The sequence below is a fragment of the Paenibacillus caui genome, from assembly GCF_019904135.1.
Lineage (GTDB): Bacteria > Bacillota > Bacilli > Paenibacillales > Paenibacillaceae > Fontibacillus > Fontibacillus caui.
In genome coordinates this window covers 1-57,671 of sequence record NZ_JAIOGQ010000022.1, presented here as the reverse complement: position 1 = coordinate 57,671, position 57,671 = coordinate 1, and the positions used below count along the sequence as shown (strand labels likewise).

General features: G+C 48.3%; 50 protein-coding genes (1 of these 50 running past the window's edge). 35 read left to right on the top strand and 15 right to left on the bottom strand.

From position 1 onward, the window contains the following. Positions 1-331 carry the 3' end of a DsbA family protein gene (locus tag K7397_RS13985; RefSeq protein ID WP_237690920.1) on the top strand. The gene continues 425 nt to the left of window position 1, outside the view, so the window shows 331 of its 756 coding nt (coding positions 426-756); its start codon lies off the left edge, out of view; it ends in the stop codon at positions 329-331. A 2-nt stretch (positions 332-333) separates the two neighbouring features. Continuing rightward, the gene (locus K7397_RS13980; protein ID WP_223068558.1) at positions 334-807 is read left to right on the top strand and encodes a disulfide oxidoreductase; all 474 of its coding nucleotides are present in this window, start codon (positions 334-336) and stop codon (positions 805-807) included. A gap of 73 nt (positions 808-880) precedes the next feature. Here the strand turns inward: K7397_RS13980 and K7397_RS13975 are convergent, their stop codons facing one another. Continuing rightward, the gene (locus K7397_RS13975; RefSeq protein ID WP_223068557.1) at positions 881-1,180 is read right to left on the bottom strand and encodes a hypothetical protein; all 300 of its coding nucleotides are present in this window, start codon (positions 1,178-1,180) and stop codon (positions 881-883) included. A gap of 214 nt (positions 1,181-1,394) precedes the next feature. Here K7397_RS13975 and K7397_RS13970 point away from each other — a divergent pair, with 214 nt between their 5' ends. Next, positions 1,395-1,802: a hypothetical protein gene (locus K7397_RS13970; RefSeq protein WP_223068556.1), complete on the top strand. Its 408-nt coding sequence runs from the start codon at positions 1,395-1,397 to the stop codon at positions 1,800-1,802. A gap of 36 nt (positions 1,803-1,838) precedes the next feature. Then, the gene (locus K7397_RS13965; RefSeq protein ID WP_223068555.1) at positions 1,839-1,982 is read left to right on the top strand and encodes a hypothetical protein; all 144 of its coding nucleotides are present in this window, start codon (positions 1,839-1,841) and stop codon (positions 1,980-1,982) included. Between the two features lie 204 nt (positions 1,983-2,186). On the opposite strand, the gene K7397_RS13960 is transcribed toward K7397_RS13965, so the two are convergent. Beyond that, a complete protein-coding gene (locus K7397_RS13960) occupies positions 2,187-2,837 on the bottom strand; it encodes a metal-dependent hydrolase (RefSeq protein WP_223068554.1) in 651 nt (216 codons plus the stop codon). 344 nt (positions 2,838-3,181) lie between these two features. On the opposite strand from K7397_RS13960, the gene K7397_RS13955 reads away from it, so the two are divergent. From K7397_RS13955 to K7397_RS13895, 13 genes are all read left to right on the top strand, one after another. Next, a complete protein-coding gene (locus tag K7397_RS13955) occupies positions 3,182-4,582 on the top strand; it encodes a helix-turn-helix domain-containing protein (RefSeq protein WP_223068553.1) in 1,401 nt (466 codons plus the stop codon). 373 nt (positions 4,583-4,955) lie between these two features. After that, positions 4,956-6,371, top strand: a complete 1,416-nt coding sequence (locus K7397_RS13950) for a polysaccharide deacetylase family protein (protein ID WP_237690929.1) — start codon at positions 4,956-4,958, stop codon at positions 6,369-6,371. A 2-nt stretch (positions 6,372-6,373) separates the two neighbouring features. Next, on the top strand, positions 6,374-7,687 hold the full coding sequence (locus tag K7397_RS13945; protein ID WP_223068551.1) for a nucleotide sugar dehydrogenase: 1,314 nt from the start codon (positions 6,374-6,376) through the stop codon (positions 7,685-7,687). A gap of 72 nt (positions 7,688-7,759) precedes the next feature. Further along, on the top strand, positions 7,760-9,568 hold the full coding sequence (locus tag K7397_RS13940; protein WP_223068583.1) for a glycosyltransferase: 1,809 nt from the start codon (positions 7,760-7,762) through the stop codon (positions 9,566-9,568). A 41-nt stretch (positions 9,569-9,609) separates the two neighbouring features. Further along, complete coding sequence (locus K7397_RS13935; protein WP_223068550.1) at positions 9,610-11,379, top strand: polysaccharide deacetylase family protein; 1,770 nt, start codon at positions 9,610-9,612, stop codon at positions 11,377-11,379. A gap of 27 nt (positions 11,380-11,406) precedes the next feature. After that, on the top strand, positions 11,407-12,483 hold the full coding sequence (locus tag K7397_RS13930) for a glycosyl hydrolase family 18 protein (RefSeq protein ID WP_223068549.1): 1,077 nt from the start codon (positions 11,407-11,409) through the stop codon (positions 12,481-12,483). A 282-nt stretch (positions 12,484-12,765) separates the two neighbouring features. Next, complete coding sequence (locus tag K7397_RS13925; RefSeq protein WP_223068548.1) at positions 12,766-12,933, top strand: aspartyl-phosphate phosphatase Spo0E family protein; 168 nt, start codon at positions 12,766-12,768, stop codon at positions 12,931-12,933. A 124-nt stretch (positions 12,934-13,057) separates the two neighbouring features. Next, entirely contained in the window at positions 13,058-14,353 is a 1,296-nt protein-coding gene (locus K7397_RS13920) for a DUF445 family protein (RefSeq protein ID WP_223068547.1), read from the top strand. A 2-nt stretch (positions 14,354-14,355) separates the two neighbouring features. Next, positions 14,356-15,681 carry a DUF445 domain-containing protein gene (locus K7397_RS13915; RefSeq protein ID WP_237690926.1) on the top strand — a complete coding sequence of 442 codons (1,326 nt, stop codon included), beginning with the start codon at positions 14,356-14,358 and terminating at the stop codon, positions 15,679-15,681. Between the two features lie 26 nt (positions 15,682-15,707). Beyond that, the gene (locus tag K7397_RS13910; RefSeq protein ID WP_223068545.1) at positions 15,708-16,664 is read left to right on the top strand and encodes a 3'-5' exoribonuclease YhaM family protein; all 957 of its coding nucleotides are present in this window, start codon (positions 15,708-15,710) and stop codon (positions 16,662-16,664) included. 32 nt (positions 16,665-16,696) lie between these two features. Then, a complete protein-coding gene (locus K7397_RS13905) occupies positions 16,697-17,797 on the top strand; it encodes a glycoside hydrolase family 66 protein (RefSeq protein WP_223068544.1) in 1,101 nt (366 codons plus the stop codon). Positions 17,798-17,991: 194 nt separating this feature from the next. Further along, positions 17,992-19,065, top strand: coding sequence for a YeeE/YedE family protein (locus tag K7397_RS13900; RefSeq protein ID WP_223068543.1), 1,074 nt, complete (start codon positions 17,992-17,994; stop codon positions 19,063-19,065). Between the two features lie 12 nt (positions 19,066-19,077). Next, the gene (locus K7397_RS13895) at positions 19,078-19,305 is read left to right on the top strand and encodes a sulfurtransferase TusA family protein (RefSeq protein ID WP_237690919.1); all 228 of its coding nucleotides are present in this window, start codon (positions 19,078-19,080) and stop codon (positions 19,303-19,305) included. A 105-nt stretch (positions 19,306-19,410) separates the two neighbouring features. Here K7397_RS13895 and K7397_RS13890 read toward each other — a convergent pair whose 3' ends face one another. Further along, positions 19,411-20,334, bottom strand: coding sequence for an AEC family transporter (locus K7397_RS13890; RefSeq protein ID WP_223068542.1), 924 nt, complete (start codon positions 20,332-20,334; stop codon positions 19,411-19,413). Positions 20,335-20,987: 653 nt separating this feature from the next. Here K7397_RS13890 and K7397_RS13885 point away from each other — a divergent pair. The 10 genes from K7397_RS13885 to K7397_RS13840 all read left to right on the top strand — a co-directional run bounded on the left by K7397_RS13885 (position 20,988) and on the right by K7397_RS13840 (position 40,403). Beyond that, the gene (locus K7397_RS13885; RefSeq protein ID WP_223068541.1) at positions 20,988-23,645 is read left to right on the top strand and encodes a SpoIID/LytB domain-containing protein; all 2,658 of its coding nucleotides are present in this window, start codon (positions 20,988-20,990) and stop codon (positions 23,643-23,645) included. Between the two features lie 96 nt (positions 23,646-23,741). Beyond that, positions 23,742-29,111 (top strand): phosphodiester glycosidase family protein, encoded by a 5,370-nt coding sequence (locus K7397_RS13880; protein WP_237690918.1) that lies wholly within the window; start codon positions 23,742-23,744, stop codon positions 29,109-29,111. A gap of 237 nt (positions 29,112-29,348) precedes the next feature. Next, positions 29,349-30,728, top strand: a complete 1,380-nt coding sequence (locus K7397_RS13875) for an amino acid permease (RefSeq protein ID WP_223068540.1) — start codon at positions 29,349-29,351, stop codon at positions 30,726-30,728. A gap of 431 nt (positions 30,729-31,159) precedes the next feature. After that, positions 31,160-31,294, top strand: a complete 135-nt coding sequence (locus tag K7397_RS21880; protein ID WP_223068539.1) for a thiopeptide-type bacteriocin — start codon at positions 31,160-31,162, stop codon at positions 31,292-31,294. A 176-nt stretch (positions 31,295-31,470) separates the two neighbouring features. Next, a complete protein-coding gene (locus K7397_RS13865) occupies positions 31,471-34,320 on the top strand; it encodes a thiopeptide-type bacteriocin biosynthesis protein (protein WP_223068538.1) in 2,850 nt (949 codons plus the stop codon). Beyond that, positions 34,313-35,311: a hypothetical protein gene (locus tag K7397_RS13860; protein WP_223068537.1), complete on the top strand. Its 999-nt coding sequence runs from the start codon at positions 34,313-34,315 to the stop codon at positions 35,309-35,311. Before K7397_RS13865 ends, K7397_RS13860 begins: the two co-directional genes overlap by 8 nt. Next, positions 35,308-36,381: a hypothetical protein gene (locus tag K7397_RS13855; RefSeq protein WP_223068536.1), complete on the top strand. Its 1,074-nt coding sequence runs from the start codon at positions 35,308-35,310 to the stop codon at positions 36,379-36,381. The genes K7397_RS13860 and K7397_RS13855 overlap by 4 nt, the downstream gene beginning before the upstream one ends. Further along, complete coding sequence (locus tag K7397_RS13850; RefSeq protein WP_223068535.1) at positions 36,371-37,921, top strand: YcaO-like family protein; 1,551 nt, start codon at positions 36,371-36,373, stop codon at positions 37,919-37,921. The genes K7397_RS13855 and K7397_RS13850 overlap by 11 nt, the downstream gene beginning before the upstream one ends. Before the next feature lie 11 nt (positions 37,922-37,932). Further along, positions 37,933-39,009: a hypothetical protein gene (locus tag K7397_RS13845; RefSeq protein ID WP_223068534.1), complete on the top strand. Its 1,077-nt coding sequence runs from the start codon at positions 37,933-37,935 to the stop codon at positions 39,007-39,009. Then, on the top strand, positions 39,009-40,403 hold the full coding sequence (locus K7397_RS13840) for an MATE family efflux transporter (RefSeq protein WP_223068533.1): 1,395 nt from the start codon (positions 39,009-39,011) through the stop codon (positions 40,401-40,403). The genes K7397_RS13845 and K7397_RS13840 overlap by 1 nt, the downstream gene beginning before the upstream one ends. Positions 40,404-40,468: 65 nt before the next feature. Here K7397_RS13840 and K7397_RS13835 read toward each other — a convergent pair whose 3' ends face one another. The 6 genes from K7397_RS13835 to K7397_RS13810 form a co-directional block, all read right to left on the bottom strand. Then, positions 40,469-40,612: a hypothetical protein gene (locus tag K7397_RS13835; protein ID WP_223068532.1), complete on the bottom strand. Its 144-nt coding sequence runs from the start codon at positions 40,610-40,612 to the stop codon at positions 40,469-40,471. 108 nt (positions 40,613-40,720) lie between these two features. Then, entirely contained in the window at positions 40,721-41,149 is a 429-nt protein-coding gene (locus K7397_RS13830) for a DUF4395 domain-containing protein (RefSeq protein WP_223068531.1), read from the bottom strand. Positions 41,150-41,255: 106 nt separating this feature from the next. Further along, on the bottom strand, positions 41,256-41,447 hold the full coding sequence (locus tag K7397_RS13825; RefSeq protein WP_223068530.1) for a hypothetical protein: 192 nt from the start codon (positions 41,445-41,447) through the stop codon (positions 41,256-41,258). Positions 41,448-41,545: 98 nt separating this feature from the next. Then, the gene (locus tag K7397_RS13820) at positions 41,546-41,905 is read right to left on the bottom strand and encodes an ATP-binding cassette domain-containing protein (protein ID WP_237690917.1); all 360 of its coding nucleotides are present in this window, start codon (positions 41,903-41,905) and stop codon (positions 41,546-41,548) included. Between the two features lie 24 nt (positions 41,906-41,929). Then, on the bottom strand, positions 41,930-42,283 hold the full coding sequence (locus K7397_RS13815; protein ID WP_223068529.1) for a DUF2178 domain-containing protein: 354 nt from the start codon (positions 42,281-42,283) through the stop codon (positions 41,930-41,932). Next, entirely contained in the window at positions 42,273-42,518 is a 246-nt protein-coding gene (locus K7397_RS13810; RefSeq protein WP_223068580.1) for a helix-turn-helix transcriptional regulator, read from the bottom strand. The genes K7397_RS13815 and K7397_RS13810 overlap by 11 nt, the downstream gene beginning before the upstream one ends. Positions 42,519-42,869: 351 nt before the next feature. Between K7397_RS13810 and K7397_RS13805 the strand changes: the two genes are divergently transcribed. Together K7397_RS13805 and K7397_RS22045 are read left to right on the top strand one after the other, a co-directional pair. Beyond that, the gene (locus K7397_RS13805) at positions 42,870-43,376 is read left to right on the top strand and encodes an SWIM zinc finger family protein (protein WP_223068528.1); all 507 of its coding nucleotides are present in this window, start codon (positions 42,870-42,872) and stop codon (positions 43,374-43,376) included. Between the two features lie 53 nt (positions 43,377-43,429). Further along, on the top strand, positions 43,430-43,666 hold the full coding sequence (locus K7397_RS22045; RefSeq protein WP_337926734.1) for a Gfo/Idh/MocA family oxidoreductase: 237 nt from the start codon (positions 43,430-43,432) through the stop codon (positions 43,664-43,666). 2 nt (positions 43,667-43,668) lie between these two features. Here the strand turns inward: K7397_RS22045 and K7397_RS13800 are convergent, their stop codons facing one another. Continuing rightward, entirely contained in the window at positions 43,669-44,706 is a 1,038-nt protein-coding gene (locus K7397_RS13800; RefSeq protein WP_223068527.1) for a LacI family DNA-binding transcriptional regulator, read from the bottom strand. A 269-nt stretch (positions 44,707-44,975) separates the two neighbouring features. Here K7397_RS13800 and K7397_RS13795 point away from each other — a divergent pair, with 269 nt between their 5' ends. After that, a complete protein-coding gene (locus K7397_RS13795; protein ID WP_223068526.1) occupies positions 44,976-48,086 on the top strand; it encodes a beta-galactosidase in 3,111 nt (1,036 codons plus the stop codon). A 93-nt stretch (positions 48,087-48,179) separates the two neighbouring features. Next, positions 48,180-49,046 (top strand): sugar phosphate isomerase/epimerase family protein, encoded by an 867-nt coding sequence (locus K7397_RS13790; protein WP_223068525.1) that lies wholly within the window; start codon positions 48,180-48,182, stop codon positions 49,044-49,046. Between the two features lie 233 nt (positions 49,047-49,279). On the opposite strand, the gene K7397_RS13785 is transcribed toward K7397_RS13790, so the two are convergent. Then, positions 49,280-50,137 carry a sugar phosphate isomerase/epimerase family protein gene (locus tag K7397_RS13785; protein WP_223068524.1) on the bottom strand — a complete coding sequence of 286 codons (858 nt, stop codon included), beginning with the start codon at positions 50,135-50,137 and terminating at the stop codon, positions 49,280-49,282. Then, on the bottom strand, positions 50,134-51,192 hold the full coding sequence (locus K7397_RS13780) for a Gfo/Idh/MocA family protein (protein ID WP_223068523.1): 1,059 nt from the start codon (positions 51,190-51,192) through the stop codon (positions 50,134-50,136). Before K7397_RS13780 ends, K7397_RS13785 begins: the two co-directional genes overlap by 4 nt. Before the next feature lie 120 nt (positions 51,193-51,312). Here K7397_RS13780 and K7397_RS13775 point away from each other — a divergent pair, with 120 nt between their 5' ends. Then, positions 51,313-52,212 (top strand): AraC family transcriptional regulator, encoded by a 900-nt coding sequence (locus K7397_RS13775; RefSeq protein ID WP_223068522.1) that lies wholly within the window; start codon positions 51,313-51,315, stop codon positions 52,210-52,212. 98 nt (positions 52,213-52,310) lie between these two features. On the opposite strand, the gene K7397_RS13770 is transcribed toward K7397_RS13775, so the two are convergent. Then, entirely contained in the window at positions 52,311-53,705 is a 1,395-nt protein-coding gene (locus K7397_RS13770) for an aminotransferase-like domain-containing protein (RefSeq protein ID WP_223068579.1), read from the bottom strand. Positions 53,706-53,815: 110 nt separating this feature from the next. Here K7397_RS13770 and azlC point away from each other — a divergent pair, with 110 nt between their 5' ends. The 3 genes from azlC (at position 53,816) to K7397_RS13755 (ending at position 56,125) form a co-directional block, all read left to right on the top strand. Then, positions 53,816-54,535, top strand: coding sequence for an azaleucine resistance protein AzlC (gene azlC / locus K7397_RS13765; protein WP_223068521.1), 720 nt, complete (start codon positions 53,816-53,818; stop codon positions 54,533-54,535). Beyond that, positions 54,526-54,858: a branched-chain amino acid transporter permease gene (locus K7397_RS13760; RefSeq protein ID WP_223068520.1), complete on the top strand. Its 333-nt coding sequence runs from the start codon at positions 54,526-54,528 to the stop codon at positions 54,856-54,858. Before azlC ends, K7397_RS13760 begins: the two co-directional genes overlap by 10 nt. A gap of 130 nt (positions 54,859-54,988) precedes the next feature. Further along, a complete protein-coding gene (locus K7397_RS13755; protein ID WP_223068519.1) occupies positions 54,989-56,125 on the top strand; it encodes an iron-containing alcohol dehydrogenase family protein in 1,137 nt (378 codons plus the stop codon). Positions 56,126-56,356: 231 nt separating this feature from the next. Here the strand turns inward: K7397_RS13755 and K7397_RS13750 are convergent, their stop codons facing one another. Both K7397_RS13750 and K7397_RS13745 read right to left on the bottom strand, forming a co-directional pair. Then, positions 56,357-56,932: an NAD(P)H-dependent oxidoreductase gene (locus K7397_RS13750; RefSeq protein ID WP_223068518.1), complete on the bottom strand. Its 576-nt coding sequence runs from the start codon at positions 56,930-56,932 to the stop codon at positions 56,357-56,359. 216 nt (positions 56,933-57,148) lie between these two features. Next, a complete protein-coding gene (locus tag K7397_RS13745; RefSeq protein WP_223068578.1) occupies positions 57,149-57,451 on the bottom strand; it encodes an ArsR/SmtB family transcription factor in 303 nt (100 codons plus the stop codon). Between the last annotated feature and the right edge of the window lie 220 nt (positions 57,452-57,671).

The following is a 57,671-nucleotide window of genomic DNA, read 5'->3' as shown; positions in this document are numbered from 1 at the left end:
ATCGATTTTTCATCAGGACAAGGACTCATTTTGGAAATTTAATAATGCATTGTATCGTGATCAAGGGCCGGAAAGGACCGGCTGGGCAACAACCGATTTTCTGGTAAACCTCGCGAAATCCGAAGGGCTGCCTATCGATTATGATAAGCTTAGATCGGACATCGAGAATAAAACTTACCAGCAGGAAGTCGATGACAGCCTTGCCAAAGCGGACAAGCTTAACGTAAGAAGCACGCCGTCCTTCTTTATCAACGGCAAGCTCTACAACGGCGACTACAGTTTAGATTCGTTCAAACAGGCGATTGATTCTGCCGCAAAAGGAGAGTCATAAACATGACGGAAACGCGCAGCTCCTCTTTAATCAGGGATTATGCCATATACATGGCCTGGATCGTTTCGATCGCAGCTACAGCGGGTAGTCTGTATCTAAGTGAAATTTTGCATTATCAACCCTGCAGGCTGTGCTGGTTCCAGCGGATTTTTATGTATCCTCAGGTTATATTGCTCGGCATAGCCGCTTACCGCAATGACCGGACGATCGTTCCTTATATGCTTCCGCTCAGCATCATTGGCGGCTGCATCTCCGCCTATCATTATGCGGAACAGAAAATACCGGCTCTTTCGAAAGTGCTGACCTGCAAAGTAGGCGTACCCTGCAATACTTCTTATATTAATTATTTCGGATTTGTAACGATCCCGCTTTTGGCTCTCATCGCTTTTATTCTTATCGGTATATTCCTTTGGATGGGCAGAGCGAGCAAAAATAAGGCGGTAAATCATGAATCTTTGATCGATGCCGGTATGTAAACCGAAGAACCGATGTTCCCAAGTAACGGACATCGGTTCTTTCGTGTCTTAAGGATGGGGCTGTATTAGAATCTTAGAGTCCGAACTGTTCGATCTGTTCCTGCAGGCCTTCTTTTACGAGAATTTCCTTTTGCTTGGCGCCAATGAGATCAAAATGCGGGTACGGCTGACGCCGGTGAATATATTTCGGATTCAGTTCATTATCCAGACACCATGCCGTTAACCGCTCCAGATCGCTGCAGCCGACTTTTGTAACCGTTTTGGCATCCGGGAAACGGGGATCCAGCCAATAATGGGTCAGAAAAGCGATCTGACCGCTTGTGACCTGATCCTTCCAGTTGTTCAGCTGCCGTCTGTTAACGCCAAAGGCCATGCTCCTCATTCCTGTCCATATTCATTAGTGAAATGCTCCGGAAGACGCTTTGAACCTTAACCATTGTTCCTTGGGAATAACGATTATTTTCTTGAGCAGTCGTCTTCATTATATCAATTAAGGATCTTGAGTAAACCGGGGAAAAAGGAAGCGCCGTGAAAATGGTGCAACTTTTATTCTCTCCCTTACGTAATTAATAATGGAGGTGTTGATCTTGAACAAACGAAGCAACTGCATGTTATGGACGCTCAGCCTGCTGCTGATACTCACTTTGACGGCTTGCAGCAAAGAAACGAATTCAGCGAAAGGAAGCGAACCCCCGGCCAGCTCGGCGCAGAATGCTTCCAAGCCGCCGGCTTCATCAGCGCAGGATCAGGATACTTCAGAGGTACAAAAGGGCTCCGGTCAATATGTAGGCCAGGCCGATACGACCTCGATTGAGATTACCGTGAATGGCGAACCGTTTGTGTTCCAGTTAGGCGACGTCACGCAGGAAACGCTGGATACGCTTGAACCGGAAGACGCAGTGAATTTCGAATATGTGGAGAAAAAGATTGATGGAGAAGACACGCTAAAGCAGCGGGTGTTAACCAAGCTGGAGAAAGCAGCTTCAGCGGATTGAACGAGCGGTACGGCCGATCAGGCGCTTCCGGAGACGATGAACTTATCCGTCACGCTTGAAGGCAATCCGGAAGAACGGCCCGCCCGTCTCGCTCAAGGCAACGGGTATGCCCTATATGTGCCTGAAGGGTTCGAGCCGCTGGCCTTTGCTTCACTGAATTCGCTTGTCAATCAAAAATAATCAAGGCTTTGGCAGGAAAGAGAGGCGCCTTTAGCGGGAGATACCCGCTTCAGGTGCCTTTTTCATAAGGCTAAACGCAGCTTTATGCCAAATGAGCGGACAGTTTGCTATTCGAGCCATCCGAGGGGTTGCCATTCGAGCCCACCCGGACCGATAACCGCCTGCTTGGCCTTTGCCCTCAAGGAAGCAGACCGGAATATCGAATTATCGGCGAAACGGAAGCTTGAAAGTGATTCTGGAGAGTGGATAAAGCCACTTCACACCGCTTGAAGTCAAAGTATCGGCGACCAGATGGGAGGCATATCCGGCGGCCGCCGTCAAGGCGATGCCATCAATGCCAAGCTGCCGTTCCATTCCCTGGCTTAACAAATACCAGATCAGCAGCGCCCATATCGTATGCGTCATTCCCCGATGCTTCAGCCAGGGGGCTATCATGACAAATATGCCGAAGCCGGATAGCCAGGTCATTCCCGGCAGCAATCCCGCACCCGCAACTGCTGCGCCAACCAGGCTGACGAGAGTGTTGCGGATTACGCCTTCCTTGAGAATCAGGGAGGGGAGGATGGCACACAGCGTAGCGGCAGTAAGTTCCGGATGAAAAATACGATATTGAGCATAGAGATAAATCAGCAGCAATGTCATGAGCACCGCGAGGGTTATAAGAGAACGGTAAAGCGTCCTGGAGGCTTTGCTGATCCGCGAGCTCAACATGCTGGGACCGTCAAGGTCCGGGCATAACGATGAGATTGCAGCCGCCGCTATGTAGACAAGAGAATTTGAAACGTTAAAAGAATGATAACCCACAGCTGCAGCCCCGACAGCACAGCCGATGGCAAGATGAGTAGAGCCCTTCATAATTCCTCCTCTGACTGACCAAGCAGTGGTAAAAGAACATATGTTTGCATTTCTATTATAGCGTCAATCTTTACTCTAAGCAAGAATAGAATTGAATGAGAAAGTTACATTGAACAGGAATAGACATAAGACCCGAAATAAAAAATAGAACTGTCGAAAAAATGGTTGCGTTGTGGTTGATATATGCCTGTTTTAAGCAGTTTTTGGTGATTCAAAAAAAACTTGTAATTATTTGCGGAAAAGGTATTGACTAATCTTCTACAAATAATTACTATTACTGGTATAAGGTGATTTTACTAAATTTTGGATGTCTATTCCTTGGATGTCGTTGAAGGGGGGGTCATTTGGAACCTACAACCACGATACGCGCAGAGCTTGAGAATTATTTAAAGCAAGAAGGAAAGACAATTCACCATTTCGCGGAAATTTCCGGTGTGAATCCCGGAACAATCAGTGCAATCATCAACGGAAACCGGCCGATCGCCATGGGGCAGTTGGATCGGATTACTTTGGGGATGGGCCTTGAAGAAGGCGCTTTCTATGACTTATATGTAGATGAATGCTTTGTACACGCTGCACCCAACTGGAGAAGAATCCGGCCGTTCTTATATCGCTGTGCGGAATTGGACAAGCTGGACTGCATTGGGCGTATTGTATGGCAAATGACAGATAACCTTTCTTATATTCCGGCGATATTTGAGACGGCAGAAGACTTTTTTCGTCAGGGGAAAACTGCAGCAGCAGAAATTTTGTATAAGGTTGTCGCAGAAAGTGAGAAGTACCAGCATTCCGAACGTTTGGCTCTGGCTCAATACCGTTTATTTACAATTACAGTCGGTCAAGACCAGCAAGAAAACCTTCGGGCAGCTGTTCAGTTTGAGCCTTATGTGGACCGGTTGACCGAAGAGGAGCAGCTTGATGCATTGAAAGATTTGGCCAATATGTATGCTTCGCTGCGAAATTGGGACAAGGTCAATGACTTGGCGAAGGAGTTGGGGTACAGAGCCGCTATTCAGTATGATCTAGTTTATGATAATAAGAAGTTTTCGGAACAGCCCAGGGAAACTATTTATCCGTTGTTTCTGTATATCTTATATGCATATTTGTTACAATCAGCAGTTTGTGAAGAACGTGGTGAGTACGTAGAAGCCCTACGTTTTGTCTCTTTGTATTCAGACATGAGCTGGGTCAAGGAGACCACCGAGGAAGCCTATCAGATTATGGAGCAGTATGGAAGCTTGGCTGAAGCCAATACTTTTCTTTATAAGCTAATGATGGGGAACGTATCTGTACTCACAGATTATGCCGATTATATTGCTTTGAGAGAGGCTGAAATTCTTCCAGCTTTGGTTAAAATACTTGAAGCTGCTAATCGATTTAATATTGATGTGGATGATGTGCTTCGCCGATTTGAGAAGCAAATCGCTTCCTATGATGACATCAATAAAGTTGCAGGTACGTATACTCAGCAAATGGTAGCCGATCGGTATATGAACTTAATGGCCGAACTTGCAGCTTATCATTTGCATAGACAGCGATATGAAGAAGGGATCCAGTGCATCATAAACAGCCTTGCATCTGCAGTCGCCAGCAATAGCGATTTTGGCATTATCAAGTGCGTTGGTTTATTCGAAGATTTCAGGCAGTTCGCTACTAATCAAGCTCAAGAAGCTTATAAAAATTTAATTAAAAAGGGAGCGAGTCTCAATGAAAAAAAGATTGGCCATGTTACTGTTTACGGTTAGTGCTGCAGCAGCTTTCAGTGTTACTGTGATCACTCCATTTACTCATGGTGTAGGCGGATTTTAATTCGAAGAACACAAAGTAATAAATTCCATATGAAGGGGCCTGTCTCTAAAGCAGCTTTTACTGCTTAAAGGGACAGGCCCCTTTCGTATTACGACTTTCTTGAGACTTTTCCGAGTAAATATTTGAGACTGAAATTTTTTAAAAACTTGTAGAATTTAGGGCAGGAAGATGGTATCTTTATGTAGGTTTTATAGAGGTACTATAGTCCTGTATTTGTTAAAAATTGAGAGATTAATACTAAAGGGGATTCCGCTTAAAGTGCGATGCAAAGTAATTATTCCGCAAATAGTTTTATTTTTAGCGGTGCTGATGTTGCTATCCGGCTGTGGTCTATCCGGCGGAGAAGAAGCGTATCAGACCGGTACGAGGGAAGCGACCAAGCCCGTTCAGAAGGTAGAACGGTACACCGGTGAAAAAAGCATTGAAATTCCATATGTGTATACAGGCAGAAAGGAACTGGCCTTAACCTTTAACGGTATGGGTGATAAAGAGACCATGAAGGCTCTTTTGAATGAACTGGATAAGTATCAGATCAAGGCGACCTTTTTTCTTCCGGGCATGAGAGTAGCGGAAGAGCCGGATCTCGCGGAGGAAATTTTGGCGAGAGGCCACGAGATTGAGAACAACACGCTGAATCAGCTTGATATGAGTAAACTGAACTATGAACAAATCTATAAGGAAATCAAGCTGACCAACGAAGTGATCAAGCGGGAAACGGGAACACAGCCCCAGTATGTAAGGACTCGTTCCGGGGATTATACGGAGGATGTTCCTTTGGCCGTCGCGCAATTGGGGATGAAGGCGGTTGTCAGCTATAATATAAACCCCAAAGATCGTGATATGAAAGATGCCAAGGCGATCGGCGATTATGTGAGAAGATATATGTCGAGAGGCGGAATCATTTCGTTAAACACCGATATTAATCCGGAGGTTATCCCTTCCATCAAATATATAGCCGAGGCCGCCAACGACATCGGCTATAAGCTGATCACGCTGGATCAATTGGTGAAGAACGGCGGTGTAAGAAAACCGCTGGAGCAAATTCCAGGTTACGATGCGGCCAAGGTTAATCCGGACTACAAAGATGCTAAATACAAGCTTGTCTACAATGTGGAAACGAACAAAAAGCTGATCGCCCTAACATTTGACGATTTCGGCAGCGATAAAACGGTTACCCGTATTCTGGATATTTTGGCCGAGCATGATGTGGTTGCGACGTTCTTTCTCCGCGCCAAAGGGGTGGAGAATAATCCAAATCTGGCGCGGGCAATGGTTGAAGGCGGTCATGATGTAGCCAACCACTCCTATAGCCATCCGGTGGTCACCTCCCTGACTCCGAAGGAACTGCAAGAGGATATAGTCAGAGCCCATCAAGTGATTACGGAAGCAATTCAGGAGCAGCCTGTCATGCTGTTCCGTCCTCCGACAGGCGTAGTGGATGACGAACGGGCCAAGGCGATCGCTGCGGCTGGCTATCCCGTGATCGCGATGTATGACGTAACGACGCTGGACTGGGATGCCGCCAACAGCGCAGACGACATTATAAACGGAGTTATGAAACAGACAAAACAAGGAAGCGTCATTTTGCTGCACATGCTTGATGACATTCATACGATCGAGGCGCTGCCGACTGTGCTGGACGATTTGAAAAAAAGAGGCTTCACTTTTGTAAAAATGGCTGACTTGATAAAAGAACAGGATTCTATAACAGCGGGGACGAAATGACAATGGGATTATATGAAAATATTATAGATCGCCAGGAAAAAATGGCCGTGGTTGGCCTTGGATACGTCGGGCTGCCACTAGCCGTTGCATTCTCGAAAAAAGCGGATGTGATCGGTTTCGACTTGAGTGCGGAAAAGGTGGATCATTACCGAAGCGGCAGGGATATTACCGGAGACATAGGAGAGGAGGCGCTTCTCAGCTGTGAGGCGGAGTTTACCTCCGATCCGGACAAGCTTTCGGGGGTGCGCTGTTTTCTTGTAGCGGTTCCAACGCCGGTGAAGAGCGGAAACGTACCCGATTTAAAGTATGTACGAAGCGCAAGCCGTATGGTAGGAAGCAAACTGACTAAGGGCTCGGTCGTTGTATACGAGTCGACGGTATATCCAGGAGTGACGGAGGAAGTGTGCATTCCGATTCTGGAAGCAGAGTCGGGGCTTAGCTGCGGAGTCGATTTCAAGGTTGGATATTCGCCGGAGCGGATTAACCCGGGAGATAACACCCACCGTCTGGAGAACATCGTCAAAATCGTCTCTGGAAGTGATGAGGAGGCCCTGGGTACGGTAGCCAAGCTGTACGAGCTGATTATTGAGGCCGGCGTGCACCGGGCGGAGAGCATCAAAGTAGCTGAGGCGGCCAAGGTGATCGAAAACGCCCAGCGTGACATCAATATCGCCTTCATGAACGAATTGTCCATGCTGTTCAACCAGATGGATATCGATACGAATGCGGTGCTGCGCGCCGCGGGTACCAAATGGAATTTTCTTCATTTTCGGCCCGGCCTGGTCGGCGGACACTGCATCGGGATCGATCCGTACTATTTGACCTATAAGGCAGAGGATACGGGTTACCGTTCCAAAATTATTTTAGCCGGCCGTCATATCAATGACGGAATGGGCAAATATATCGCTCAGAACGTGATTAAAGCAGCCGTTCGCGAGCGCCTTGATCTGAAGAACTCGCGTATCGCGGTGTTCGGATTGTCTTTCAAAGAGAACTGCCGCGATATCCGGAACTCTAAGGTAATCGACATTATTCGCGAGCTGCAGGATTACGGCATTCAGCCGCTTGTGGCGGATCCGTTGGTTGACCCAAAAGAGGCTTATGAAGAGTACGGCATCGAGCTTACCGAACAGTCTTCCTTAAAGGAACTGAACATCGCGATCGTTGCCGTTGCGCACCGGGCTTTTACGGAAATGAGCATTTCCGATTTTAACAGGTTATTCTGCCCGGAACAACCGAAACTCATGGTTGATGTGAAGGGGATTTATGCGAGATCCGAATACGCAAGCAGCGGGTATCAGTACTGGAGTTTGTAATATGGATTGGAGACGGCGATTGTGATTAGAAGAAAGGAAAAAAGGACTGAAGAAGTATTGACCGTTCCGCGTATGGACAGACGTACGCTCTCTTATGTGCCCGATCCGGAAAATATTCGCGTTAACGTCGACCGAAGAGGCAACCGGGTGATCCCGAACGGCGATTCGGCGGATTCCGATTATCTAAACAAGCTGCGAACGCTCAGCTTGAGATATGTAGCGGATTTTGAAGTCCTTCTTATCCCTGTGGGACAAAAGAGAAGAACGGGAATAAAGGGCCGGGCTGTTGATATATCGGCTACGGGACTGCTGTTTGAATTGCCGGCAGCTTCCTCCGGCTTCCAGGTCGGGGACAAGGTAAAGGCCAAGTTCCGCATTCCTCCCGGCACTATGCCGGAAGGCTTTGAAGCCGGAGTAAATATCGAGGCTGCCGTGGTTCGCCGCTTTACACGCGAAGCGGACAACGAAGAAAAGCTGATGCTGGCTATCGAATTCGAAAAGCCGCTCACTGATTATTTTCAGAGAAAACGTTGGGGATATTCGGTATACTCGGCCAGCGCCTTGCTGTTTGTGGCATCGCTCTTTATTATGCTCATGCGGGCTGAAAGCATCATTTATTTCAAATATAATCTGGTGTTGTATCTGTACAGTCTGATTGCGGCACTTTTCCTGTTGACGCGTTATTTGTTCGGTGCTTTGTACCGGAACGTACCGGTTAATCCGGACTATACGCCGGGAGTATCGATCATTATCCCCTGCTTCAACGAGGCAGAGTGGATCAAGCGTACGATCCTCAGCTGCATGAATCAGGACTATCCCGTCGATAAGCTGGAAGTTATCGTGGTGGATGACCGGTCAACCGACGGTTCCGTGGAACAAATTCAGGACATTATCGGCGTAATTCATAGTGAGGCGGAGCGCTATGCCACCCAGGACCGCTTGAAATATACGGTGCTGCCGGAGAATGGGGGCAAACGGGTCGCCCTTGTCAAAGGCGTGGAGATGGCAAAGCACGATCTCGTAGTGTTTGTGGATTCGGATAGCTTTCTTGATCCAACGGCGATCCGGAACCTCGTACAGCCTTTTCAGGATCCGAGAATGGGCGGCGTCGCCGGCCGAACGGATGTTGAAAACAAATATACAAATTCTGTGACCAAGCTGCAAACGGTAAGGTATTATATCGCTTTTCGAATTATGAAGGCAGCCGAATCCTGGTTTGACAGCGTTACTTGTCTATCGGGGCCGTTATCCTGTTATCGAAAAGAGCTAATTCTCAGGCATGCGGATGCCTGGCTGGACCAGAAGTTCCTCGGCAGGCCGGCAACTTTCGGCGACGACCGGAGCATGACCAATTTTATTTTAAAAACGCACCGGACGGGATACCAGGATTCCGCGATCTGCTCCACCATCGTTCCTTCGCGGATGAACGTCTTTCTAAAGCAGCAAATGCGCTGGAAACGCTCCTGGCTGCGCGAGTCGCTGCGGGCAGGCTTGTTTATCTGGCGGAAGGAGCCGTTCATGGCCCTGTTCTTTTACATTGGGCTGATTGTCCCGATCGCGGCGCCGGTTGTAGTCGTCTACAATCTCATGTATGTTCCAATCGTTCAAGGTATTTTTCCGGGCACCTTTCTGATGGGGTTATTGATGATGGCTTTGCTGATGAGCCTCGCCCATCTGCTGTTCCGCAAGAGCGGGCTGTGGGTATTCGGATTCGTGTTCTGCGTGTTTTACGAGTTTGTACTGTTATGGCAAATGCCGGTCGCCTGGGTAACATTCTGGAAGTCGACATGGGGGACGAGGGAGACACCGCAGGATGTTGAAGCCAAAGAGAAGAAGGAAGCGCGCAAGCGCAAAACCAAAAAATTCGGGTTGCCGTTTTAAATGAAGTCATCAATCGAGAGTTGAAATGAGGATGGGCAGTAATGGGGAATAGGAAGAGAAATCCTGCCCTTAATGTTCGCAGGAAGAATCGCAGCAAAATCATAAAAACGATCGCGCAGTTCCTGATCTTAATGGTGCTGGCCGTCATACTGGTTGACGCGATCTTTGATCTGGACAAGTATCGGGAGCCTGACAGATCGTCGTGGCATCAGGAGCAGGGGTTCATCGCCTTGTCTTATTTCGGGGTCGGACGAACCGCTACCTCCAAACTGGTTTCGAAAAGCCAGCTTGACGCCCAGCTTAAGACGCTGTATGAGCAGGGCTACAGGACGATATCCCAGCAGGATGTTATCGACTTTTACACGAAGGGAAAGGCGCTGCCGGAGAAGGCGCTCTTCCTGTCTTTTGAGGATGGTCGGAACGATTCCGCCCTGTTTGCTAGGCCGATTTTGGAGAAGTATAACTTCAAGGCCACGTTTCTGTCCTATGCGAACAAAATGGGCAACAGCGAACATAAATTCATGCAGCCGAAGGATATGCGGAAGATGACCAAATCCGGTTACTGGGAACTGGGAACAAACGGGTACCGTCTAACCTATATCAATATATTCGACAAAGACGGTCATTATCTCGGCGTGAAGGACGAGAAGGAACTGACCAGGAAGTCGAACGTGGAATATTATAATCATTATCTGATGGATTTCATCCGTGACGAGAACATGATTCCGCTGGAGAATCGTGCCGAGATGGAAGCGCGAATTTCCGGCGATTATGATGCGATGAGAGATGTTTATACGAACAAGTTGGGTTATGTGCCCGGCGTCTATATGATCATGCATGCGAACGCGCTAGGGGAGGGCATGAACAAGCTCGTTACCGATGCGAATACGGATAACATTCGGAAGCTGTTCAGCATGAATTTTAACCGCGAGGGGAACGTCTACAACACCAAGAGGAGCGATCTTTACGACCTGACAAGAGTCCAGCCGGCTTCTTATTGGTCCACCAATCATCTGCTGATGAAAATACGGAAGGACACCGGGCAGGACCTGCAGTTTGTGCGTGGAAACAGGGAGGCTGCCGATCGGTGGGATGTGCAGAGCGGGGCCGCCGAATTTGCGGAGAACCGGATCATCCTGACTTCCCCTCCGTCCGGGCCGGGGACCGTTTATTTGAAAGACATGCAGGATAAACGGGATGTCACCGTCACGGCAAAGGCTGAAGGGAACGTGGTAGGAAGACAGTCGATCTATGCGCGTTACGACCGGGCCAAAGAGTCCTTTATCCGTCTGACGCTGGAGAATAATGAAATTCACGTTGAACAGAAAAAAACGGGACAAGCGCCTGAAGAAATTTATTCGTATGCTTTACCTCCGGTGGAATGGGAAGAGAAAGACTTGCAGTTCGACAAAGCGTCTGTTTATTCAAGGGAACAAACCTTGTCCGGGGCTCGGGACGACGAGCAGTATCCCGTCAATATCCGAAGTGCCAGGCAACTGGAACTTGCTATTCAGGGAGATAAGCTGCGGGTGACCGTGGATAATGATGTACTTCTCGATCATCAACTCATAGACGGTTCAATCGATTCCGGCGGAGTCGCGCTGGAGTCGCGCTATCATGAGCAGAACAAGAAGGATGATATTTACGATGCCGTTTTTGCAGACGTGAAGGTTGTCTCGCAGGATCAGAATCAGACAGACGATGGGAAGCGGGTTCTCTTTAACAACAAGCCTTCGGGCTTCGCGGGGATGATCGGCAGCATTCAGAAGGCGTACAACACGGCCGTGGATTGGGCGATCGAAACCTTTTAATAACGGCAGCAGGGGGAGCGGATTGCGATGAAAAAGCCTACGGGTAAACAGGCAGCGGCCGCTTGCGCGGTGGCCGTGCTGCTTGTAGCCGTCCTTTCCGTGATCTGGATTTGGCAGCGGGGGGATTCCGGCGGGAAGCAGGTTCCGGTTACCAAATACACGGAAGCGGAGCTTTCCGCATGGATCGCGGACTGGCAATGGGAAACGGGGACGGACGATCTGCGGCAGCTTGCCGGAGGGCTTGAGGAGCTGCAGTTGTTCGCGGCTTATTTTGATCAGGACGATAACCTGTATTTTACGGCAGACTTCACGGAGGCTCTCCCCCGGATTATGGAGACGGCGGAAGAAAACAAGCTGTCCCGCACCGGACTGACCGTGGTCAACGACCGATTCAACGCTGACGGGACGACGGTACAGAAGGATCCCGAGCTTGTATCGCGGCTGATCGCTACGGAAGAAAGCCGGAACAGGCATATCGCGCAAATTATCGACGCGGTTTCCCGGTATGGCTTAAGCGGAGTAGAGATCGATTACGAAAAGATGAATAAAGGCGACTGGGATAAGCTGTCTCTATTTTTCCAGGAATTATATGAGCGTCTTCGGCAGGAGGGAAAGACCCTAAGAATTGTGTTGGAACCGGGAGCGCCGGTACAATCGGTCGATTTGCCGGAGGGTCCCGCGTATGTCATGATGGCGTATAACCTTTATGGCGGCCACAGCGGGCCGGGACCCAAAGCAGACTTCAACATGATCCGCAAGCTGGCGGACCGGATGTCTCATGTTCCCGGAGAACGTGTGCTGGCTTTTTCCGCAGGGGGCTTTGACTGGGCGAAAACGGGAAAGGTCACCGCTCTGACCGAAAAGGGGGCGGCGGAGCTTGCGGCACAGAATGAGGCTGCTCCCCAGCGGGATGCTGCCAGCGGCAGCGTTCATTTTGATTATGTGGACGAAAGCGGTGTCCGGCATACCGTATGGTATGGAGATGAGGTTACGATTTCCGGCTGGATCGATGCAACGTTGGAAGCCGGAATTTCCAAAGTTGCGCTCTGGCGGCTGGGGGAACTGGGACCGGAAACGCTGCAGCATTTGAAAGGGAATCCATAAGTCCCGGAAATTTATAAAGTAGTGCCAATATTCATTCATTTAGCGGAAGCTCCGTTCGAAGTAAGGGGAAAGCCTTATTTTACAAACGGGGCTTTTTTTGTTGTACCTGAAACAATATGCTTATCGGGAGCTATGCAATTCCAAGGGAAAATAACCGATAATAGTATCATATTGCCTCTCATATTCATAATTGCTTGTTATTAGCAAAAATTATGCATTAACTCTGATTGTCTATATTTTGGCAATATATCCTAAAATATATCTTTAGGAGGTGGGTGGGCCGTGAAGGAACCGGAAACCATTCAACATAGAATAGAGAAAGCCAGATTGAAACTTAATCAAATGGAAAAAATGTACGGCTTGAAAGATCAAAAGGTGATTCGGCAATCTATGTATCTTGACGAGCTTATTAATCAATATATGCAACGATCGTTGCTTCAATTAAAATAATTTTGACTGCTGTCGCTGCCAGCCTGTGCGCCCTGCCGATTAGGGAAGACGGAGCATATCATGTATAATAAGTTTAATTATATGTGATATGTGAGGCAAATCATCTTGTTAGAGGTGCGGCAGTGTGAAGAAATCGAAAATTAAAACAAAGGTTGACACAGCGCTCATTTTGTCGGCTGCTGGTGTTGTGGCGGCTTTTCCGTTTCGCGACTATTTCTGGGGCGGCGTGCTATTTTCTGCATGCAATGCTGCCACGATCGGGGGGCTTGCCGATTCTTTTGCGGTTGGGGCCTTGTTTGGCAATCCGCTTAAGATCAAATGGCCGGCTTTTATGGGAACGCGGGTAATCGCGCGAAACCGGGAACGGCTTATAGGCGAGCTTGGCAACATGGTTCAATATGAGCTGCTGACGACGGCAAATATTCAGGCCAGATTGAGTGAATACAGCATATCCGCCATTTTGATTGATTATTTAAGGAAACATGGCGGACAAGAGGATATTACTGAAATTGCGGAGCGCTTGGCCAAAGAGCTTATGGTGAAAATGGATGTTCAAGAGCTGGCCAATGCGCTGCATGAACTGCTTTTTGGGAGCATGGAGGCCCTTCAGGCTTCTGACATCGCCGCTGATGTCGCGGACTGGATCGTCCGAAACGGCTATGATGAGCCAATCATTGATTTTCTGATTCATGAGCTGATCAAAATTGTACATACGGAGCGGTTCCGTCTCGTAATTGAGAGGCTCGCGGATTCTGTGCTTTCCTCCTACGAGAGCGGGAAATTTCGTCGACAATTCGTAAATATCGCAGCGGGCCTCGAGGCTTCCTCCCTCAGTGGAAAAATCCAGCTTAAGATTGCGTCCTTTCTAAAGGAAATGTTATCTCCATCACATGCTCAGCGGATCAAGCTGAAGGAACAGATGGGGCATTTTGTGCTGAGATTAAGGTCGGACCCTGATCTAAGGGATTCTATAGAGCGTGGCAAGCTTAGGATCATCAATGCCATAAAAGGACATGTACAGCTGGATGCCTTTGTTCGGGAGATACTGAACTTTTTTCTGCAGCTCTCTAAAGAGGACGGAGCAACCGGGGGCGGCAAGGGAACAGCGCTGTATTCCTGGATTGACCGGAAAATAGAACAGGGAATCGGCACACTCGAAAACAACGAGGATCTGCTGCAGGCTATTGACCGCTATATCAAAAAAAATGTGCTGATGTGGATTGAACAAAGGCACGGATTCATTGCACAGGTTGTCACAGATAAGCTGAATACATATTCCGAGCAGCAGCTGATCGGGATGGTTCAGGACAAGGCAGGACCCGATCTTCAATACATTCGTTTAAACGGGATTGGCATCGGCGGATTGATCGGCGCTTTCCTCTATCTGATCACGTTTTGGATCGGGGGTTTAACCGGGTGAAGATGAGAAGAAAAGCGAACCTGAGCTTAATCTTGTTGGCGCTGCTGTTTCTAATAGCGGCCATTTGCGTCTATCGGCTTCCGGGGCAATGGTGGCCGCGGATGCTGCTGTACGTATCTGAAGCGGGGCTTGTAGGCGCACTGGCCGATTTGTTTGCCATTACGGCTCTGTTCAGACATCCGCTCGGGTTAAAAATATTGCCGCATACGGCAATTATTCCAAAGAATCGCGACAAGCTGGTGGACGGAGTCGTGTCCATGGTGGAAGAGCAGCTGCTGAGCAAAAATATGTTGAAGGAAAAAGCCCAAGAGTATCATCTTGTCGAGCTTGCCATTTCATTGGTTGAACGCAAGGGAGATAAAGAAAAGATTTTGGAACAGGCATGGAATTTCCTGGTGGCCAGCCTTGAGAAAATGGAGCTGAGCGGCCTTGCGGCAAGGCTGGATAAGCAAGTCCGCGGCGGCTTGCAGCGCATTAATTTGTCGCCTTATGCCGGCCGGATCCTGAAGTGGGTGCTGGACCACAGCGATTACCAGGCCTGGTTCACGCAATTGGCGGATTTTGCGGCGGAGCGCATTTCGCATTCTGATACGAAGCAGCAAATCCGGGAGATGCTTGTTCAGGAGAAGGAGAACATGCTGAATACCGGCGGCTCTTTTTCCAGATGGTTTAAGAAGCAGCTGGTGCAAATTGCGGAATCTTCGAATGCGCTGAATCTTGATGAAGCGGCGGACGTGCTGTATGATGATTTGCAGCGTTTCATGCTTGAGCTGCGAAATCCTGATCATGAGCTAAGAGTGCTCGTAGCGGATATGCTATACAAGCTTGCAGCGGATTTGGAGGAGCGGGCCGAGCTTTCACAAGCGGTGGATGCCTGGAAAAATGAACTGCTGGAGAAGATTTCCCTGCTTCCGTCGGTGAACGCGCTGCTCGCTAATTTAAGGAATCTGCTTGCTCCGAATGCAGAGTCGCCATATGTGAATGCCGATACTAGGCTAAATATCCGAAATTTTATCAACCGGTTTATAGGCGGCTGCTGGGAGTGGTTTAAACAGGATCAGGAAATCAAAAACTGGCTGGAAGGCTATGTGCAAGAATTCGTACAGAAAATTATAGAGACCGAGCATGCGCTGGTTGGGCAAATCGTCCGGACTACATTAAATGAATTCACAGAGCAAAGACTGGTCGAATTTATTGAAAGTAAAGTAGATACCGATCTGCAGCGGATCCGGCTAAACGGCGCACTGGTGGGAGCGGCGCTGGGGGCTGTATTTTATATTCTGCTTCATGGGGTGTACGGACCGCTGCTTAATCTGCTGAACGGCTAAGGGGATAGAGGAGAGGGGAAAGTTAAATGACATTAATCAAAGATCTGGTCAGCGGAGATGAGTTTACCGGCTTTTATCTGATCAAGGAGCTGGAAGTGAAGCAGACGAATGCAACGCCGCCCAAAGATTATCTGGATATCGTTTTGTGCGATGCAAGCGGACAACTGCCCGCAAAATATTGGGACGCTTCAACCAGGGACAAAGAAACTTTTTTTCCGATGGGGCTTGTTAAGGTTCGGGGTCTTGTTCAGACCTACCGCGAAAGACTGCAGATCAAAATTATGCAGATTCGTCCTGCTGCCGATGCGGACGGGGTAACGCTTACGGATTTCGTCCGATCGGCTCCGATCCGGCCGGTAGATCTGATCTACACCATTAAGCAGGCGACGGCAAGCATTGAGGATCAAGAGATCCGCTCGATTGTTTCGTTCTGCGTTGACAAAGTGGAAGACAAGCTGATGCATTATCCGGCCGCCAAAACCCATCATCATGCGTATTTCGCAGGGCTGGCCTATCATGTGGTCCGCATGCTTGAAATCGGGGATTTTATGTGCCGGCAGCGGCCGTTCCTGAATCCGGACTTTATTAAAGCGGGTATCATTCTGCACGACATCGCCAAGCCGGAGGAAATGACCGCCCAGCTTGGCATCGTATCCGAATACAGCGTCAAGGGCAAGCTTGTCGGCCATATATCGATGGCATCGAATTGGATTACCGAGGCGGCGCTGCGCCTGGATATTGATCTGGATTCGGAGAAGGTGATCGGACTCCACCATCTGGTCCTGTCCCACCATAACCTGGGCGAGTGGGGAAGTCCTGTGCAGCCGCAGACGCCTGAAGCGGTGGCCCTGCATCATATCGATACCCTTGATGCGAAGCTGCAGATGGTAGAAGACGCGCTGGATACAACGCCGGAGAGCGAACCCTGGACGCCGTTCATCCGGGGGCTGGAGAATAAGGCGGTCTATCGTCTGAAAGTTTAAACGAAAATTTAAAGTTCCGCACGGCTGGCTTCTTGTTAAGGCAAGGGGGCCTGTTCAACGATCAGCAGCAATTAAGCACGCCTTTACCTGAAAATTGGGCATCTCCTTCTATTTACAGCTTTAATCCAGGCAATTTGGAATGGCAGAACTATATATTTAACCGAGAGAAAGATGTGTTTGCTGTATTCCCTTTTGATGGCTGGCATATCGACTCTTTAGGCGGAGGGACCGCATATGATTTTACTGGAAATAAGATAGATCTGGATCAGACTTTTCAAGGTTTTATCAATAATGCCAAGGCGACTTTAGGGAAATCGGTTGTATTTAATAGCGTTGGTAATTACGGGCAAAAAGAGTCAGCAAGCAGCAGTGCGGACATCCTTTACTCCGAAATGTGGGAGGGCAGCGGACAAATCACCTATAATGATTTGAAAAATTCGATTGATGCAGGCAATTCATTAAGCGGAGGAAGCAAATCAACCGTTCTTGCAGCTTATATGAATCGTAATTATCAAAAGAATTTCAGCGAATTCAATCAAGGTTATTTTAACACCCCAAGCATTCTACTGACAGATGCGACCATCTTCGCAAGCGGCGGGAGTCATATTGAGTTGGGGGACGACTTGAATATGCTTTCTCTTGAATACTTCCCGAATAAACATCTCATTATGAGCAATGAATTGAAACAGCAGCTTAAAAATTATTATGATTTTATGGTCGCTTACGAAAATCTTTTGCGTGGAGGGCTATCGAATACTCATAATATTGTGTATGTTCATGACATGGACTCAAACACAAGCACAGATGGAAGCCCGAACACGATCTGGAAGTTCACCAAAACAGGAAATGGATATGATGTCATTCATCTGATCAATCTTCTGGGGGTTCCATCCAATCATTGGAGAGATGCTGATGCAACGTATCCAGTGCCGAATTTTCAATCAAACATTACGGTTAAATATTATTATGGTTCTGGAACCGTAGAATCCGTAAACTTTGCTTCCCCTGATTATGATAATGGAAAAAGTTACAGCACTTCTTTTACAACAGGATCCGATGACCAAGGCAATTACGTTACCTTTACAGTCCCGACACTTCAATATTGGGATATGATTTATATAAAAAAATCTTGAAACTATTAAAGTATGAGTTCGTCCTCAGCAGCTATGTTGCTGCTTTTTTTTGACAAAAATCTGCAATCTCTCTCTCAATAATTGGTGCTGATGTATTGTATAATCCTCTATTTATTGTTGACTAAACTAATCGGAATTGATAACATTGGTGCAGAGGTTTTTTTAGAACAAGTTTTAGAGAGGGAGAGGGAATCATGCTGCAAATGATTATTACCGGCTTGATCTGCGGCGCTTTGCTCGGGTTTGTTATGCAGCGCGGGCGGTTTTGCTTGACAGGCGGATTCAGGGATATTTACCTGACCAGAAACAACCGCATGTTTTACGCCCTGCTGATCGCGATTGCCATTCAAGCTGTAGGAATCTTTGCTCTTGTACAATCCGGAGTGATTGAATTTAAGGCAGGCTCATTTAATTGGCTTGCGGTCATTGTGGGCTCCTATGTCTTTGGAATAGGGATCGTATTGGCAGGAGGATGCGCGACAGGCACCTGGTATCGCGCCGGCGAAGGCTTGATCGGAAGCTGGATCGCGCTGTTCGGATATATGGTGATGAGCGCCATTATGAAGACCGGACCGCTGTCCGGATTCAATAAGTCCATTTCAAAAGTAAGTGCGCCAACGAACTCGATCCCGGACACATTCGGGATAAGCGCCTGGTTTTTGGTGGCGCTGGTTGCCATTATTGCCGCGTTCTTCGCCATTCGTGAGCTGCGCAAACCGAAGGTTGCACTGCCGTCTTTGAAGCAGAAACGAAAAGGGCTTGCCCATTTGCTGTTTGAGAAACGCTGGCATCCGTTCTTTACGGCCGTTCTGGTCGGCCTGATTGCGATTCTGGCCTGGCCGCTCAGCGAAGCGACAGGAAGAAAGGCAGGTCTTGGAATTACGACGCCTTCGGCCAATCTTGTACAGTATCTTGTAACGGGCGATCATAAATTTTTGAACTGGGGCGTATACCTGGTGCTGGGCATTTTGCTCGGTTCGTTTATCGCCGCCAAGGCAAGCAGAGAGTTCAAATTCCGCGCGCCGGATGCCAGAACTTCCGTTACGAGCTTTGCAGGGGGCATTCTGATGGGCTTTGGCGCCAGTCTGGCTGGCGGCTGCTCCATCGGTAACGGTCTGGTTCAGACAGCGATGATGACCTGGCAAGGCTGGGTGGCGCTCGCAGTCATGATTTTGGGCACCTGGACAGCATCCTATTTCGTATATGTTCGTCCACGCTCGCAGAAAGCAAGAACACAAACTTCCGCTTCAGTACAGACAGCGGTTTAAGGAGGATCACATATGATTCAGCAAAAATTGTCGGTTATCGGCCAGGTTTGTCCGTTTCCATTGATTGAAGCCAAAGAGGCGATAAAAACGCTGAGCAGCGGCGATGAACTGATTATCGATTTCGACTGCACGCAGGCTACGGAAAGCATTCCGCAGTGGGTGGCGGAAGAAGGCCACACCGTTACGAATTATGAGCAAATCGACGATGCGACCTGGACGATTACGGTTCGCAAGAAATAAGTGGAATAAGTAAGGGAAATAAAGCACCCCGCAGTAAGGGCAGAAGTTCATCCGGCCTCGTATTGCGGGGTGCTTTTTGTTTTTTTAGCGGGGCGAAGCCTATGATCAAGCCACAAACTCGGCCAAGGAGATCAACCCTGTGATGGTGATGACATTCAGAATAGTTGATATCAGAATCGTTTGGGCGGCGAAGTCCGGTTCATTCTGATACTCCTCGGCAAGAATGGAAGTGTTGACGCCAACAGGCATACCGGAAGCGATAAGCAGAGCCTGTGCCGGGATGCCCTTTAGGCCCAGTGCAAGAATCAGAACAAAGCCTACAGCCGGGGCGAAAAGCAGCCGTAAAGCCACGCTTAGATAGACCTCAAGCCGGTCCAGCCGCAGCGGGTATTTGATGATCTGCGCTCCAAGCGTGACCAGGGCGATGGCCACCATGGAGCGGTCCCCGTACAAAAGGGGCTGATAAATAAAGCCCGGCAAAGGAACAGCCAGAACATGCAGGACAAGCCCGATGACCAGCGCGTATGGAACGGGCATTTTCAGAAAGCCTTTGATCGCTTGGCGATACAGCCCGTTGGTTTTCGCGCCCTGAATCGAAAGAACTCCGTAGGTGAACGTCAGCAAGCTTTGAAACGACATAATAAGCGCCTGAACGGAGCCGGCAAGCGGATCTCCCTTAAAAGCGAGGTCGTTGATCGGAAGCCCATAGTTGCCCGAATTATCCAGAAGCAGGCTGTTTGTAAAAGCGGCCCTCATGCCGCGGGTAAATTTGCGGCGGCGGGATAAGACAGCGCCAACGATATACAGGATCAGCACATAGATCGCATAAAAAAGAGCGACGCTGCCGAGAAGTGCGGGTGACATTTCCGATTCATACATACTGATAAAGATTGCGGCCGGCGTAATAAAGTAAAAGTTGATTTTGGTCAGGGTATAAAGATCGAGCCGGAAGATGTACTGCATAATCGAGCCGATGCCGATCAGCACAAAAATCGGCAAGACGACTTGAAGCAGAATGGCAAATATCATCTCTTTTTGTTCATCTCTCTTTTCTGTTATGTATCGTTATGAGAAAATGGGTTGACGCCATGTCATTATATCATGATCCCCTGGGAAATTGGCATGGGCAAATACGGGATTTGAATGATGGAGAGGGATACCCCTCTCTTTTTTTTGCCATAAATTAGGATAAAAGAATCAAATTTCATATTGATGCCAGACTACTAATCATTGCGAGTTATCAAGTTATCCCACGGGTCAAATCGACTATTATTTTGCGAATCGAATAGGCTTTAAATATCTATTAAATTATCTCGCCTGTGTCTTCTTTCCTCTTGGTTGTCAAACCTCTCCCTTTATTCGACTTTATTCGTCAAACAATTCGCAGCTGTCAGTTTTTCTGTTTTAAGAAATTAAATTTCACACATTAAAAAAATATTGAAATAAAATTTCATTGAGATTATGATGTTGGTGATAAAAGAATGAAAGAAAATATTACCGAGGAGAGTGATCAAACTTTACATAATTGCCCTTGTCATCTCCCTTTCGTCTCCGGTTTAGCACTTGACTATTTTTTTGTTCCTCTATTTTCACCGGTCATGTCACTTTTCCTTTTACAAGAGTCTCATCTGTAAAATGGATTTTTCGAATCTATTATTCCATCAAAAGAGGAGAGAATTACAGTGAGAGATAAAACCCGATTATTCCGCTTACCTTTTGCTTTGCTGTTGTCCGCTGTTTTGGTTGCAGGTTCCCTCGTGCTGGAAACTCCCGGAGGAGCCGCCGGCGCAGCAGCCGAAACGGCCGAATGGGGTGCAGCTGGTGAAATGTCCTTGCCTGCTGTTATGAAGCCGCTCCGGGAGAAAATTATGGCAAAGAACCCGGCGCAAAGAACAGTCGAGCTTGAACTAGCCGGTACGCTGCACCTCGCCGAAGGCTACACGGTCTGGCAGAAGCTTGACGGACAAACCTTTGCGAAATCGCTGAATGACGTTATGGTTGGGGCGGACAACGTTGTTACATACCTGAACGATGCCGGAGAGATCAGCAAGCTGGTCATCGATGGTGTGACACTGACAGACCGCATGCGGGTCGGCATTCGCAGCAGCATAGCCGATATCGGGGATTATTCGACGTTTGAGCATGCCGGGCTCGACATCCAGTCAGAAGGCGGCTACACATTGCTGGACAAAAAAGCGGAGCGCAGCTTCGATATTCCGGCAGGCGCACTCGTGACGTATACCCCCGTTGAAGGCCAGACCGTTGTAACCCGGGACGGGACAGAGCTGTACCGGACGCCAAACCGGTTGTACGCCTCCCAGAGGGATCCGAACAGCTCTCTTTTGCAAATTATGACCTTCAAACGCGCTTACGGAAATCCGCTGTACCGGGGAACCCTCGAGATCTCGCTGACGGCGGCGACGGACAAGCTCACGCTGATCAACGACGTGACGCTGGAGCAATACCTGTACCAGGTTGTTCCGAGCGAAATGCCGGCGTCCTTCGGCAAAGAGGCGCTGAAAGCTCAGGCCGTTGCAGCCAGAACCTACGCGCTATCGGACTATTACAGCAGCAGGTTTGCGGACCGTGGCTTTCATATCGACGACAGCACGCTCAGCCAGGTTTACAACAACAGCGCGGAGAATGAGACAACGAACCAGGCTGTTAACGAAACGGCAGGCCTCATTATGAAAAGCGGCAGCGATCTGGTCGACGCGAGATTCTATTCGACTTCCGGCGGCTTCGGCGCTTCGAAGCACGAGGTATGGTCCGATTTGGGAAGCACGACGTTTCCGGGAACACCTGTCCCTTATCTGATGGCGAAAAGCTACACCTACGATCCGGCTCAAGCAGACCGGATGCTGGAGCTGGATACTTCCAGCGAGGAAGCGCTGAACGCTTTTTACAAAAACCTGTCCTATACGGGGTACGACTCGGATTCGCTTTATTTCCGCTGGAAAATCAGCATGACGCGCCAGGAGCTGGAAGCGACGATCAATAAAAACCTGGGCACCCGTTATGCGGCGGACCCTGCTTTTATTCTGACCCGGCAGGCTGACGGCAGCTTTGCGAGCGCGCCTATTCCTCCGGAAGGGATCGGCACCTTGCAGAACCTGTACGTGGCGAAACGCGGAGCCGGCGGCAACGCGCTGGAACTTGTCATTGAAGGCACAACCGGCACTTATAAAATTGTAAAAGAGTTCAATATCCGTTTCACGATCCGTCCGAGCAAAACCTACACGCTGGGCAGCGACATTCTCGCTTACCGGGCCCGCGGCGGTTCCCAGGATTACGATCCGGCCGGCACGCTGAAAAATCCGAGCATTCTTTATTCAGCGTTCTTTACGATGGATCTTGCGAAAGATGCGGAAGGCGCGGTGACAGGCGTCACTTTCTATGGAGGCGGAAACGGGCACGGCGTCGGCATGAGTCAATACGGAGCCTCCATGCTGGGCATGAAGGGCTGGACGTTTGATCAGATTCTGAATGCTTACTATTCAAATATGCAGCTCGTCTCCGTTTCGGGTGAAACAGAGTATCCGACAGCACTGAAGCTGGACGGGCTTGGACCGATGGTCCAGGGTGAGACCAAACAGGCGCAGGTCCAAGCGGTCTTCGAAAGCGGGTCAACGGCGGACTGGACGAACGGGGTCAGTTATGCCAGCAGCAATCCGTCTGTGGCCACCGTCAGCGATACCGGGCTCGTCACGGCGGGAGCCTACGGACAAACCGAGATTACGGCCAGCTATGCCACCTTAACAGCCAGCTACGTGCTTTCCGTCGCTTCAGCGGTAACCGGACTGGAAATGACAGGTCCTGACCAGATGAAGGAAGGGGATACGGCAGCGACAGTCGTTCAAGCGGTATACTCTGACGGTTCGAAAGTCATTTTGAAGGACGGCGTTGTTTATGCCAGCGGCAACCCGGAAGTGGCTGCGGTTGACGCGGCCGGGCTTGTTACGGCAACCGGGGTGGGAGAAGCGGTCATAACGGCATTGGCGGACGGCAAGACCGCCGAATATCGTCTCACCGTTACAGCCAATCTAACCGGGACTTCTATCGGAAAGCTGAAGCCGATCAAAACAGGGGAAGTCCTTAAGCTGATCGTGACGGCGTCTTATTCGGACGGCTCCAGCGCGGATGTTACCGCAAGGGCAACCTTTGACAGCAGCAGTCCGGAGGTTGCTTCCGTCGATTCGTCGGGAATGATTCAAGCGATCAGTAAAGGCAAAACTACCGTTACCGCCTCTTACGGCGGACAGACAAGCAGCGACAAGCTGGTTGTCACCAGATCGCCGGAAGACAATGGGGAAGAGGAAGACACGGTCCCGGCCGACTAAGATCATGAACATGTTTGCTCCCGGCGGCGGAAGCCGGCGGGGGCAAATTCACTGTGCTCTTTTTCAGGGGAAATAACGGATTCGGAGGGAGAAAGCATGAGAATGAAAGGAAAGCCGGCAAGGCGCGTTTTGTCCGCTTTGCTGGGCATGCTGCTGCTGTTTTCTGTACTCACGCCGTATGAAGCGCCGGTTCATGCTGCTGAAGAGACTGCTTTATCTATTGGCGAGGTGCTTGACAGCCGTTCCATGGAGCTGGCTCCGGGAGCGGTGTACCACTGGTACGATATGAAGCTCGCAAGGGGTCTAGAGAAGGTGCACACCGTTGAATTCAATCCTTCGAACCCTCTGTTGGAGCTGCAGGCGGGGACCAAAGGCGGCAAAGTGTACGGCACCCAGGGAGTTACGCAGATGGCCGCTTATGCGGACAAGGAAGCGAGCCGGGTGGTTGCCGGGATCAACGGCGATTTTTTTGATATGAACGATCACGGAACCGGCGTTCCCGTCGGCTTGTTTATGAGCGGCGGCAAAATATTAAACAGCGCCGACGGAGATAACGGCGTGTTTGTGCTGAATGAGGACGGAACGGCCCGAATCGGTCCGGTTCCGAAGCTGGTCAGGACGGTCACCATCCAGGGCAAGCCTTCTGAGCTGTCGCATATCAACCGCTACCGGTCAAATGATGAGCTGGTGCTATATACGAGCGATTATGCGGATACGACCAAAACGACCGATCTGGGAGACGAAGTCGTGCTGGACGTCCTGGAAGGTGATGTGCAGAGCGGACAGACGATGCGTCTGAAGGTTTCCGAACTACGCATAGACAAAGGAAATACGCCCCTGTCGCCGGGGAAGGTAGTGCTGTCCGCGCAAGGCACGGCCCGTACGCTGCTTGCACCGCTCCAGGTCGGCGATGAAGTGACGGCTTCCTTCGAGCTGGAGGAAGGCTGGCGCGGCGCGAAGCTGGCCATGAGCGGCTTCATGCTGATGAAGGACGGAGCCGTGCTCGGCAATGTTCCGCCTGCAGGCGTCCATCCCCGTACTGCGGTCGGAATCAAGGCCGACGGCTCCGTGCTCATGCTGGAGATTGACGGCCGGGCCCCGGGCTTCAGTGAAGGCGTGGACACGGGCGAGCTCGGCGAAATAATGAAGAGCATGGGCGTTGTCAACGCTCTGAATCTGGACGGCGGGGGTTCTTCTACCTTTGCCGCGAGACTTCCAGGGGAAACGGAGTTTAAGATGCTGAATCGCGGCTCCGATGGAGGCGAGCGGCCGACCGGCAACTCCCTGCTGCTCGTGAACAAAGCCTCCGAAGGACCTGCGGCCAAGCTGGTCGTGCGACCGAATCTGGAACGGGTGCTGGCGGGCTCTTCGGTGGCCTTTACGGCAGCGGGCGTGGATGCAGCCGTTCACCCGGCAGCGTTTGAAGGCCCCGTCATCTGGCAGGCCGAGCCTGCGCTGGGCACATTTGACGAAGACGGCAGGTTTACGGCAGGTTATGCCGCAGGCACCGCAGCGATTCATGCTCAGGCAGGCGCGCTCGAAGGATCGGGAGAAGTCGAGGTCGTTAACGACTTGACGGCGCTGAAATTCCCGGATTCGGAGAAGGCGGTGGATTCCGGAGCAAGCGTTCAGCTTAACGTTGCAGCTCTGCGAAACGGCCAGGAAATCAAGGCGGACAACCGCAGCTTCGAGTGGCGGGTTGAAGGGGATATCGGCACCATCAGCCCAGACGGCGTGTTCACGGCCGTGGACGATACCGGCAAGAGCGGGAAAATTTACGTGAAATACGGGGATATCGAGACGTCAATGACCGTGAACGTCGGGACGCCGCCCTATGTGTTGGAGAACTTTGAGAACGGTCTTGACCGGTACTTGAGTTCGGCCGGAGCCAATTACAACACCGCGCTCGCCAGTCTGACCACCGAGGACGAATATGTCCGTTTCGGGAATCAGGCGTTGAAGCTGGAGTATGATTTTATCGGAAAAGTAGGCACAACCGGAGCTTATTTGCAGGTTGCCAGCAAGGATAAAGTGCTGGTCATTCCGGGTTATCCGTCCAAGATCAGCATGTGGGTTTACGGGGACGGGAGCGGAAACTGGCTGCGGGGGCAAATGCGGGACAAGAACGGCGCAGGCGGACCGACGCCGCTGAATCTGACGCAAGAAACCGTCGGCGTGGACTGGAAGGGCTGGAAGTACGTGGAGGCAAACGTGCCGGCCGGTTTGACACCGCCGCTGACGCTGGATATGCCCGTTCGCTACATGACCACCTCCAAAAATCCTCCCGTCAAAGGAGCCGGAGCCATCTATGTCGATGAAATTCGCGCGGTTTACGGCCCTGTGGAGGACGACATTGAACCGCCGGTCCTGAAGAACATGGAACCTGCGGACGGCAGCGTGGTGCAGACCGGAACTCCGGTCATCCGGGCCATCGGCGAGGACGCCGGATATGATCCGCAGAAGAGTCCGGGGACGACGTTGATCGATCCGGACAAAATCTTTTTCCATGTGGACAATATGCCGGTTTCCCATACGCTTTATCCGCCGGAGGGGCGAATCAGCTACAAGCCCGAGATCCCGCTTGCGGATGGCGTTCATAAGGCGAAAATCCAGATCCGCGATCTGTCCGGGAACCGGGCGGAGAAGGAATGGACGTTTAACGTGGATACAGGCTCGTCCAAATTTCTGTACGATACGCCTCAGGAAATCTATGCAGGCAGCACAAATACGCTGGATATCAAGGGCTTCAAGACAGCCGGAATCCATGCGGGCCAGATCGGCTTTGCGTTTGACACCTCCAAGGTCGACGGCTTGGAGCTGGTGCCCGGGGGTAAGCTGACGGACAGCCAGGTGCAGGCGGATATCGACGCTACGGCGGGAAAGGTGCTGGTCAAGTTCTCGAATCTGGAGACGGCTGGACTTACGGACAGCGATCTGCTCGCCCAGATCCGGTATCACGTGAGGCCGGATGCCGAAGGATCCAGCACCATCGCCTTTACATCGGGTACCATCTCATTTACGGGTACACCGGGCGCTGCTTCATCCTTTTTCGGGCTGCCGCGCGAATCGGTCATCAAGCATCCGCTGCAGCTCAGTTGGAATGACACCGGCAGAGTGGAAGGGTATCCTACCACATTCAGCGTGGTCCTTGCGGATGGAACTCCGGCTGCGGGAGTCCATATATTGGCGGATGGAACGGTTGTTGGCGTGACGGACGCGGGAGGGCATTTTACGACAGATGCCTTGACGAAGTCGATCAAGACTTACAAGCTGCAAGCGGTCAAAGACTCCTTGTACAGCTCTGCGATGACGTTCACCGTTTCGAAGCTGGCCGGTACGATGAACCCGTATAACATCAGCGTGACGATGGGGGCGGATCCGGCAACCTCGCGCGGATTCACCTGGCATACCCACCCGAACGCGGCGGGTACGAAAGTCGAAATCGCCGAAAGAGACGGGTTTACGGATTTTGCGCAGGCTTCGGCGATCACTGTGGACGGGACGGATTCCTTATTTTCCACCTACGATCTTGGCACGGTTCGGGTTCATAAAGCTGCGGTATCCGGCCTCAAGCCGGGAACGGAGTACGTTTACAGGGTAGGTGACGGTGCGGGAAATTACAGCGTCCAGGGCTCTTTCGCAACCGCGTCCACGAATCAGGACAAAGTGAAGTTTCTGTTCTTCGGCGATTCGCAGGCATCGGATCAAGCGGGCTTTGATCTGTGGAAAAATACGCTCAATCAGGCAACCGCCGATATGCCGGACGCTGATTTTATCGTGCATGCCGGCGATATGGTGGACAACGGGTATAAGGAAAACGAATGGAACATGTGGTTTGCGGCCGCGCAGGACAAGCTGATGAACACGACGCTCGTCGCGGCGGTCGGCAACCATGAAGTTACAGGCACCAGCGGCAACGGCGATTTCCTGAATCATTTCAATCAGCCCGGAAATGGACTGGACAGCCTGAAAGGTTCGAATTTCTCGTTCGATTATGGAGATACCCATTTCGCGATGCTGAACAGCGAATATCAATATGAAGAGCAAAAGGAATGGCTGCGGAGCGATCTTGCCAAGACGGATAAGAAATGGAAGGTCGTCCTCTTCCACCGCGGACCTTACGGCAGCATCTATGATACGGAAATTGTCCGTAAGGAATGGGTACCGGTTCTTGACGAATTCCATGTCGATCTTGTACTGAACGGGCATGATCACATTTATTTGCGCAACTTTATGAAGGACGGCGCCGCCGCTGAAACGGGCGAAGGCACGGCCTATGTGGTTGGCGGCTCTTCCGGTCCGAAGTTCTACGGCTTGACCCGAAGAGATTGGACGCAGTTTGTCGACGAGGAAATGACCCAGATGTACGTGGAGGTCGAAATCGACAAGTCCAGTCTGTCGGTTGTCACGAAAACGGTAGGCGGGCGCGAAGTGGACCGTTTTGTATTGAACAAACCGAAGGTAAGCATTGACCCAACGAAACTTGATCTCACCATCGGCGATCAGGCCAAGCTGAATGCAAAGGTAGAGCCGGATACCCTTCCGGATAAAACGATCGTGTGGTCCGTGTCCGAAGCTTCGCGCGAGGGAGTTGTTGACGTAGAGACACAAGGAACGGTAACCGCCAAGAAACCCGGAACGGCGGTCATCAAAGCGACCCATGCCAAATCGGGCGTATTCGCGGAGAGCACGGTGACCGTTAAAGACGTGAAGCCGCCGGTCACTGCGGTTGTCTATAGTACTACGCCGAATGAAGCTGGCTGGTTCAACCGGAACGTAACGCTTCAGCTTTCGGCTTCCGACGATGACGCCGTGAAAGGGATCACGTACCGGCTGACAGGCGCCGCTGAGGCGGAGGAAGCGAGCGTGGACGGCAGCAGCGCCGAGCTTTCGATCGATCAGGAAGGAATCACGATCATCCATTATGCCGCAGTTGATCTTAGCGGCAACAAGGAGCAGGAGAAGGAGCTCGTAATCCGGCTGGATCAAACTAAACCTGTGATCGATGTAACGGGAGCGGGTTCCTACACGATCGATCAGAAAGTGGTTATTGAATGCACGGCGTCCGATACGGTGTCGGGAGTCGTCTACGACCCTTGCGCCTCGGGGCCTTTGGTCAGCGAGGATGCCTATGTGCTGGGGGCGGGGGCGCACACGATAACGGTTCAAGCCCGCGACGCGGCAGGAAATGTGACCGAGACCCCGGTCACGTATGAAATCGTCGTTGATTATGATGGCCTCAGCCGCCTGACCGAACGAATGGTCGAGGGGCCTGGCAAGCAGGGGATCGTCAATGCCCTGCTGGTAAAGCTTCGCCACGCCGAGGAGGCCGAGCAAGCAGGGAAAGAGCAGGTTAAACAAAGCTCCATTGCTGCCTATATTGAGCAAGTAGAGTCGCTTGGACAAGAAGGCAATCAGAAGATCCTCCATCCGGACCTGTTGACCCAGTTTGCCCGGATGCTGTAATAGTCACCTTACTCTTCATTTGTGATTCCAGACGCATCCTTTTCATATGAAGTCATTTTGACTACTGAAAAATAAGGTCTGATCGTTTATAATAATAAAGCTGCAACGTTTTGCTTTATTGAAGCGCACTCCTGAGAAGGTTCATTGGATACCCTATGGGTAAAATCCGATGTCATTCTCGGGGTGCATTTTTATGGCGATCAACGCGACAGGATAAGTGCAAGAGGAGGAAGTGAAGTGGCCAATCAAGAACTGAAGAGAGGGCTGGGAGCCCGCCATATTCAGATGATTGCCTTGGGCGGTACAATTGGCGTTGGATTATTTATGGGGTCCGCCAATACGATTCAATGGACGGGTCCGTCTGTACTGCTGGCTTATGCAATCTGCGGAATATTTGTATTTTTCATTATGCGTGCAATGGGGGAAATGCTGTATTTGGAGCCAAGTACGGGGTCATTCGCTACTTTCGGGCACAAGTACATCCATCCTTTAGCAGGTTATATGTCCGCTTGGAGCAACTGGTTCCAATGGATCATTGTGGGAATGGCTGAAATTATAGCGGTTGGCGCCTATATGGAATATTGGTTCCCGAATCTGCCTGCTTGGATCCCGAGTATTTTGGCAATGGCGATATTGGGTACGGCGAACCTGATTTCCGTGAAATCGTTCGGGGAGTTCGAATTTTGGTTCGCGATGATTAAAATCGTTACCATTATCCTGATGATCGTTGCAGGGATCGGGGTTATTTTCTTCGGATTGGGTAACGGGGGTAACGCTATCGGATTATCCAACCTTTGGGCACATGGCGGCTTCTTTACGGGCGGGTGGTCCGGGTTTTTCTTTGCTCTATCTCTCGTTATCGCATCCTATCAAGGAGTCGAACTGATCGGGATTACGGCCGGCGAGGCGTCAGAGCCGCAAAAAACATTAACAAGCGCGATTCAACAAATCATTTGGCGAATTTTGATCTTCTATATCGGTGCGATTTTCGTCATTGTCACGGTTTATCCCTGGGACCAGCTGGATACGCTTGGAAGCCCGTTTGTTTCCACTTTTGCAAAAGTCGGGATTACGGCGGCAGCCGGGATCATTAACTTCGTTGTCATTACGGCGGCCATGTCGGGATGCAACAGCGGCATCTTCAGTGCGGGACGCATGCTTTATACATTGGGCGTAAATGGACAAGCGCCAAAATTCTTTATGAAAATCTCCCGTAACGGTGTACCGCTATACAGTACGATTGCCGTGCTTATCGGTTTGGCGATCGGCGTTGTTTTGAACTATATTGCGCCGTCAAAGCTATTCGTCTATGTATACAGCGCAAGCGTGCTTCCAGGCATGATCCCATGGTTTGTGATCCTGATCAGTCAAATTCGCTTTAGAAGAGTGAAGGGAGCGGAAATGGCCAAACATCCATTTAAAATGCCCTTTGCTCCCGTTATGAACTACTTGACCATTGCCTTTCTGGTTATGGTCTTGATCGGAATGGGGTTTAATGACGACACGCGGATGTCGCTTATCGTCGGGCTCGTTTTTTTGGCCATCGTCGTAATCAGTTACTACGCTTTTGGGATAGGCAAGCGGCATTCCGCCCGTATCCGGACGGAGGAGGAGTAAGGGAAAGTCTAGGGGGAACTGCTAATCTCTTTCGGGCGGCAAAGTTATGTTTCCATTCAAGACTCAAGGCAATTTTATGGTCCATGCTCGGCGACCATGGAAGTGTGAGGTCAGTTTGGATGCTAAAGTGTTTGCTCATCCCTATAATAAGGAGCCGCATAGGATGCGGCTCCTTATTATATGCTCTAAAAAGCTGGATGCCGCTCTATCAACATAGGATTAATGCTGAGTTGGCATTGATAATGGACAGTAAATAATGGCTTTCATTTATATTAAATTCTATATATAAAAAATAATAATAAATAGAGAAAATCTATCAATTAGAAATATTATCCTTATCAATCCATATATTGACATAAATAACCTTTAAAATGTAATCTTATTACAAGATATCCCATTGATATCCGAATATACTTAGAGGAGGAGTTAGTATGAACATGAAGGAAATTGAAGAAAAAGATTTTGAACTTGAGTTGGAAGTTTACGAGGTGTCATCTGCTACTGTCTTGGAAGAAATGGGCGCTTCTAGTGGTTATAATTCTTGTTCCACCGTTGTTGTCAAATAATTAAGTGCTAAGAGGCAGATATAATCATGATGCTTTGCTTATGATTATATCTGCCTTTCTATAATACTTATAGTATATTTTTCCAACAAAATATAATGAAGAGAGTGTTACTCATGATGAATCATTATATGGTCAGAAGGACGATCTATCCTAAAGACAAAATAGAACGTTTGTTCATGATGGATTATAAAGACTTGAAACCAACCGTACAAAATATGATATCCGATGAAGCGTTTATGGAGAGAATACGAATTGCAAGCGAGACTTTATATCGCGACTTGCTGCGGATAAGCGATGAGAATCAGGATCTAACGGATTACAAAATGTTCAAACTGATCAAATACTACCTCCGGAGTGCATCGCGTCCTTCTCCATTCGGTTTATTTTCAGGCATTTCAAGCAGTAAGAGAGAAGGTACATACAAGCAGGTTAGGGTATCTGTTCAGTGGAGCTATCAAGTCGCCAAAATTGCGGAACAAGAGTTGCCGGCATCCTCGCCTTTATTGCTGTATAAGAACTCAGCGATCAAGGAAACGGAGGAATATTTTAATGTTGATATCTTGCAGAACAATGAAATAAGAAAAGCAGAATTGAAGAAAACAGGGTTCATTGTAAGCTTGCTTCATTTTTTAGAACAACCACGAAAAATAAGTGAAATCGTAAGAGGCTTTTCCAAAGGCGAGCCCCATTTAGCCGATTCCATAATGCGTTCAATAAAAAGGCTCCTAAACGAAGACATTTTATATACCGAATTAAGACCTGGCTCTATAGCAAATTCGGAAATGAATGAGTTCTATTCATTTGTAAGCCGATGTACTTCTTTTGTAAATGAAAGATTCAGGAACCAATTAAACGAAATTGCCGCTAGTATAAAAGCTTACGAGGAATTGCCGGTTGGTAAAGGCTCCAATTGTTTTTTTTTAATTAAAGAGAAGATGGAGCTTATCCATAAAGCTAAAAATTATATAACGGTTGATTTATATATTGAAAATGATGCTCCTCCTTTGGATAACGAAGTGCTAAACCAATTTGTACAAGATATCGATTTCTTGAGAGTATTTTCATATCCTCAATCTAAAATATGGTCAGAATATATTAACCGTTTTGCCCAAAAATATGGTTATTTTCGGGAAGTTCCGCTGCTAGAACTGTTGGACAAAGATTTCGGTATAGGGCTTCCCCAAATGAAAAGCACGGAAGACGAGCAAACCGGGAAATTGGATCATTATATGGCTAATCTGGTTCATAGAGCATTATTGCATCATCAGACAAGCATTAAGCTGGATCATAGACGTATTCGGAATATAACCGAGATTTTAGCTCCACGTTCATTTCATCGAAACACGAACAACGGGTTTGATGTGAAATTTTGTCTTGTCGAGGAAGAAGGTCAAACCAAATTTTTTCTATCGGAGAACTCGTTTGGAAATACGCATGGATCTTTTACGGGACGCTTCTCAGATTCTATCCCAATTGAATACCCTGAGTTTGAGGATGATCAGTATATCCGTGCAGAATTGAATGTTATTCCTCAGAATTATGCGGATATCGGCATTACTTATCATCGAGCAGACTATCAAATATGCATAAATGTTCCGCCGAACGAGCATGGCACCTCTATTGAATTGAGCGATCTATATGCGGGCATCGATGATGATGGATTTTATTTAAGGAGTCGCAAGCTGGGAAGAAAGGTGCTTCCTGTTAATACCCATCTGCTGTATTACCGGAACTTCATTGAGCTCCCGGTTGTTATCTTCTTATCGGAGTTTGGACGCTACCTGTCTTTCACTCCCCGGAATTTTTACTTTGAAGGCATGAATAATTGGGAATTCATTCCCAGGATCGAATACAACAATCTTATTTTGTCTCCTAAGCGCTGGAATATTGTGATGGACGAGATGGAATGGACTCTCCAAGAGGGCAAAATGTCGGAAGAAGAATACGTGGATGATTTCATAAAAGCATTTAACGTGGCAGAAGCCGTGCATGTTCTAAATGGAGATAAAACGTTGCCGATCTATACCAGAACAGCTTTAGGTTTAAAGCTCCTCGTGAACGAACTCAAACAAGCCAGATTACGCGGACAGTCCTTTCTTAGTTTGATAGAAGCTCTTGAAATAGAAAATAAGTCCCCTACCGAATATATTTTTGATTATGTCTTAAGTGTTTTGCCTTCACCATCAAAGAATGCTTCGAGCCCGCATGTTCAGGCACCTGTGCAGGAGGAACTTCCGGATCACTCTTGGTGTATGCTAAGCGTCTATTATAGAGAGGGAAAGAGAATACCGACTCTTCTCTCTTGTCTGGATTTTTTATATGGGAAAGGGATCGAACACTGCTTTGCGGTGACTTATATAGATCGCCACGAGCATTTAAGACTAAGATTCAAGGCCGATCACAAGGGACTTCTGGAGTTTAAGGAATTTTTAAAATTGCAAATGAACAAGAAGATGCTAGTGACATTCAATGAAAATGTTTTTTTTCCGGAAACGGAACGCTACGGAGGAGCGGAGTTCGCAAAATGGGCCTACGAATTATTCTGCGAAGAAACAAAGCTGTTATATGAAATCTCCCTATCGGGCTTCTTTAACCATAGGTCACCCCGGGAGATTGGGATAATTCTATGCCTGTATACGATCAACGATATGTTTGAAGAATACGAATCAGGCAAAAATTTTCTGGATCAGATCGTAAAGCATAATGGGAAGAAGCACACTCGCAATTACAAGAAGCACAGATCCGTTTTTTATGAACTCGGCGAAGAAGCGCAACGCCTTTATACCCAATTAATACCCGTATCTACCCCTAAACGAATGAAGCAAAGAAGCTACGTGCTTAACGTGCTGAACCATTTTGAAGAAGGCCGATCGAGATACATTTTAAAAAGTATGCTGCATATGACATTGAATCGATTCATTGGCATTGACTTGAAATTGGAGCATGAAATTTATGAATATGCAAGCTACGTCTATTATAACGTGAAACCCAAAATGAATTTGTCGGGAGAACAGAAGCATGGTTGAATTGTTTGAAATGAATTACTATGCGGATGAGCAGCATTTACCGGTGCTAAAGGATGAAATTGATCGCGTAATAACCAGGAATTTGGCGGTTATCCGAAAGGGATGGGAGAACGGATACCATATTCAATTTCTAGGCATGATGACGCAAGAGCAGGCTGCCGAGCTGTATCAAGAGCTTGAACAGGTACAAAAGCTTCATCCTTCCCCGGTTTATGACGCTGATGAGTTCCGTGAAAAATACGGAAGAGTCGAGAAAGCCTCGAATAAGAAGGATTGTCTGAAGCAGATTTACCAGAATGAAATACGGATTAATCGACGAAACGACCTCTTTATTTTTGAAAATGATGCTCAATTAGAATTATATCTCGACCTTCATCATATTTTTGATCTGTTCTTTAAAGACCGGTATTTCTCCCAAAATCGAATCATGGATATTATTTTATTCATCTATCCATTCGTGAATTTTCTCCCGGAGAAAGTCTTGAATCCCGCTGCTAATTTAATATCAAACGGTTATATTTCCCACCTTTCGCACTACATCGGTTTATTAAATTCATTGAGCAGCACGGATCAAATCAAAATCAAAAAGAGATTCAAGGAAAAATACCTTCGAGATGTCGAGCATTTTCATTTGGAAAGAGGGGCCAAGCAGCCTGACTCTGCATTTTTAAATCATTTAATAAATATGTATCATCGGATAAGCAACCAAGTAGACGATGAGAAGCTCAATTTCTTCTCTCCAAGACAGTTCGATCGCGATATTGAACCGCAAATGCATCGATATAGCGACCGGCACGTTCAAGTTTTTGGCTCTGAAGAAAATTTGAAGATGGTTCTAAAGGATAAGGTACTCTGTACTAATAAATGGGTATTGAATGTGCTTTATGAGAAGCTTGTTCTAATGAACGTCAAACCGATCGATAAATTTTATATGAATTATTTTCTTAGCTGTTTGAAATTCAATGATCCCATCTTGGAGGTAGCCGAATGAAGATAAGATTAGATCCCACCTTGCACATCGTTGATATCCCATCAAGCTTTTTCATTACTACCCAAAAGATTAATTTGAAATTGAAAGTTAACGATAAAGAGAGGTTGGCAGTTTATCGTTTCATTGAGAAATTGAAGAACAACGCAGACAGCTTAAATGATCTTTCCCCTTTCGAGTCCAAACTGTTTGAAGTGTTTAAGGATAAAGGAATTGTGAATTTGGAAGGGGAAACAAACAAACTAGGGAAAGTGGCCTTGCCTTTTAGAAAATTATACGGCCCAGCAGATTTTCTAGAGTGTCTTGAGCGGGAGCTAACTCCTTATGGTGAATTCATTTTAGATGGACCTTGTATTCTTAATCTCCAACCGTCCTCTTCTTCGGAACAGGATCTCTATGTAGTGGTCGGAAGAGATTCGATGTATATTTCTCGTTCGAAAATCGACCTTCATCCAAATGAATACGCAAGAGAACGGATTGAGCCCAATTATTATCGATATGCGGCTTATGTTTTTTTAGATCAATACGAAGCATTTGAACATCTGGAAGATGAAATTTTCAAAGTAAACTTGACTATTTATACCAACGATATGAACGCATTATCTCTTTGCGGTATTGATGAACATCATTTTCTAAGCAGTGTGTTATGCGAAACTCAATTGACAGGGAACGTTCTCCATATAGACCGCGAACTGTTCTTCCCGCTTTATTTTGTTGAATTTTCCGAAGGGTTGTCGGGCAATGTGTATCATTCCTTTGGCTTTGATCAGGAGGACGCCGTTCGAAACCTGTTATATTTAATGAAACAGTCGGGTGAATATCACAATATTCATATAGAAGGAAGAAATGGAGGGTTATTCGAACTGGAGAAAGATTCGTTCATCGTTAAATATATAAATCTTTATTTTAAGGAAAAAGTGCGTTTGTACAACTTGGAATCCAAGAAAAAGATGGAGGGAACCCATTTCTCGCTGGAATCGGATAATTTCAAATATTGCGGCAGTTCACTGCTGATCACTTTATTTTACAATCACGTTTATAAAGGAAAAGAGGCTGTTAAACATGGCTCTTAACTTATACGGTCATTGCTGCAGAGCGATCATTAAAGACGTATTTCAGGAGGATTTTGATACAGAGGGCATCAAAGAAGCTGAAGCTTACATTATTTATTCCCGCATGCCCTCCCAATTCATCATGACGGATCAATCCTCCAAGGATCATTCTTCGGCCTACGCTACTTTTTTTCACCGAAATATTTTGGACATTAAGCGGCATTTGCTTTATTTTCTTCTGAACCGGAACCGGTATCGGCAGATAACCATTACAACGACAGAAATACAATTCCTGATTCAATACGAGCAAATGCACACCCTCAAAGAAAGTCTTCATGACAAGCGCGTAAAGTCCGAAATTTACTTTGAAGAGTTGGAACATATTTTAATGTTTTACCATGGAGGGTACGTTCAAGAACACAGGCAGGGAGAGGCGGTTATAACTAACCGGAGAAGATTCGAAATTCAGGGGTTTGGATTTGGGTTGGATTTTAAGGATGCTTCCCGTAAAGCACTTTTCGAATACTTAGAGCGATTCGCCGCGAGTTTTAAGCTTCAAGGGACCATTTGCGCAAGCTATGAAGAAGTCAGGAGCCGGGCCGTTGACCCAGCATCATTCGGCTTGTACGATGCACCGAAGCCGCCGATAGTTCAGTATTCTCCTACCATTCAAATGGAATGGGTGAATGCATGCTCTTTACAGTCAGGCATTAACCGGCTGGTGCCAGAGCAAATGTCGCAATACTTAAAGGAAGATATACTTAACCGGTTTGTCTACGAGAGTTCTAACGGTTGCGCAATAGGCAATTCTTATGTCGAGGCAATCCTTTATTCCTTGTATGAGGCTATGGAAAGAGATCTGTTTATGAAGTGCTGGTTTTATGGTAGTCCGCTTAAAGAAATAAAATTCGATATTGAATTAAGCCCCCCTATGGAAGCAGTAGAAATGTATTTTGATGAACTCGGTTATAACATTAAATTCTATTATCTGGAAAATAAAATGAACATTTGTGCGGTTTGGTGCTTGATCACAAATCAGACCAACAACGGCTTTTATTCCATCACCGGGCTAGGATGTCACCTTCATATCGAGCATGCTGTACAAGCCGCTTTTTTCGAGGCCCACCGCTCCTTTATTTATTATTGCAACAAAAAAAAGGAAGACCTTGAGAAAGAGATCAAACTGGCCGAGCAACTTCAGGAAATCAGAAATGTCATAGATCATATGCATTACTTTCTATCATTAACGAGTAAACCATTAATCGAAAAAAGAATACAAAATACAGATGTTATTATCATTAGCAAGTTACTGGGTCTTTCGTTTCGGAGTGTCGATTTAAAAAATGAACTCAATGAGGTCGTTAATCGTTCGAAAAAAGAATATGATGATCTTCTTATTGTTGATCAGACGAATCCTTTTCTAAAATCCTTTTCATTATTTTGTACGAAGGCACTGCTCTTGGGAGCTGTACCGCTTGATTTTACTTCCTCGTACATTAGACCGTACCATCAATTAAATGACGCGAAAATGAAGGAGCGAAATATCCACCCATTAGCATAAAGGAGGTAAAAATGTATACGATTAGAGATTACATAGGAGAACTGTCAACCAATTACGGGTTACCTGATGAAAAACAATGTCTTAAATCCGGATTGATGAATTTTCAACCCGATGATTGCCAGCAGTTTAAGGAGGAGAATTATCACGAGCTATATCAATTGATATTATCTCTAAACGACTATATCAGGGTGAATTTAAAAACGCATTATAAACTACATAAAAGTTATCCTTCTCCACGAAGTCTCTATCCTGTTAAGGTTTTTATTTCACTCGGAGACCATAAGTATTTGACCAAGGATGATATATCCGGGGAATATTTGGTCTACAGAAACAGTAAGCTCAAAACATCCGAAGGAGATATAGCCATTGATTTTGAAGATAAATATCCCGAATATTACAACCATATAAAAAAATCTTTATTTTTGCTGGAAATTGGTCATCTCTTGTACAATATCACGACCTTGGCCCTCTATGGTGGCTTCGTATATAAGCTTGAAAGCAACGGCCATAATCTACTATTGAGATTGGAAGAAAAAAACTCCGGTCTCATAAACAGCTCTAAGTTTGATGCCTTTATGGAATCCTGTTTGCTTAGAAACAGCGGTCCTTACCAATATCGAATAACTCAAACGGGTATAAAGGCCGTGAATTTTGATGAGCTGAACGATTTCATTGAACATAGGATCTCGGAGCTGGGTGTATTATTTCATCCTGAAATCAGGTCTGGAGTAAGTGCTGTATGTGGTGTTAATGATGGAATGGGAAATTTTCATTATCGAACAACGTCAGACACAGGTACCGTGGATTATAAGCAGCTAAATCAGATCTATCCGTATATTAACTTTTATGGTGTATCATTTTATGTCTTTTTCTATCTAAATCACACCAACTTATCCGACGATCATTTAACCCCATTGATTCTTGCTTTGGGCTATTTGACCCAGTCTATTTGTTTAAAATACGCATCCCGTGAACGGTATTGCAGACCAATCAAAAGTTTTAACATTGACGAAGTGGAAAAACTGATGAAGGTAGACAGTGCATCCTACACCCCATATTATTTGGTTATTTCGGGAGGCTTTGAATAATGACAGCTGAAGCAAACAAGGTGAATACCTCTTTCTCAAAAATCTTAAAATTTTCGCTCCCCGTAGCGTTAATTGGTATTTTCGATCTGATTCTCATATGGATAGATTTTATCTGGATCAATGTACTAAATGGGGATTCAGACGCTATAGCGGCGGTCCGGATATCCGGCTCGCTGGTCTTGCTGATCGAATCAGTGTCTACCGCCGTCATCTCTTCCCTCCTCATTTATGTTAGTCAGAATTTGGGGGCTAACAAGATGGATGAGGCAAGGAAGGCAGTAAAATGCGTATTTTCATTTACACTTTATGCGGGTCTTATTCTTACAGCACTCGGGCAAATTTTATTGCCATTTCTTGTGAAAATTTATGGCGTGAATTCCTCAACCACCGCCTATTTACAAAATTATCTTACAGCCTTCCTATGGGGTTACGTCTTTATCTCTTTAAATAACCTGCTGCTGGTCATACCGAGATACTTTCAGAAGCTGAAAGTTATATATCAGGGCCTCGTCTTGACGGCCGTCATCAATATCATCGCCACTCCGCTGCTGATCCTCTATTTTGAGCGGCGGGGTCTTCCGTTCATTTATGGCGCGGCGCTGGGAACCGTGCTGGCCAATGTTTGCTGTTCGGTCTTTATGCTTTGGAAGATTTTTTGTAAGGATTATTTGGCGATGGGGTTGTCGAGGCTGCACATGACCTGGAGGCTCGAATACGGACTGCTGCTTGAGAAAAAGGGCTTTATCGCCTCGCAAATTTTTAACGGCTTAACCTATAACGTGTCGGCGTTCATTTATATGCTTATTCTGTCCTATTATCCGTCGGAAGCCTTTAATGCGTATTCCATAGCTTCTTATACATTTATTCTATTCGGGATCCTTGCCCAAAATTTTGCCGGTTCGCTCATTCCGGTAGTTGCTGCATATATAGGAGGCCAACAATATAAAGAAATCCAGGATTTTGTGAAGAAAATCTTTCTGATTCTCTTCGGTTACGGATTTGGCATTGCCGCCATCATCATGCTGGGCCGCAACTGGATCAGCCCCGCATTGGCGACGGAACCGTCACAAGTCGCGCGGATTGCGGAATATCTATTATTCAACTCTATCCCTTGGGCTTTAAACCTGCTTTCTTTTATTTTTATTTTTGTGGCTGCCGGCTCCGGGGACAGCAAGGGGAGCTTCCGGCTCACTATAATCAACATGTATGCTTTGGTGATATTAGGTTTGCTGATCATCCCGCATCTCTTCGGCAATCGGACCACTGGCGTGTTTGCGGCGATCGGCATCGTACAGGCGGGCGCGTTTGTTTCTTCAAGCCTCTACTACCTATCGGGCCGGTGGAAGAAAGCCTCTTTAGTAAAGCAGCAAGAAAAGGTATCGTTGGAAGCGTAATATATGCACTGCGTGAGAAGCAGCAGGGATTATCCCGCGGTTTGAAAACGGTAATTGTACGGACGTTACGTAACGATCTGCTGATAGGCGTCGTAGAGGAACAGACTGCCGGGATGAAGGTTCGTCCCGTGAAACCGAAGGATATAGATCGGAAATCCGCCTATCAGGTCGGTGCCGGCTGCTCTGCTGGCAGTGGTTCTTCTCGGCAAAACCGCGGAGAGCCGCCCGGTGACCCTGAAGGTGAAGGGGAGAGGATGCCATTCTTCTCTAAATGAAATCAAGCGCTCCGCTAAAAGGGGCGCTTGATGGAACGGGTTTTAGGCCCGCGATCTTCTTCTGTATTTATACTGCGACCATTGGTACAGGATAAAGCAGCCGACGCAGAAGCCCAGAATCGCTATGAAGGCTGCCAGGAATACCATGGCCGAGAAGACGTAAGCAAGAACGGTTAACCCGAAGGTGTAGCCGATCAGGGCAACGAGCAGGAACAGGACGGCAAGCAGTTGATTAAACCGCTGCTGTCCGCGATCCTCCTGAACATAGGAAGCCGGACTTTTACGGAGAAACAGTTTGGCGATACGCATAACGGGATTAAAGTTAAAGAACACACCCAGCAATCCTGACGCAAGAGGAACGGCCAAAATCCAGTATGCCCCGCTGACCCAGGTCAGGAGCACAGACAGAACAATGACCCATTGATTCGTTCTGACAAGAGGGCGCGGAATTGAGGTTGAAACAGCGCTCACATAAATCACCCTTTTCTGATCGGAATAAATTACAAATATTATAACTCACGGCTACCTTAAAATCGAGAAATAGTTTCAGGAAATACGCATTGCTGGCGAGAAAATTTCAGGTATAACGCACAAGCTGTTCAAACAAACGCTGCCGCTTTATGATGACATCATTGTCATCGACAAGGGGCAAATCATCGAGCAGGGACATTTGAATGAGCTGCAGGCAAAGTTTGAAGAGGAGCAGGGGACAGGAAAGGGCTTTGGTTTTGTAGAGCTTGAAAGCTATGCATTTCTCGTCTCTGGTCATGATAGGTCTTTCGGTTTAAACTAGAATTACGAGGTTCTCAATGAAACCTTTGAAGCTGATATATTTATTGATAGCTCGTTTATAAGACGACGACTTTTTCAGAGTCGTCTCTTTTTTTGTAACCAAAGAGGGTTGAAGTATACTTGCTGCTTGTGTACACTTTTTTGCCGCATTCCTAAAGAATATTCCTTCACCTTTTTATTCAACACATCGAATAATTGCAGGTTCCGTAAGAGCCCCTCGTATTCATTAAGTTTGAAGGTGTTTCCGTAAATTCCTGAAAAATAAGTTAAGTGGAATAATCCCGTCTTATTACTGAATAGCTTTGGTTCCTCGATCAAGTACCCTACCTGATGATTGTCTGCAACTGATCCATCATAGGTTTGAATGGTTTGCGTTATAATCTTCATCAGGGTACTTTTGCCAGCGTATTTCTTAGTAATTGAATTTACAAGCATTTCCCAATCCTCCTGTTTAGTTCTTTAGTTAAAAAAATCTTTTTTATATCGAACAGCTAGATAGATTCCTGAAGCGAGGAATGCAAGAGAATATTTAAATAAGAAGAAAATTTGCCACATATATTCTTTCGGGAAAATCATGTCGCACAAAATTACTACACATAACATAATGAGGGCACTTTTTAAAGATATTTGCATTGTTCTTTCATCAGCTTTACCCATTTTTTTTTGAAATACGTATGTTAGAATCCCTCCGACTAAAAGCAATACAAAACCGCTACCAATGAGAATATTCCAATTTCCCGGAGATTGTTCAGCCCAGGACTTTAAAGGGTAAAAAATTGCGTCATGGATATCTGAGATAAACTTAATTTTCATTTTGATCATTTCCTTTCACATAAGTAAAAATATTGTTTACATCAACATTAAAAAATTCGGCAATTCGAAAAGCTAACAGCAGAGTCGGAACATAATTTCCTTTTTCCATTACGAAGATGGTTTGTTTGGAAACCCCGACTTTCTCTGCTAATTCTTGCTGAGACATTCTGGCAAGTACACGATATTCATAAACCTTATTTGATATCGAATCACCAAAATCTTTCTTCACGACCATCACCTCTTGAATCAAATTATAAACTCACTTTTTACAAAAGTAAAGTGAACTTATGCAAAATAATCAAATACATTTATTTTTGCTTAGATTGCTTTGATTTAACAAGAGCTAGAATGCAGAAAGAACCTGACGAAATTCATGATTCCGTCAGGTTCACATATCAATCTGGTGTAATTTATGGTTTTTGGTGGTGCATTTTATGATATTCAGTGGTGCAAAAAACAGTTAGAGTGGTGCAATCGGGTGATAATATTCAATATTAAAACCATATGTGGAGCTACTTCCTATAATAGGGGCAAAGACTACTTTCGTGCCGGACGCGTGACCTGGCTTGATTCCGACGAGGAAACGATGCATTACAAAGCCAAAGTGAAAGGCGGAGCCACGTACAAGGTAACGGTGGACATTGATGATTTCGGGGATATTGAAGCGGATTGCAATTGCCCCGCCTTTAGCAGCTTTTATTATTATTGCAAACACGTTGCAGCGGTTCTGATTGCCATTAATAATCAATCGGGGCAGCCTGCCAGGCATCCTAAGGCCAGCAGTTCTTCCCAAACGATCTCCATAGAAGAAGACCCTTGGATTCAATCAATGCGGAATTTGATGTCCTCCTCGCCGGGCAAGTTCACATCCGTCTCCGACAAAGCTCTGAGCTATCGGACGGCCGAGCAAATGATGTCCATGTTTAAAGATGCCCGCAATGTTTCGAAACCGGATGTGATGCACCCGGATACGGGATACAGGGAGCAGCTCCAGATCGAATATATTTACAAACAGGTCGATACTTATAATGGCAGCGCGGGTCTCGCACTGGAATTAAAAGTGGGGACAAAGCGGCTGTCCGCGAACTATTGATGGTCTAGGATGTGAAGGTTTAATGCGGATTTGGCTACGCCCCATTCAAATGAATGGGACTATATGCCGATTCCATTTTGACGCTAGAAAAGGAAAAAAGTAAACTGTCGTCAATAACTAGTTCATACTACAAAATAACGAACATAACAAAAAATGAAATCGACCACTTCATCGAGTGCATTCGCCAAAGAAAGCAGCCGCTCAGCCCGGTTCAGGACGGCGTGGAAGTGATGAAAATGTTAACCGGCATCTACGCATCGGCGGAAAAAGGAGAGGAAATCCGTTGGTAGCTTCAAGCGGAATCCCGGGGAATCAGCGTCGAGGCGAGCAGCACCGTTTCAGTTGACGAGCCGGGCCGTTCAATCCGTCGCTGCAAGGATTCAACCGCGCGCTCACCGAGCTCCTCTTTGCCCAGGTTCACCGTCGTAAGCAGCGGCGTTGACTGGGCGGCGGCATAAATGTTGTCGATGCCGCCAATTCGGCATTGCCCCGGAATATCGACCCCAAGCTCCTGAAGCTTCCGCATCCATTGTAAGGCAATGTCGTCATTGGCTCCGATCCAGGCTTCCGGACGCTCTGCTTCGGGAATTTGCAGGAGACGGTCCGCCAGAGCGTCCGTCCATCCTCCTTCCTCGTAAGGAACTTCCCATTCCAAAAGCCGGGTATCCGGCGTTCCAAAACGTTCCACTCCGATTCGAACTCCGATCCGGCGCTCGGCAAAGCTCGGAGTCCGTCCTTCGTCTCCTATAAAACCGATGCGGCGGCACTTGGCTGCAAGCATATGCCGGCAAATGGCGATGCCCGCTTCCAGATTGTCATGGTTGATTTTGTCGCAAACGAGCAGCGGTTCGCGGTGGTCGACGAGCACGAGTGGCTTGCCTGTATCCGCCAGCGTGTGCAGGGTTGGATACGAAAATGAGCCAATCACGATAATGCCGATGCAGCCGCGCCAATCCAGATGCGGCGCAATCGCCTCCTCAGGCGTCGTCGCCTTGCCGCTGTCGCGGGTGCCGGGCGACAGAATGATATGATGCCATCCCCGCTCGCTGCAGCCTGCAATGATCCCGGCCAGCACACGCTGCCAGTAGCTCGCATTCAGCTGATTCAATTGATTCATGCAGATCAGAACGAACTGCGGGGAAGCCTTCGCTTCCCTAGTGCCGGTCACGGCCGTCTGCTGCCGCCGATAGCCCAAAGTCCGGGCCAGGTCCACAACCCGTGCCCGAGTCGCCTCACTGACTCCGGGTTTGCCGCTGAGGGCTCTGGAAACCGCGTATTTGGACAGACCAAGCTGGTCTGCCAAGTATTGGATCGAAACTTTTCGCGCCATATTTCTTCTCCTGATGGGCAGCGCACCGCCCGTTATTTTTAATAGCTATAGCCAGCCGGTGAAAAATAACATCATCAATCCGGACGAAAAGGGCGTCCGGATGCTTCCAGCGGGGCATGAACGGAAAATTAGCCGTCTAAACCGCCGAAATTGCCCCTTTTTGAGGAATTGACGATCCAAGGGGAACCAAGTAAACTGACTTTAATAACGGTATCATATCACAACATAACGAAAATAACAAAAACGTTTGTTGAAAGGTGAGGCGGCGGATGAACATTGTTTTGTTTTACGACAGCGCGTTTCCTTATCCGGGAGAAAGGCCGTCCGCGGACAGACTAAAGGAACTGGCTGCTTGGGCAACCCTGACCGATGCGGACCATCTGGCAAAGACGCTCTCCGAACAGAAATGGGACGTGCTCGTCCATTTGCACGGACCGTATTTTCCGAAAGAAGCCTGGCCTTCGATTCAGGCCCATCTGGAAGGAGGCGGCGGGCTTTTGCATGCCGGAGGCGTACCGTTCCGTGAGCCTGTTCGGAAGGAGAAAAGCGGCTTGCGGATCGAAAGGGAGCAGCTCGCCTATCATCAGATTATGGATATTCATGACGCGCTTGCCGTTGACGTCTCGAAAGTCCGCCATTTAAAGGCTTCCTCCGAATTTCCGCTGCTGAGCGGCAAGGAATCGCTGTTTGGCCTCGAGCCGACGTGGGGACTTACGCTGCATCCGACCAAATCAAGCGACATCCCGGAAGAGTTGGGGGCATGCGGCCCGATGGATGCCGTCATTTATCCGCTGCTCATCGGCGTCGACAAAGACGGACGCGAGCGCTGCGCTCCGGTTGTCATGCTGGAGCAGCATAAAGGAAGCTATGCAGGCGGGCGCTGGATTCTCGTCAATCAGCAGATTGGGAGGCAGTTCTGGAATGACCGGGGCTCGGATGCCTTGAAGGAGCTGGCTTTATTCGCAGGGGCGGGCGTAACGGAAATGTGGCTGAAGCCGGGTTACGCTTCTTACGAGCCGGGGGAACAGCCGCTTGTGACGCTGCAGCTCCAGTGCCTGGCCCGTACTTCCGAGACGAGCAGGCATTGGAGCTTTGACCTCGAAGTCCGTAAAGACGGGGAGCGGCAGGCCTTGTGGAAAACGCAGTTGACGGTGGAAGCGGGAGCGGAGCATCCGGACCTGCAGCAGCTCCGGATTCCAGTGCCCGTTCAGGTGGAGCCCGGCTTGTACCGGATCGTCTGCGACGCCCGCTCGGATAGGGGAGAACGCCGGATTTTGACCCAGGCGCTGTGGGGGATGGACCGGCAGCTGCTGCAAAGCGGCGAGCCGCTTGAAGCGGGGCGGGATTATTTCATGAGGGCCGCCAAGCCCGTTCCGATCGTCGGGATGACCTATATGACCTCGGACGTATCGCGCAAATTTTTGCAGCTGCCGAACGTGGAGCGCTGGGACCGGGATATGGCCGAAATGAAGCGGGCCGGCATCAACCTGATCCGGACCGGCATTTGGACCGGCTACCGGATGATTATGTTCGCGGACGGCCATGCCGCTGAAGACGTGATGCGGGCAATCGATGCGTTTGTGCTGACCGCCAAGCGGCATGAGCTTGAGGTGACGTTTACGTTTTTCTCCTTTGCGCCCGAGGCCTGGGAGGGCGTCAATCCTTACCTGGATCCGCGCGCGGTTGAAGCGCAGAAACGGTTTGTCGCTTCCATCGTTACCCGGCAGAAGGGAACGACCAACGTCCATTGGGACCTGATCAACGAGCCTTCGCTGTTTGACCCGAAGCGTATTTTTGAAGCTCCGTCAAGGCTTCAGGACCGGTTCGAACGCGAAGCCTGGGCGGCCTGGCTGCGGGAGCGCCATGACGGAGACATCGCGCTGCTTCAGGAGCGCTGGAATATGACGCCCGCCCAGCTTCCGTCCTTTGAAGCGGCCCAGCCGCCGGATCCGGACGATACCGCGTTCCAAAGCGTACTGCAGCCGAAGAAACGGGGCCCTCTGCTCGATTTTGCGCTGTTCAGCATGGACATGCACAACCGCTGGGCCTCCGAGCTGATCGGCACGATCCGCCGTTCCGATCCGCGGCAGCTGGTGACTGTGGGACAGGACGAGGGCATCTGCGCGCAGCGGCCGTCTCCGTTCTTCTATGCGCCTGCGGTGGATTATACGACCGTGCATTCCTGGTGGCAGATGGACGATCTGGCCTGGGACGGCATCTTCACGAAGACACCGGACAAACCGAACCTCATTCAAGAGACGGGCATCATGCATGTGCAGCGGCCGGACGGCATCGCAAAGCGCACCGAGGAGGAGCTCCGCAATATCCTCGAACGCAAATACGCGTACGCGTTCTCGACGGGCGGCGCGGGCGCGATGCAGTGGATCTGGAACATCAACTACTTCATGGACAACGCCAACGAGTCGAATATCGGCGCGCTGCGGGCGGATGGGACGCAGAAGCCGGAAGCCGACGTATCTTACGATTTCGGACGCTTCATCGGCGAAACGGCCCCGCTGTTCGAAGACCGGAAGCTGGAGGATGTGGCCGTCGTTTATCCGTATTCGAACGATTTTTCAAGCCAGAAGCTGGCTTACGAAGCGACAACACGCGCTGCCCGCGTTCTCGCGTACGGGCTGAATGTTCATCCAAGGGGCGTCGGAGAGTATCATCTGGAGGCGCTGGAGCGGCATCCGGCGAAGCTGATCATCGTGCCGAGCGCGCACAATTTTTCGGATGAGGCGTTTGAGCGGCTGCTGAAGCTCGCCGCAAGCGGCAGCACGGTGCTGTGGAGTGGTCCGCTCCGGACTGACCCGTATTGGGGGCAGGCTAACGGCCGGCTTAAGCAGGAGCTTCCCGAAACGGTGCACGGCAACGTGCTGCGCGAGGAGCTGCTGGAGCTTGGGGATCGCCGCTACCCGGTTTCGTTCGGGGGAAGCAAAATCGGTACGCTCGCCATGGACCGATTTCCGGGGCGCAGGCCTGCCGAAGCGCCGGTGACGATTCCGCTCGGAGCCGGCCGGTTCATCTGGTGTCCGCTCCCGCTTGAGCTGAACGAACGCTCGGAGCCGGTTATGGCCATGTACGCGGAGGTGATGCGGACTGCCGGGGCCAAGGCGGAGCTGGAGTGGGCGGCAGGCGGGGATTTGCCCGGAGTATATGGGCGCAAGCTGTCCTTCCGGGAAGGCAGCCTGTTCATCTTCATCTCGGAATACGGCGGCGACGCTCCAATCCAGATTCGTGATCCGCAAACCGGAGCCGTTTATTCGTTTGATCTTGAACGGGAACGGACGGTGATGTTTGCGGCGGACAGGCAAGGAAAGCTGCTTTCCGTTTACCGGCCGGAGCAGGTTAAGGTTGCCGCCAGGCAGAGCCATTAATAATCAATGGCTGAATTTGTTGCGCGCATCATAAAATGGAAACAGCAATAAGGATAGCCGTGATGATTTCAAAATGACGAAAGGGTGATATTAGTGGCATTTTCCAATAAAATCGGCGTTATTTCGGACAGCTTCGGGCTGGGCGTTCGTCAAGGCTTGCAAAAGGCGAAAGAAATCGGGGCTGACGGCGTTCAGATTTGGGCGATCAAAGGCGAGATGGATCCGGCAAATTTATCGCCACAGGCGAGGAAAGAACTGAAGGCATACGTTCAGGACCTGGGGCTTGCGATTTCTGCGCTGTGCGCGGATTATGGCGGGAACGGCTTCAAGGATTCGGCGGAAAACGGCTGGAAAATCGAGAAATCGAAGCGCGCGCTCGATTTGGCGCTTGATCTCGGCACGAATATCGTAACGACGCATATCGGCATCGTACCGGAAGAACCCGCCGATCCGACATATGCCATCCTGCAGGAGGCCTGCAACGAGCTGGCATCCTATGCGGCGTCCATTGGCGGATATTTTGCGATTGAGACCGGACCGGAGCCGGCTGCGCTGCTGAAGTCATTCCTCGATTCGCTGACCACGAAAGGGGTGGCGGTCAACTTTGACCCTGCCAACATGGTCATGGTCACCGGCGATGATCCGGTGCAGGGGGTGTATACGCTCCGGGATTACATCGTACATACCCATGTGAAGGACGGCATCCGCCTGCGCGAGGTGGACCCTCACGAAGTGTACGGCAAGCTCGACCATGAGCAAATCGCTGTCATAGCCGAAAGAGGCGCTGGGTTCCGCGAGGTTCCTGTCGGCGAAGGCACCGTTGACTTTGACGCCTATTTCGCTGCGCTGCAGGACATCGGCTACACCGGTTATTTGACGGTGGAAAGGGAGGTTGGCGATTCTCCGGAGGCCGACATCCTTCAGGCAGTGCAGTTCATCAAGCGCTACCGCGGTCAGTAGGAGCCATAAATAAAGCCTTGACGGTGGTCGCCGCTCGGCGGAGAAGGCGGGAGATCCGGCGGCGTCCATAGTGCAACAGCCTGTTCTCCCAGCTCATTTGCCGCGCGATGGAAACAGGGATTCTGTAACGAACCACGACAAAAGCAGTCCGAAGCCGGGCGGCTTTGGACTGCTTTTGTCTTTGAAGCAAGGGTGGAAGCGAAGCGATTGTAATGGGGAGCGTGACTGCGCGTTTAAACCTCATCCCAAATGCGGCGAATATTGTCGAGGCCGATTCTCGCTCCGGTCCGGCAGGGCTCCATCCCTTCAAATTCGAGCGACAGATAGCCGTCGTAACCGGAAGCCTTAATGATCCGCAGGACTTCGCGAATGTCGATGTCCCCGTGTCCGACGATGGCGCCGCGCAGATAATTGCCGACGGTCGTTCTGAACCAGCCTTCGCCGGGATTCAGGTAGGAAGGGCGCAAATAAAAGTCCTTGATATGAATGATGGAGGCGTATGGCAGATTGTTTTTGACCGCGGCGACGGGGTTTTCGTCGGCGCACATGAAGTTGCCGATATCCAGCGTCGTCTTGAAATTCGGTTCGCCTACCGCTTGAACGAGCGCCTGAACGCGATCGCTGTTCTGAATGAAATAACCATGATTCTCAACGCTGGTGGTAATGCCGAACCCGGCTGCATAGCGGGCGACCCGGCGGCAGGCTTCGGCCAGCCGCTTCAGCTTGGCGTTGAAATGACCGATCGACACGTCGGAAGGAGAGGCTACGTCATGGCGCATCAGGGATACGCGAAGCTTTGCCGCAATATCGACTTCTCCTTTGACGCGTTCGATTTCAAGCTCGTAGGCTTCCTCGTCATCGGTCAGAAAATTGGCTCCGATCGCATAGTTGGAAATGTCCATGCCGTGTTCGGCCGTTTTGCTCCGGATCGTCTCGATGAGTTCGGGATTGTCCGTCAGGCTGTAGCCCAGCGGGACAATTTCGATATGCTGCCCGCCCAGCTTGGCCGTGTAATCGATGACGTCTGCGACCGACATTTCGCCGGAATTCAGGGCTGCGAAAAGGCTGTAGGTGCTTAATCCGATTTTCATAGGTAGATCTCCTTCCCCTCTGCAGCGGATTCGTAAACGGCATTCAAAATTTTCATAATCTCGACTCCGTCCTCCACCGGACTGAGCGGCTGCTTGTTATTTTGCACGCAGTCGATGAAATGCGCGATTTCGCTTTGGAACGCTTTTTCAAATTGGAACCCGGAGCTGTCGGTCTGCGGCTGGACATTCAATATCGTATTATGCTTCTCCGTGACGATGGTCACTTGCGGGTCGAGTTCAAGGCCCCCCTTGTCGCCATACAGCTTCACGATCCCTTCGTCCTGCTTGGCGTGCAGGGTGAAGCTTACGTCCACCATCAGCGTTGCGCCGTTTACGAACCGGATGAGGGCGTTGGCCATATCTTCGACATCATTTTTGGCCGCATCGTAATCTGCGGCCATGTAGCGGGACAGGTTGTGAACGTTGGCGCGGTTGCCCAGCTTGCGGTATGTGTTGCCGCTGACGGATTTGACCTTGGGGCGGCCCATCATGTACCAGCACAGGTCGATGACATGCACGCCAAGGTCGATCAGCGGACCTCCGCCTGAACGTTCTATATCGCTGAACCAGCCTCCCGGATTGCCGTGCCGTCGGATATAGGAAGCTTTGGCGTAATAAAATTCGCCGAACTCGCCGGCATCGGCGAATCCGCGGAGCATTTGCGCATTGGGATCGTAGCGGCGGACGAAGCCGACCTGAAGGATTTTGCCGGTGGCTTTTACAGCTTCTTGAACGCGCAGCGCGTCTTCGACCGTTTTGCAGAGCGGTTTTTCGACCAGAACATGCTTGCCGGCGTGAAGCGCTGCAATGCTGATCTCCGCATGCGTATTGTTCCATGTACAGATGCTGACGGCGTCGATCACGCTGTCTGCCAGCAGTTCACGGTAATCGGTATAGACCTTTTCGGCCCCGTAGGCGGCTCCGGCCGCTTTGGCCCGCTCCTCGTTCAGGTCGCAGACGGCATATACTCTGGCGTCCGGATGACTCGCGTAGGGCTTCAGGTGGAACTCCGAAATGCTGCCTGTGCCGATTACGCCGATATTTACAGTGCTCATTCGTTAATTGCTCCCTTCGTTTGAACATTCTTACCCTGTATTTTATCGTTTTCGCCTAATAAAGCTATGCAGAGCCTTGCTGATTGTTTGAACAAATGTGCGGTACCTGGAGGAATGAACATGAACAGACCCGCCGCATTGCGGGAACCGATGGACATGCCGGACCCTTATTTTCCGGTCAAGCTTCACACATGCCGGTATTCCGAGATCGGGCGCACGATCTTTCCTTTTCATTGGCACGAGCATCTGGAACTGCTCTATTTCACAAGGGGAGAGGCGGTGATCGAATGCAACTCCGATGCGCATCAGGTCCGAAAAGGAGATGTGATCGTGCTGAACAGCAACGACCTGCACCAGGGCGTCTGCATGTCCGGCGATTTGGAATATTATGCGCTCATCGCCGATATGTCCCTCCTCCAAAGCCCGTCCCCGGATGCGCTGGAAATTAAATTTATCGCACCGATTACGCAAAACCGGATTTTGTTCCAAAACCGGATATCGGATGACCTGGAGCTGAATGCATGCATGGATGCGATCATTTCGGAGTTTGCGGGAAGGCAGCTGGGCTATGAGCTGTCCGTCAAATCGTATATGTACCGTCTGCTTACGATTCTGGTCCGAAGCTATGTAGCCGAAACAGTTTCGCTGTCCAGCGACAACAGCCGGCGGAAAAATCTCGAGCGGTTCGCCCCGATCTTCGATTATATCGAGGAACATTATTTGCAGGTTCTCTCGGTCAGCGAGCTTTCGCGTATGGCCGGACTCAGCCGCTTTCATTTCAGCCGCTTATTCAGCGAGCTGACAGGGCGGACCGTAACGGAATATGTCAATCAGATCCGGATCGGCAAATCCGAATACCTGCTCCGCAATACGGCCATGACCATTTCCGAAATCGCTCTGGCGACCGGATATCAGGACCTTTCATACTTCAGCCGGACGTTCAAAAAATTCAAAAGCGTGCCCCCTTCGGAATTCCGGACGGCTTCCCTGGGCGGCGGAGAAGCAGGGGAAGCTTATTGAACATTTAAAAAACGAGGTCCCTGGAAACGTCCGGAGGCCTCATTACACTGTCGGCAGTTTAGCGCGTGTATCCGAAATGATCGAGCCGCTGTGCGTGTTTAAAGCTTGAGAGTTTCTTCCAAGATCTCCAACCCTCTTTTTAATTCCTCCAAAGAATTTGTAGACGAAAGTGCGATTCTCAAATAATTGTCCTGTGTACTGGCCCCGCTTAAAAAGCGATCGGAGTGATAAACACGAATACCTTTGCTCAGGAAATAACTCTCCATGCGTGTTGCATGAACATTATCCGATAAGGGAAGCCATCTATAAAAGCTTAGCGGATGACCAGTATGGAGAGGCTGCGGGAAAAACTCTGAAAATAAATGGTTTGCAGATTGCGCCAGCTGTTTTTTTTCCGCAACAATGGCATTTGCTTTTCCCGATAAAATAAGTTCGGTTATGATCTCGGCATCCAATGAAGAGGTCTTGACGTTAACATTAAAAATTGCCTTCATAATCTTCTCTTTAAATGCATCGCTAAACACCATATATGCCACCCGGAGGCCTGAACAGATGGACTTGGAGGTACTGCAGATATAAACCGTTTGTTCCGGGAGAAGCTGATACATAGGCTGACCATAATCATCTATAATGCCAGCTGACAGAAAGGCATGAATATCATCTTCAATTAAAATCAAATGATGCTTTCGTATTACAGCGGCTAGTTCTTTTTTGCGGTTTTCCGGAATCATGACAGTAGTGGGATTAGAACAAGAAGGCATCAAAAAAACGCCATGTACATCCCATTGAAGGCACTGATTTTCAAGCTCATCAGGGAGCATTCCGTGCTCGTCACCGGGAATCGGAACTAACTTAATACGAAACATTTTCGAAATCTCAATAAAATTTGCGAAAGTATAAATATCGACTGCGATCCGGTTTCCAGGTTCAAACAGAGCTAACAACGTAATTGCGAGCGCATTCTGTGCTCCAGAAACGATGGCTATATTTTCTGTGTCCGCGTGGATGCCAAAAGCCTTCATCCAATTAAGTGCCGCTATTTTTTGATGTGGAATGCCTGTTGGATCATTGTAATTAAAGAGCTGCTCCAAATACTTTTTCTCCATCACTGTCTTCCCAGCCTCGGCAACAATCGTATTGGTTTGCTCAAATGAGGCAACAAGGCCAAGATCAATATATTCATTTGAAATTTTATCTTTTGAAATGGTGATGGAGCGTGCCGCGTTGGGGGAAACAAATGTACCGCTTCCTGTAACCGCATAAATTAAGCCTTTAAGTTCGCATAGTTTGTAAGCACGTGTAATGGTCGTGAAATTTACATCTAGAAAATCGGCCAACTCCCGTTGTGGCGGAAGCTTTGTGCCGGGAGCTAAAAATCCGTTTGTAATGTCATGTTCCAGTAATAAGGCGAGCGAAAGATAGAGTGGACGTTTCAATGCGTCTCTGTCGGGTTTCCACGACATGGGGTAATCCGTGAAGGAATTTATCGGCATATTGTACCTCACAAAAATTGTAATCCATACAATTATACCGTTGATTGTATGGATTTGCACTGCTAAAATGGCATGGAAAAGTAATCGAGCTGAGGAGATGCGAGCTAACCATGATGAATAAAAACGAACTTCAATTGGCATTTCGTGCGGCCTTTCCCTCGACGATCCCCATTTTGGCTGGCTTTTTATTCTTGGGGATTGCTTACGGTATTTTTATGAACGTATCGGGTTTTGGTGCGGGGTATACCTTCCTTATGAGCCTGCTTATTTTTGCTGGTTCGATGGAATTTGTTGCTGTCAATCTGTTGCTTGGCGCTTTTAATCCATTAGGTGCACTGTTCCTCACTTTAATGGTAAACGCGCGTCATCTTTTTTATGGGATATCCATGCTTGAAAAGTACAGGGGGACCGGACTAAAAAAGATTTATCTGATTTTTGGTCTATGCGATGAATCTTTCTCCATTAATTACACGGCCAATATACCGCATGGGGTGAATAAAGGATGGTTCATGCTCTTCGTTACCTTGCTTAATCATAGCTATTGGGTGCTTGGAGCTTCAATTGGCGGGCTTTTTGGATCGCTGGTGCAAGTCAATATGGAAGGGCTTGAGTTTGTTATGACGGCTCTATTTGTTGTCATCTTTATTGAACAATGGATGAAAGAGACAGCACATCACAGCGCGTTATTGGGTCTAGGACTTTCCATTTTATGTCTGTTCATTTTTAACAGTGGCAACTTTGTCATCCCTTCCATGATCATCATTGTCTTCGTACTCACTTTGATGAGGAAGCAACTAGAGAAGAAAACAGGTGAACGTACATGTCAATGACTTTATTAGAGCGAATGATTACGATTGGAATGGTCGTATTAGGAACCATGATGACAAGATTTATTCCATTTATTGTTTTTCCTTCAGGCAGGCCTACTCCAACTTATATACGATATCTCGGCAAAGTATTGCCTTCTGCGGCTCTAGGGTTACTGGTTGTCTATAGTATCAAAGATGTCAAATTTTTATCCGGCAACCACGGAGTGCCTGAACTGATTTCAATTGTTCTAGTTGCTTTGCTCCATATTTGGAAGAGAAATATGTTCTTGTCCATTGCAAGCGGTACTCTCGTCTATATGTTTTTGATTCAATTTTTATTTTAGTGTGGTGAGATATTTCGGAGGAACAGTTACTATTAACGAAAGTGCAAGCGTGCTACAATATTCTGGAGTGGTGCTTCGCAGGAGTTCAGCAAAGAAATCATAAAAACTTTTGAAAAGGTAGTCGATTAAAATGTCAAATTATAGTATGTTTTTGCCGAGTTATAGTGTCGGTGTGGATTGTTATAAAGAAATTCCATATATTACAAGAAGATATGGAAAAAAAGCGGTTGTTATTGGCGGTAAAACTGCGATGGAAAAAGTAAAAGAGGATTTATTAGAGGCAATTTTGGATTCTAATATGGAAATTCTTGATTTTATATGGTTTGGTGGAGATTCTACCTATGAAAATATAGAGATGCTGAAAAAAAATCCGAGCGTTCAGGCGGCTGATATCATTTTTGGAGTAGGAGGAGGGCGTGCCTGTGATACAGCAAAAACACTTGCTGATATGGAGGACAAGCCACTTTTCACTTTCCCAACATTAGCATCGAATTGTGCCGCAAGTACCGCTGTCTCAGTCATTTATAATCCGGATGCGACGTTCAAGGAATACTACTATATGAAGGCTCCTTCCCTACATACGTTTATTAATACTAAAATTATTGCAAATTCTCCAGAAAAATTATTGTGGGCTGGTATTGGAGATGCTCTTTCGAAAGAGTGTGAGGTATTATTTGCTAGCAGAGATAAGTTTATGTATCATACTCCTTTAATGGGAGTTTGTATTGCGAAGATTTGTACTGATCCATTAATTGAATATGGAAAAAAAGCATTAGAAGATTGCAAGAATAATATTCCATCTTTTGAATTAGAACAGGTAGCCCTGGACATTATTATTTCTACAGGTATTGTCTCTAATTTTGCAACACATGAAGCGCAGCCAGATCCCAATGATAATTATTACTATAATAGTTCCATAGCCCATTGTATCTATTATGGTACTTCTATGATACCTGCTTGTGAGAAGTATTTACATGGAGAAATAGTAGCTTTTGGTGTACTGTGCTTACTTACCTATGATAATCAAATTGAAGAACGTGATAGAATCATGTCGTTTAATAAGAGTATTGGTTTACCGATAACTTTAAAAGAGATTGGAATAACAGAAAGTGATCTGGCGAAAATTGCTAAAAAAGCAGCCGGTGTAGTAGAATGGTCATACGTTCCAGGGGTACCCACAGAAGAGAAATTGATTAAAGCGATAAAGGATACCGACGCTGCAGGTAAAAAATTCTGCGACTACAATAGACTGGCGAATCGTCAATAAGCAGAGATGAAATAGGCTCCCTCTTACTGAAATATGGATTTGTTGACCTGGAATTTTATAATAACTTCTCCGGTAATCCATATACGGAAGATTATGATACGCTTTGTGTCTTGGCAAGAAAGAAGTGAAATATTTTTGCTAATGTGAAATTGACGAATCCAGCCCCTTCCGGCCGCTGCCCGCGACAGGAAGGGGCTGGCGCGTTGTTGTCTTCTGTGTATGCGGCTGCGCTTAACCTTTTGTGCCGTAGAGGGAGGGACGGCCCTCCACATAGGCGGCGTAATCCACGGCATACTTCTCCAGCTGTTCATCGCTCACTTCGCGAATTCCGCTCACTACAAAGGGCGGGCGGTAGATCATTCCGGTCAGGTTAGCGGACTGCTGGAACGGTCGCAGCAGCTCGCTGTAAGAGTAATTATGAAAGCCACCGGCTTGGTACATGCTTTGAGCGCCTCCCGAAGAGATGGCTATGAGGAGCTCCTTGCCTTTCAGCTTATCGCCGCCTTTGCCGTGAGCCCAGCCGAGCTCGAATACTACATCCATCCATTTCTTCAGCAAGGAAGGCGAGCTGTACCAGAAAAATGGAAATTGCAGCACGACACGGTCGTGAGCCGTCAACAGCGCCTGCTCGCGCGCAACGTCGATCTTTTCGTCCGGATAAGTCTCGTACAGCCGGTGAACGGAAACATTGCCTCTTCGTTCAAGCTCGGCCGTGAGTCGTTTGTTAATCCGGGACGTCTCCAAATCCGGATGCGCAACGATAACGAGCGTTGCGGCGCTGCCGGAAGGGGTGGAATGGTTGGACATGTGAAACAGCTCCTTTTTGTTAGGGTGAATTTAGGCTTGCGCTTACCTAATTAACTCCGTTAGTATCGATAAAAATATCACCACCATCATTGATACAATTCGAGATATGTCGATTTTTAGGTGAAAATAAAAAAAGATTCAGTTACAAATCTCGAATTATCGATTTGTTTTTTATATAAAAACTGAATTCAATGTTTTGAATCCAGTCTTTATTAACTAAAGGTCTTGCTGAATGTAGGAAGCAATTTGTTTTATGGCTTCTTCATCTCTTTTGTAATATGTCCATTTTCCCAGTCGAGTCGCATGTAAAAGCCCCGCCCGCTGTAAGACAGACAAATATTGAGATGTTGTTGATTGGGTCATATTCAGTTTTGCTGTAATCTGACTAACACATACCCCAATCTCGATAAGATCAATTCCTTCCTGGGGTCCAAAATGGGCTTTAGGATCTTTTAACCACTCTAAGATTTGAAGACGCGCTTCATTAGACAGTGCCTTAAAAACTTCAATTGGGTCAATTGGCTTCATACAGCTATTATATCGACATTTCACAATATATCAACACATTGATTTTCTAAATACTCAAATTATGAAATTCACTCCATTGTATTTATTTGAGCATTTTGCAGTAATATAAGCCCTTGAGCCACAAGGATTTTCAGGCATAAAAAAGGGACTTCACCCCAATTTGGCGAAGTTTTTCGGTGACCAAACCAAAAACCCCAGAATGGAGGAAGTC

What these genes read in the sequence shown, in the direction of transcription:
- K7397_RS13890 (WP_223068542.1), bottom strand. Translation starts at nt 20,334, where the DNA reads ATGATATTTGCCATTCTGCTTCAAGTCGTCTTGCCGATTTTTGTGCTG.
- K7397_RS13865 (WP_223068538.1), top strand. Translation starts at nt 31,471, where the DNA reads ATGATGGATTATAAAGACTTGAAACCAACCGTACAAAATATGATATCC.
- K7397_RS13795 (WP_223068526.1), top strand. Translation starts at nt 44,976, where the DNA reads ATGAACATTGTTTTGTTTTACGACAGCGCGTTTCCTTATCCGGGAGAA.
- K7397_RS13895 (WP_237690919.1), top strand. Translation starts at nt 19,078, where the DNA reads ATGATTCAGCAAAAATTGTCGGTTATCGGCCAGGTTTGTCCGTTTCCA.
- K7397_RS13820 (WP_237690917.1), bottom strand. Translation starts at nt 41,905, where the DNA reads ATGCTTGTAAATTCAATTACTAAGAAATACGCTGGCAAAAGTACCCTG.
- K7397_RS13860 (WP_223068537.1), top strand. Translation starts at nt 34,313, where the DNA reads ATGGTTGAATTGTTTGAAATGAATTACTATGCGGATGAGCAGCATTTA.
- K7397_RS13785 (WP_223068524.1), bottom strand. Translation starts at nt 50,137, where the DNA reads ATGAAAATCGGATTAAGCACCTACAGCCTTTTCGCAGCCCTGAATTCC.
- K7397_RS13880 (WP_237690918.1), top strand. Translation starts at nt 23,742, where the DNA reads ATGAGAATGAAAGGAAAGCCGGCAAGGCGCGTTTTGTCCGCTTTGCTG.
- K7397_RS13940 (WP_223068583.1), top strand. Translation starts at nt 7,760, where the DNA reads ATGGACAGACGTACGCTCTCTTATGTGCCCGATCCGGAAAATATTCGC.
- K7397_RS13840 (WP_223068533.1), top strand. Translation starts at nt 39,009, where the DNA reads ATGACAGCTGAAGCAAACAAGGTGAATACCTCTTTCTCAAAAATCTTA.
- K7397_RS13815 (WP_223068529.1), bottom strand. Translation starts at nt 42,283, where the DNA reads ATGAAAATTAAGTTTATCTCAGATATCCATGACGCAATTTTTTACCCT.
- K7397_RS21880 (WP_223068539.1), top strand. Translation starts at nt 31,160, where the DNA reads ATGAACATGAAGGAAATTGAAGAAAAAGATTTTGAACTTGAGTTGGAA.
- K7397_RS13845 (WP_223068534.1), top strand. Translation starts at nt 37,933, where the DNA reads ATGTATACGATTAGAGATTACATAGGAGAACTGTCAACCAATTACGGG.
- K7397_RS13950 (WP_237690929.1), top strand. Translation starts at nt 4,956, where the DNA reads ATGTTGCTATCCGGCTGTGGTCTATCCGGCGGAGAAGAAGCGTATCAG.
- K7397_RS13825 (WP_223068530.1), bottom strand. Translation starts at nt 41,447, where the DNA reads ATGACCAGAGACGAGAAATGCATAGCTTTCAAGCTCTACAAAACCAAA.
- azlC (WP_223068521.1), top strand. Translation starts at nt 53,816, where the DNA reads ATGATGAATAAAAACGAACTTCAATTGGCATTTCGTGCGGCCTTTCCC.
- K7397_RS13770 (WP_223068579.1), bottom strand. Translation starts at nt 53,705, where the DNA reads ATGCCGATAAATTCCTTCACGGATTACCCCATGTCGTGGAAACCCGAC.
- K7397_RS13800 (WP_223068527.1), bottom strand. Translation starts at nt 44,706, where the DNA reads ATGGCGCGAAAAGTTTCGATCCAATACTTGGCAGACCAGCTTGGTCTG.
- K7397_RS13915 (WP_237690926.1), top strand. Translation starts at nt 14,356, where the DNA reads ATGAGAAGAAAAGCGAACCTGAGCTTAATCTTGTTGGCGCTGCTGTTT.
- K7397_RS13755 (WP_223068519.1), top strand. Translation starts at nt 54,989, where the DNA reads ATGTCAAATTATAGTATGTTTTTGCCGAGTTATAGTGTCGGTGTGGAT.
- K7397_RS13750 (WP_223068518.1), bottom strand. Translation starts at nt 56,932, where the DNA reads ATGTCCAACCATTCCACCCCTTCCGGCAGCGCCGCAACGCTCGTTATC.
- K7397_RS13760 (WP_223068520.1), top strand. Translation starts at nt 54,526, where the DNA reads ATGTCAATGACTTTATTAGAGCGAATGATTACGATTGGAATGGTCGTA.
- K7397_RS13780 (WP_223068523.1), bottom strand. Translation starts at nt 51,192, where the DNA reads ATGAGCACTGTAAATATCGGCGTAATCGGCACAGGCAGCATTTCGGAG.
- K7397_RS13975 (WP_223068557.1), bottom strand. Translation starts at nt 1,180, where the DNA reads ATGGCCTTTGGCGTTAACAGACGGCAGCTGAACAACTGGAAGGATCAG.
- K7397_RS22045 (WP_337926734.1), top strand. Translation starts at nt 43,430, where the DNA reads ATGGGACTATATGCCGATTCCATTTTGACGCTAGAAAAGGAAAAAAGT.
- K7397_RS13910 (WP_223068545.1), top strand. Translation starts at nt 15,708, where the DNA reads ATGACATTAATCAAAGATCTGGTCAGCGGAGATGAGTTTACCGGCTTT.
- K7397_RS13810 (WP_223068580.1), bottom strand. Translation starts at nt 42,518, where the DNA reads ATGGTCGTGAAGAAAGATTTTGGTGATTCGATATCAAATAAGGTTTAT.
- K7397_RS13960 (WP_223068554.1), bottom strand. Translation starts at nt 2,837, where the DNA reads ATGAAGGGCTCTACTCATCTTGCCATCGGCTGTGCTGTCGGGGCTGCA.
- K7397_RS13900 (WP_223068543.1), top strand. Translation starts at nt 17,992, where the DNA reads ATGCTGCAAATGATTATTACCGGCTTGATCTGCGGCGCTTTGCTCGGG.
- K7397_RS13850 (WP_223068535.1), top strand. Translation starts at nt 36,371, where the DNA reads ATGGCTCTTAACTTATACGGTCATTGCTGCAGAGCGATCATTAAAGAC.
- K7397_RS13935 (WP_223068550.1), top strand. Translation starts at nt 9,610, where the DNA reads ATGGGGAATAGGAAGAGAAATCCTGCCCTTAATGTTCGCAGGAAGAAT.
- K7397_RS13930 (WP_223068549.1), top strand. Translation starts at nt 11,407, where the DNA reads ATGAAAAAGCCTACGGGTAAACAGGCAGCGGCCGCTTGCGCGGTGGCC.
- K7397_RS13855 (WP_223068536.1), top strand. Translation starts at nt 35,308, where the DNA reads ATGAAGATAAGATTAGATCCCACCTTGCACATCGTTGATATCCCATCA.
- K7397_RS13775 (WP_223068522.1), top strand. Translation starts at nt 51,313, where the DNA reads ATGAACAGACCCGCCGCATTGCGGGAACCGATGGACATGCCGGACCCT.
- K7397_RS13980 (WP_223068558.1), top strand. Translation starts at nt 334, where the DNA reads ATGACGGAAACGCGCAGCTCCTCTTTAATCAGGGATTATGCCATATAC.
- K7397_RS13805 (WP_223068528.1), top strand. Translation starts at nt 42,870, where the DNA reads ATGCATTACAAAGCCAAAGTGAAAGGCGGAGCCACGTACAAGGTAACG.
- K7397_RS13945 (WP_223068551.1), top strand. Translation starts at nt 6,374, where the DNA reads ATGGGATTATATGAAAATATTATAGATCGCCAGGAAAAAATGGCCGTG.
- K7397_RS13965 (WP_223068555.1), top strand. Translation starts at nt 1,839, where the DNA reads ATGAACTTATCCGTCACGCTTGAAGGCAATCCGGAAGAACGGCCCGCC.